Origin of the sequence: Faecalimonas umbilicata (assembly GCF_004346095.1) — a bacterium.
In the GTDB taxonomy this organism is placed as follows: domain Bacteria; phylum Bacillota; class Clostridia; order Lachnospirales; family Lachnospiraceae; genus Faecalimonas; species Faecalimonas umbilicata.
In genome coordinates this window covers 1-57,671 of sequence record NZ_SLZV01000011.1, presented here as the reverse complement: position 1 = coordinate 57,671, position 57,671 = coordinate 1, and the positions used below count along the sequence as shown (strand labels likewise).

Below are 57,671 nucleotides of genomic sequence, written 5' to 3'. Positions count from 1 at the left end.
GTGCAAAATCCATCGGAGAAGTTGTGATCAACACCCCATCTCCGGCAATTGCACAGGCAGTATACAATGCATCCGGGGTTCGTGTGAAGGAACTTCCAATCACTGCGGAGAAAGTATACTGGGGTATGAAAAAATAGTGAAGATTCATGTGATTTTATTGGCGGCTGGAAACAGCCGCCGCTTTGGAAGTAACAAGCTGTTAAGTCTGGTTGAAGGAAAGCCGATGTACAGCCATCTGACCGAGAAGATTGAAAAGATTGCAGAGAGTCTTCCAATCGGAGAAAAAGTGCTTGTGACGCAGTATGAGGAAATTTTTGAAAGCATGAAAAAGGCACGATGGACGGTTGTTAGAAATGATGCACCAGAGGAAGGCGTTTCCTGGTCAATCCGACTTGGAATCCAAAGCATTTTAGGCAAAATCAGAAAAGGCGATGCAGTCAGCTTTTTTGTCTGCGACCAGCCATTTCTGAAGATGGAGACGATCGTTTCTTTTTTGAGCGGATATGTAGCGAGCGGAAAAGGAATTGGATGTCTGACTTATAAAGAACAATGGGGCAATCCTGTTGTATTTTCAGAAGTTTACTTAAAGGAGTTGCTATCACTGTCTGGGGATGTTGGAGGGAAAAAGGTGATGAAGCAGCAGTTGCAGGATACCTTTTTCGGAGAAGCGGCATCCAGGCAGGAGTTGGAAGACATGGACTATGCACCGGGAAGCAAAATGTGTGAGCATACAGATGTGTGGAAAATCAAGCAGGGAGATCCTGTTTTTTTTGGCAGCCTTTGCGATGCAGTCGGGATTTTGCCGGGCAGAGATAAGATTATTTCTGTTGTCGGGGCGGGAGGAAAGACGACAACCTGTTACCGCCTGGCAAAGGAATTGGCGCTGCTTGGACAAAAGGTCATTGTCACAACGACAACACATATGTGGAAGTCTACAGAGGACTTTGTGGAGTGGAATGCAGAAAGCGAGTATGGCTCTTCCACTGATTTTTTTAGAGATTTTGCAGAGCGGCTGGAGCGGAAGCGGATCCTGACAGTAGGTGTTTCCTGCGAAAATGGAAAAATCTGTGGCATCCCTTCCGAAAGTTATGAAACGCTGTGCAGTCTGGCAGACGTACTGATCGTTGAGGCAGACGGGGCAAAAGGGAAGGATATTAAAATCCCTGCCGCACATGAGCCGGTGATCTTTCCGGGAACAGATATTGTGATAGGAGTGTTGGGATATCCGGCAGTTGGCCACTCCATCGAGGAGGCAGGTTTTCGTCCGGAGATGCTAGCAGCATTTCTCAGGAAAGGAACAGAAGAGAAAATAAAGTGGGAAGACCTTCTGTATATCGCGGGAAGTGATGAAGGTTTGAAAAAGAATGTGAAAGGAAGCTACAAAGTCCTGATCAACCGGGTTCCTGCCGGGAGATTTCCGGATGGAGGCCCGGAAGAGATTATATTTTGCGAACAGATCGGGACAGTATCAGAAAAAACGATAGAGCAGATTAGAAATTAGAGACTGGGCAGTCATTTTCCGTTTAAATTTGCAAAGGGGAGAAAGAGTATGATAGAAAAGGAGATATCTTCAGAAAGACTTCATTATCGAAAAATTACAGAGAGCGATGGGGCAGCGCTGCATGCCATTTTATCGGATCCATTGATCGCAGAGCCTGCCGGATATCAGGCGCTGGGATCAGAGGAGGAGTTTCATGAGTTTTTTCAAAATTTAGTGGAAGATGAGAATGGAATTGCAATCCTTCTGGACCAGAAGGTGATTGGCTATTTTCGTATTTTTCCTGAAAAGATGGAAGAAGAGCCTTATAAAGGAAAAAAGTGTGCAGGAGTCGGATTTGTTCTGGGAAAGGAATACCATATGCAGGGATACGGCACAGAACTGCTCCGGTTTTGGACAAAAAAGATTAAGCAGGAGTATGATTATTGCTTTGCGGATGCATTTACAGATAATCTGGCATCCAACGCATTGATCAGAAAATGTGGTTACACCTATTTTGAAGATTATACGATGTATTTTGAGAGACTGGGCAGAACGATGACCTGCCATAGTTATGTGATATAGATTGGGAGTTCTCGTGAACAAAGAGAGAATGGAAAAAGAACATAAAAGTATTTGAAAAATAGAAAAATCACGAAAGCAATCGTGATATTTATATAGATATAGAATCGATAGAAAAGTGAGGAGGAGTTCAGATGAAAATAAGAGTTGCTGTAATTACAGCCAGTACAACTGGATATGCAGGGAAGCGGGAAGACATCAGCGGAGCGAAAATCTGTGAGATTGTGGAAGAAGCCGGAATGGAGGTCACATTCAAAAAGATTCTGCCGGATGACAGAGAGACACTTGCAAAAGTGATGGCGGTGATCGCGGATAGCCAGATGGCAGATCTGATACTGACAACCGGTGGAACGGGATTTTCCAAGACAGACTGTACACCGGAGGCGACAACTGATATTTGTGAACGGCTTGTTCCGGGGATTCCGGAAGCAATGCGTGCGGCAAGTATGAAGTATACGAAACGTGCAATGCTTTCCCGCGCGGTGGCAGGGATCCGGAAGGAGACATTGATCATCAATCTGCCGGGAAGTCCCAAGGCGGTAGAGGAAAGCCTTGAGGAGATTTTGGAGGAAGTGATTCACGGCGTGGAGATTTTGACTGGACAGACTGCGGAGTGTGCGAGAAAATGAAAAAATTCATAGAAGGAGAGCGTCCGCTTCGTGTGTTGATCAAAGGGGCGGGAGATCTGGCAAGTGGGATCGCAGTTCGCTTATATCACAGTGGATTTCAGGTGATCATGACAGAGACCGGTGAGCCGACGACAATCCGCAGATACGTGGCGTTTTCCAGAGCCGTCTATGAGTCTGAAGCCGAGGTGGAAGGAATTATTGCAAAGTGCGTATCGACAAAAGAAGCGCTGGAAAGCTGTCTGGAGCAGCAGAAAGTCCCGGTCATCACAGATCCGACTTGTGTGCATATGGACTGGTATCAGCCAGATGTGGAGGTAGATGCGATCCTTGCAAAGAAAAATCTTGGAACGAAGCTGGAGGATGCTCCCATTGTTATCGGAGTCGGTCCTGGATTTACAGCCGGGATGGACTGTCATTTTGTCGTGGAAACAAAGCGGGGACATGATCTTGGAAGAGTGATCACAGAAGGAGCGGCAATTCCGAATACTGGAGTGCCGGGGATGATTGCAGGTTATGCAAAGGAGCGGTTGATCTGTGCTTCCGGGGAAGGAAGATTTGAACCGAAGGCAGAGATTGGTGATTGCGTAGAGAAAGGACAGCTTGTGGCAATGTGCGGAAAGAATCCGGTCTATGCACAGATGAGTGGAATGATCCGTGGGATGCTCCCGGAAGGAATTGTTGTATCAAAAGGAATGAAGTGCGGGGATATTGATGCGCGCAGGGAATACGCTTACTGCTTTACGATTTCTGATAAAGCAAGAGCGGTCGGAGGTGGTGTCCTTGAGGCAATCCTCCGTGGAAGAAAGCAGATTGCAGAAAATAGAAACAGGGCACTTGATGCATGACATCCAAAGGGAAATTGCGCGAAAAGGGAGAACAGGAGAAGCAAAATGAGTTATTTTCCAATGTTTATAGATATAGAAGGAAAGCATATCCTCGTAGTCGGGGCAGGGAAGATTGCACTCCGGAGGGTGCAGACATTGTTGCAGTTTCGTGCGCGCATCAAGGTGATTGCAAAAGAGATCCCGAAAGAACAAAAGGAGGCATTTCATCTGCTTGTATCTGAAGGGAAAATTGTATTAGAAGAAAAAGCATTTGAAGAGAGTGATCTGACAGAAGCATTTTTTCTGGTGCTGGCGGCGACAAATGTAAAAAAGCTAAATCATGAGATTTGTATGCTGTGCCGTAAGCGGAAGATTCTGGCGAATACTGCAACGGACAGAACCGATTGTGATTTCTATTTTCCGGCAGTGGCAGTCCAGGAGGAACTTGTGGTGGGAATTACGGGAGATGGAAGTGATCACAGGAAGGTTGCAGAGACGGCAGCAAGGATAAGAAAAGTTTTGGAGATGGAACATGAAGAGAAAAATCAGAGTAGGCAGTAGAGAGAGTAAGCTGGCAGTAGTACAGTCGGAGATGATCATACAGGAACTAAAAAAGTTACATCCGCAGTTAGAGATAGAATTGGTGACGATGAAAACGACCGGAGATAAGATTCTTGACAGAAGTCTGGATCAGATCGGAGGGAAAGGACTTTTTGTAAAAGAACTGGATCGCGCACTTTTAGATGGGGAAATTGATCTGGCGGTGCACTGTCTGAAAGATATGCCGATGGAGACACCAGAGGAACTTCCGATTCTTGCATATTCCAGGAGAGAGGATCCGCGGGATGTACTTGTGCCTGCAAAAGGAAAAGAAAACTGGAATGGTCAGGGTGTGATCGGGTGTTCAAGTTTCCGGAGAAGGATACAGCTACAGAAGTTATACCCGGATGCAGAAGTCAGAGGGATCCGAGGTAATATCCAGACACGACTTCAGAAACTGGACAGCGGACAATATGATGTCCTTGTGCTTGCGGCAGCAGGATTAAAGCGACTCGGACTCGAAGAGAGGATCGAGCGGTATTTTTCTCCGGAAGAGATTCTTCCGGCAGCAGGGCAGGGGATTCTTGTCGTGCAGGGAAGAGAAGAGATGCGGGAACTTGTGAAAGAACTTCAGCCTGAGGAAATGGAAGTGATCGCTGAAAATGAGCGGGCATTTGTGCGAAGGCTGGATGGCGGGTGCAGTTCTCCGGTGGCGGCATATGGAAGAATACAACAGGATGAATTGGTTCTGACTGGCTTATATTATGAAGAAGATACAGGAAACTATGTAATTGCGACGAAGCGGGCAGAGGTCCGGGCGTCAGCACATTTAGGATGGGAGCTTGCGGATGAATTACGAACAAAACACTAAGAAGCAGGGGAAAGTATGGCTTGTCGGAGCAGGACCGTCGGATCAAGAACTTCTGACTGTCAAAGGGAAACGTCTGCTTTCGGAAGCAGATGTCATTGTCTATGACAGACTTGCAGGACAGGGTGTGCTTACTTATGGGGCAGAACATGCAGAATATATTGATGTAGGAAAACATTCTGGGAATCACCGGGTGAGACAAAGTGAAATCAACCAGATTCTCGTAAGAGAAGCAATGGAAGGGAAAAAGGTTGTCCGTTTAAAAGGCGGCGATCCGTTTGTGTTCGGGCGCGGCGCGGAGGAGGCGGAAGAACTAAAGAAGGCGGGAATTCCGTTTGAAATTGTTCCGGGAGTGACATCGGCAGTATCGGTTCCTGCATATCAGGGAATTCCGGTCACACACCGGGATGCTGCTTCTTCGCTGCATATTATTACGGCACATAAAAAGGAAGGGCATGAGCCGGACGAGATTCCATTTCGGGAACTGGCAGGTGTGAAAGGAACGCTGGTGTTTCTGATGGGAGTCTCTACACTGCCGTTTTTATGCGCAAATCTAATCCGGGAGGGAATGGATCCGCAGACACCTGCGGCAATTTTGGAGCGGGGAACGACAGCAAGACAGCGGAAGATCACAGGCACCTTGGAAACTTTAGAAACACTTGCAAAAGAGGCAAAGATTCAGACTCCTGCGATTATTGTTGTGGGAGAGGTATGTGCCTGCAGATCATTGGAATGGTATGATAAACGACCATTGGCAGGAATGAAAATCATGGTGACAAGACCGAAGGAGCAGAGCAGCCGTCTGGCAGGAATGTTGCGGGAAGAAGGGGCGGAGGTGTTGGAAGCGCCTGCAATCCGCATTGTGCCGGAGGTGGAAAACGAAAGAGTTTCGCAGGTGCTTTTTCACATCCAGAAATACCAGTGGATCGTGTTTACCAGTCCGACCGGTGTAGAAGTGTTCTGGAACGCCTTGCGGCAGTATCGCGTGGATGTGCGAAGCCTTTCTCACCTCCGGATCGCGGTGATTGGAAGTGGAACTGCGCGCGCGTTGGAAGCACATGGAATGTATGCGGATCTGATGCCGGAGATTTATGATGGAGAGCACCTTGGAGCAGCACTTGGGGAGGTACTTTCTGATGAACATATTTTGATTCCGCGGGCAAAGATTGGAAATCCGGAGTTGATCCGTGAGATTCAAAAGAGAAGCGAGGCAGTCATAGAAGATCTTCCGATTTACGATACGCATTATGAGGCATATGGATTTATCAATTACCAGGAAGAATTTGAGCAGGGGAAGACCGATTATGTGATGTTTACAAGTGCATCAACAGTAAGAGGTTTTGCACAGGCGGCAAAAGGGCTTGATTTTTCCAAAGTACAGGCGCTTTGTATCGGGAAACAGACAAAGGCAGCAGCGGATCACTATGGCATACAGACATTTATGGCAGAGCAGCCGACACTGGAGGCAATGGTGGCGCTTGCAAAAGAAAGGAAGAAGACATGGTAAAGATTACTTATATTTCTCATAGCTGCTTTGCGGTGGAGCTGGAGCACAGCGTACTTGTATTTGATTATTATCAGGGGGAACTTCCACTTTGGGATCCGGAGAAAACAATCTATGTGTTTGCAAGCCACAGACATTATGATCATTTTTCCAAGGAAATCTTTCGGTGGACAGAGCAGTATCCAAAAATCCAATACATTTTATCCGATGATATTTCTGAAGCGTCATATGATGCAAGTGAGATTTGCAGATCCGATTTGACAAGAATCGCACCGAATCAGACAGAGACAATTGGAAATTGTGTAATAGAAACATTCCGTTCCACAGATGAAGGAGTCGCATTTCTTGTGTCGTGCGAAGGAAAACTTTTTTATCATGCAGGGGATCTGAACTGGTGGCACTGGGAAGAAGAATCTACATTGTACAACGAAACAATGAAGGAAAGATACCAGTCAGAGATCGGAAAATTGAAAGAAGCATTGTCAGGGAAGACGATCGATGCAGCATTTCTTGTACTGGATCCAAGGCAGGAAGATGCATATGCCCTTGGAATGGAGCATTTTCTATTGGAAATCCCAGTGCAGTTTGCGGTTCCGATGCATCTGTGGGAGGAGTATGCGCTGGCGAAACAGTATGTGGAAACTTATGGACAGACACATGAGAAAACAAGATTTTGGTGTGTCAGCGGCAAAGGGGAAGAAGTCATTTTGCCAGAAGAAGCGTAGGGAAAGTAAAAACTGTCTGAGAACAGCATAGAAAAAGCAGGATCTGTTTGTAGAGAGAAGGAAGGAGGGGTAGTATGGGACAGGATATTTTATTGCTTTTGATCATTTTTGTGCTGATCATAGTATTTTTGTATCAGATTGCGGCAAATGCCAAGAGAAGAGAGCGATATTTAAAGAACACATGGAAAGAAGCGTGGGGTACTGCTTCGGAGAAAGAATATGACCGTACAAAGTATGAGTCCATTTCTCATTATTTTCAGCAGCTGCTGCGAAAGGGAAAAATCACAGAGCCGTATGTAGATGATATTACATGGAACGATCTGGATTTGGATGAGGTCTATCAGGTGATGGATCATACAACTTCCTCGGTGGGAGCAGAGTATCTGTATTATCTTCTGCGGACTCCGGTGCTTTCGGAAGAGAAATTGAAGGAACGAGATCGCCTGATGGAGTTTTTCACCAAAAATGAGGAAGAGAGACTCCGCCTGCAATATCTGTTCTATGAGATCGGAGGAATGCCGAAATATTCTGTGAGCGATTATATTGACCGTCTGGAGGATGTCAGACGTGAAAAAAACAGCAGACATTATCTGGCAATTGCAGCGATTGCTGTCGGAGTCGGTGCGCTGCTGGCAGCTCCCGGGGTTGGGATGATCTTGCTTATAGCGGCGGCAGTTTGGAATATCAAAAGTTATTTTGTGAGAAAAAGTGAGATTGAACCATATATCGCCACCTTTTCTTATCTGATCCGGGTTCTTCGGGCAGCAGAGGCATTGGGGAAGGAAAAAATCCCGGAACTACAGTTTTATCTTGACAGGCTACATAAGATTCGGGAAGAAATGAATGTATTTCTAAAACATTCCCATGTGCTTGTGGCAGGGAGAGGTGCGACTGGATCGATGGTCGATGCAGTACTTGATTATATCCGGATGTTGTTTCATATTGATTTGATCAAATTCAATTCGATGCTGGAAATGGCAGAAAAACATAGAGGGAAAATTGAAGAAGTGATCCAAATTATCGGATATTTGGACAGTATGATCAGTGCGGCATCTTTCCGTACATTTCTTCCTTATTATGAGAAACCGAATTTTACAGAAGGAAAGAAGGCGGAAATCTGTCTGGAAAATGTATATCATCCACTGCTGGCAGATCCGGTGGCAAATTCTGTTATAGCGCACCGAGGGATTCTTCTGACTGGATCCAATGCATCTGGAAAATCTACTTTCTTAAAGACCGTGGCAATCAATACGGTGCTGGCGCAGACGATTTTTACCTGCCCGGCGGCAAAATATGAAGCGCCGTTTTTTCAGATCTATTCTTCGATGGCTCTGCGTGACAACTTGCAGGGGAATGAAAGCTACTACATTGTGGAAATCAAATCATTGAAAAGGATTTTAAATCATGTAAACGAGGATGTTCCGATGCTGTGTTTTGTGGATGAGGTACTGCGTGGAACGAACACTGTCGAGCGAATCGCGGCTTCCGCACAGATCTTGAAAAGTCTTGCAAAAGAAGGTGTGATTTGTTTTGCGGCAACACATGATATTGAATTGACACATCTGCTGGAGAACTGCTATGACAATTATCATTTTCAGGAGACGATCATGGATGAGGATATCCTGTTTGATTATTGTCTGCAAAAGGGGAGAGCGGTATCACGCAATGCGATCAAACTTCTTCGGTTGATCGGATATGAAGATCGGATTACAGATGAGGCAGAGAAAATGGCAGAAGAATTTTTAGCAACGGGGAACTGGACCAGACAGGAGGAAAGAATATGCATGTAAAGATTTATACAGATGGGGCAGCCAGAGGAAATCCGGACGGACCGGGAGGATACGGAACTGTGCTCGAGTATGTAGATAGAAAAGGAGAGTTACATACAAGAGAACTGTCCGGTGGTTACAGAAGGACAACGAACAACCGGATGGAGCTGATGGCGGTGATCAAAGGATTAGAAGCGCTGAACCGTCCGTGCAGTGTTGAGTTGTATTCGGATTCCAAATATGTGGTGGATGCGTTTAATCAACACTGGATCGATGGATGGATCAAGAAAGGCTGGAAGCGCGGGAAAAATGAGCCGGTCAAAAACGTGGATTTGTGGAAACGGCTTCTGACAGCCAAGGAACAACATCAAGTTACTTTTATCTGGGTGAAAGGACATGATGGACATCCGCAGAACGAGAGATGTGACACACTGGCGACGACTGCGGCAGATGGGACGGATCTTATGATAGATGAAGGGGTTTTGTAAAGAGTTAGAAAAAGAGGGATGGCGGACAATGCAGATGCAAAGTCGGACCATCCCTCCTTTTTCTATGGCGAGGTTTTGAAATCTGTTTCTGCCGGCATGAATCTGGATTCGAATTCGGAAATGGGCATCGGTGCTCCAAATAAGTATCCCTGTGCAGAAGGACATCCCATAGAGGTAAGGAGTGCTGCCTGTTCTTCATTTTCGATGCCCTCAGCGATGACTTCTACCGGAAGTTCTTTGCACATTTGAATTACATGCTTGATGATCGTCTGATTAGATGCTCTGAAACACAGTGTCTGAATTAGACTGCGGTCAAGTTTTAGAACGTCAAAATCCATGTAGGTGAGAATGGACAAGTTTGTATATTTTGTGCCGAAATCATCGAGGGCAATTGTGAATCCGGCCTGCCGCAGCTGGTAGCTGAGTGTCAGGAGAACATCGCGATCTTTCTCTTCGATCGTCTCGGTGATTTCAATTTGGATCAAAGAAGGTGAAATTTGGTAAGTGTGTACCAGTTCAAGCAGAGAAGGAAGGATTTCTTCTTCCATCAGTGTAATTCTAGAAAAATTGATGGAAATAGGAAATGTTTTACGTCCTTCCTGTTGCCAGCGTCTGAGAAGACGGCATGCTTGTTCTAAAACAAATAGATCGATATAGCGGATTAGGTGCTCTTTTTCTAGTGGTGGAATAAAAAAATCAGGTGCTATCAAGCCACGTTCCTCGTGGCGATACCGGATCAATGCTTCAGCTCCGATAAGTTTTCTTGAGGAGAGATCTACTTTGGGTTGAAGATAGATGAGGAATCGTTCTTCTTTTAAGTCGCGCAATGTTTGTTGCAGGATAGTAGGACGATGCCGTTTGGCAAAATAAGGTGTTTCCATGTAATATTTTTGCTTTTCTTCCATCATCGAATCTTCTGCAAGAGATTTGAGTATGGAAAAATCTACTTCTTTTTGCATCCAGTGGTAGCCAAAGGAAATTCCGTCATGTCTCAGAACGATGGGATCTGCCTGTAATAGTGAAATCTGTTGATAAAAATATTTGCCGGAAGCATTTTCGCAGATAATACAAAATTCATTTCCGCTGAGACGGAAGTGATAGGCATCTGGGAAATATTCTCGAAAAACACGAGCAGTGTCCAAAAGTACCTGATTGCCAAAGGAATATCCCATCGTATTATTAATCTGTTTGAAACCATTGATATCCGCAAGCACAAGCCCTACGGAGGAGAGTTCTTCAAAGTGCCGTTTTTTAGTATAAGAAGAAAAACTTGCAAGATTGTAAAGGCCGGTTAGTGCATCATGCCAGAAGTTATAGTCTAGTTTTTTCTCCGCATCGATACTATGCAGCCGATTTGTGAGAAGATGGCATACCAGACGAAGAAAATGTAACTCATTGCCACAGGTATGCGGGTTGGATAAAATCAGGCAGGCATTTTTAGGGTGTTCAGCGGAGAAAGAAAAACCAAGCATCTGCCGGATTTCGTAACGTTCCAGAAGCCGCATTTCCTCCGGATAGTTTGGGCGGAGCATTTCAATATCCGGGATGTGGATGATATCATTTGTGTAAAATAAGTCCTGAATAAATGCGTATTTTTCAATTTGAGTCAGCTGGACCAATGCACTTTGGGAAATAGAGTTTTCGTAATGCCAGAGGCATTTGAAATGATAAGAATTTCCCGTATGGGTAGGATGGATCAGACAGACATCATCCGCCTGATAAAATTTGCCAAGTGTTTGCGCGGTCCCTTGAAGGATTTCTTTTGTTCCGGACAGAGATTCCAGCAGAGAAGCATATTCTGTTAATGCGATAGAAAATCTTTGCTGGATTCCGTTCAATTTTAGATCGGTAATATCGATCGCAAGTTCCATTCGTACTTTACGGTGATTCCATGTGATAAATTTATCTTTGAGCAGGTAATCACGGTTCAGGAGTCGGTGATGGTGTTCCCAGATGACCGGCTTTTGATCCAGAAGGTGATTTGTGCAAAATGGGCATGGTTTATGTTCTCCTTGAAGTACTTCGTAACATTTTTTTCCGATGGGATCATTGCCGGATAATCCTAAAATGTCACGGACTTGCGGGGAAACATAGAGGAGCTCATAGGTGTATGGATCACTCAGATATGTAATATCCTCCAGATTTTCGATCAACGCATGGAAGATTTCCTCGGACCATGCAGAATCTTCCGGTTCCATAACAATTTCACTTCTGGTAATACCATTTTGTTCAGGTAGATGCATGACTGAAGTATAGAAGGTAAAACAGTTGCGCCCACGAGCTTTTGAGTGATAAAGAGCGATATCCGCTTTTTCATACAGTACTTCAAAGTCAAATCCATAGTTCGATGTGAGGCAGATTCCCATACTATATGTAAGAATACCGCGGAAAGGTACTACAGTATATCGAAGTTTTTCTAACTTTTGGATCAGAAAGTCTTTGGAAGGGATATTTTTGATGAAAGCAATGAATTCATCTCCGCCGATTCGCCCGATGATATCATCTGAACGGAAATGCTGCTGAATTCGTTTTGCCGTTTCTTTTAGCACCTTGTCTCCGCAAGCGTGTCCATGGAGATCATTGATCTTTTTAAAGTGATCAAGGTCAATGATGATAAATGCATGGCAGGCATCGGGAGAACTTGCTTCTAATTGGCTGCGGATCAATGTCTCAGCAGCTCCCTTGTTATATAGCTTGGTCAGAGGATCCAGCCGGGAGGCGTTTTCAAGAGTCAGCCGCTCTCTTTTTGCTGCATCAATGTCATGTAAGTAGAGAAGACAGCGGATATCTCCGGAAACAGGGTCTTTCATCATATGGGCAGTTGTTTCCACCCAGCAAGTCTTTCCGAAATTCGTCAAATGACGATATTCTAATTTGAGTTCCTGAATCCCGTTGGCATAATTTGCAAGAAGATTTTTACGCGAAAAAGTTTCCAGAAATTTGGGATAATCTTCCCGATGAATATTTTTGATTCCTTCGACTCTTAGATATTGGTCATAAGAGCGGCAGAGGTGTTCCATCAATTCTTGGGTATTCATCTCAGAGAGGGTGTCGATGATACCTTCGGTCAGGTTGATTTCTGCGTAAAACAGAGTATCTGCAAGCAGAGCACGTCGGTAAGTTTCTTCTTTGAGATAAGCATATTCCATTTCTTTATGCTGAGTAATATTTTCCACGACACCAATGGCACGGACCGGTTTGTGCTGACCATTGAAAACAGTTGTCATTGTGATCGTATTCCAGTAATATTTTCCGTCTGCTGCTAAGATTTCTACGGTGCAGCTGCTGTGAGGACTTCCTTGCTGGATTTCTCTGTACATGGAAAGAAAAGCGGCAGCATGTTTGCGAGGAATGATCTTAGAACGCACAAAACTTTCCGGAACATCATTCATGATTTCCGGCAGTCCATAGAGGTGCATTGTTTCTTTCGAATGGACCACTTGTTTTTTTTGAATATGATAGTCAAAGATCACACTTTGTGTCTGTGTGACAGCAATCCGAAAACGCTCCTCGTTGATAGCAAGTTCCTGTTCAGATAGTCGGCGCTTTGTGATATCGATGATGACGCAATTTAAAGTGGGAACTCCTTTCCGGGAATGGCTGAAGGCACCGTTTGTCAGAAGATAGCGTATGGAACCGTCCTTGTGAAAAATTCTTTGTTCAAATTCAAAATGAGATTCTTGACTTCGGTAAGTACGCTCGATGATTTCCATAATAGACGTTGCATCCTCAGGAAGGATCGTGGCAATTAGCTTGTTGCCCAGTTGTGTCTGCATTTCTGCAGAAGTGTATCCATATAGCTGATAGAAGCTATCGTTTCCATAAAGAAGTGTGAAATCCTGATCCATCAAAATTTTACAGACTCCACCGGGAATGTTTTGGGTAAGTTCACTCAGCTCTTGCTGCAGTTCAATGGTATCAGTGATATCCAGACAGATACTTGCTACAAATTCGGAATTTTTATGGAAAAACTTCTTTCCTTGACCGATGACCCAGATAAAAGAACCATCTTTTTTTAACATTCTATATTTAATTTCGTACGTCTGGTCTTCGTTTAGAGCAGACAAAACAGTGTCTGTTGTATACTCCCGATCATCTGGATGGATGCCGTTGATCAGTTTATTTTTAATAAACGTACAATATTCCTCGCGGCTCTCAAAGCCAAGAAGGTGCAGCAGTTGATCGCTGATGAAATGAAAAGGGAATCCTTCTCCGGTATAGCCGCAGAGGAGTCCACCGGAAATTGAGCCTTTGAGAAACTCAAAAAGATCCTGGTGGAGCAGGCTGGAGAGGGAAGAAATCTGATGATCTGTCATGGGTATTGCCCTGCCTTTATTTGTTATAATGATTGCCCGGAAAGAAGAGTTTAAAATCTTCCTTCCGGCTCTTGTTCTGTTGTTTGAAATGTCTCTGGATATCATACCATATTGCAGGCGTCGGGGCAATGACTAGAAAATGCAGAAGCAGGGGCTGGCAAAATAAATTATTTGCGGCAGGCAGTGATAAATGAAGCAAACAGATCACGCATGACAGGAGAAGTACGGTACATACATTCCGGGTGCCATTGGACTCCAAGGGCAAATGGATGAGCGGAAAGTTCGATTGCCTCGATGATGCCGTCAGAAGTCCGGGCAGTTGGGACGAGCCCTTTGCCGAGTGAGTCGACTGCCTGATGATGGAAACTGTTTGTATAGAGGGACGAACCTGTGATGGAGGAGAGAATACTTCCTTTTGCGACCAGTACTTTATGGCTGATTTCACTTCTGGAGGCGGAAAGCTGCATATGATTGATGGGCGCGTGGAGCGAGGTGTCGATATCTTGGAGAAGCGTTCCTCCACAGGCTACATTTAAAACCTGCATTCCACGGCAGATGGCGAGCAGGGGATTTTTTGTTTTTAGAATGGCGCGCAGAAGGCGGAGTTGAAAAATATCTAGTGTGATGTTGGTTGTTCCCAGGCCTTTTGCCGGTTCTTTTCCAAACAGAAGCGGGGTGATGTCGTTTCCGCCGCAGAAGAGGAACCCGTCGCAGAGAGAACAATAAGTTTGAAGTGCTTCGTCAGAGCGCACAAGTGGGAGGAGAAGCGGGACTCCTTTTGCATATTTTATGGATTGAATGTAAGCATTAGTTACAAATTGGCGGTCATCCATCAGACCGCAGACAATAATTCCGATTACTGGTTTCATAGTACACATCCTTATGCTTTTTATTATAGGATAGGTATGTTTCGTGCCGGATATTCAAAAGAACAGGAAAAAAATATATTTTCCACTTTTTTTCTTGCATTAATGCTTTAAAGTGTGATAGTATATGGAGAGAAATCGGAAAGCCTGTCTGAGTCGATCTGCTGGTCGGTGTTTTTTGTGGACGGGTTTGGAGAGAAAAGGAGTTGCTTATGGAAAAGAGAGAAAAATTTACGAGCAGAATGGGATTTGTTATGGCTTGCATCGGTTCGGCTATTGGACTTGGAAATATATGGATGTTTCCATACCGGCTTGGCGCTTACGGTGGGGCGGCATTTTTGATCCCATACTTTCTGTTTGTCTTGATTCTTGGGACGACAGGACTGATTACAGAATTTGCGTTCGGGCGTGCCTTTGGCGGTGGTTCGATGACTGGAATCTCAGAAGTGTTCCGTGAAAGAACATGGAAGGGTGGAAAGATTGTAGGAATGCTTCCGGCAATAGGGCTTCTTGGCATTTTTATGTTTTACAATGTGGTTGTCGGGTGGATTTTAAAATACCTTGTAATGAGTGGAACCGGAAAGCTGGCAAAGGTGGATAAGAACACCTATTTTACAGAGTTTGCAGGTTCAGCTGCTTCCATTCCATGGGATGCGGTTGCGATTTTTCTGACGGTACTGGTCATTTGTGCAGGTGTCGTAAAAGGGATTGAGCGAATCAGTAAGATCATTATGCCGGCATTGTTTCTGATCTTTATCGTACTGATTTTCCAGTCGCTGTCACTTCCGGGAGCGATGGAAGGTGTGAAGTTTCTACTTCAGCCAAAATGGGAGTACCTTTTGAAAGCAGATACATGGGTGATGGCGCTTGGACAGGCATTTTTCACGGTATCCATCAATGGATGCGGGATGGTAGTGTATGGGAGCTATTTGAAGAAAGAATATGATATTCCACATCTGGCGGTCAGCACGGCAGTTCTGGATACGCTGGCAGCAGTACTTGCATCTTTTGTGATCATGCCGGCGGTATTTGCATTCGGGTTGGATGCAAAATCAGGACCACCATTATTATTTATGACGATGCCGGTCATTTTTGAAAAAATGCCGGGTGGAACAATCCTTGCGGTTATCTTCTTTATCAGTTTGCTCTGTGCGGCGATCTCTTCTTCTATTAATATGCTGGAAGGGGTTGTGGAGGCAATCCTTTCGCACTCGAAGCTGACAAGGAAAAAGGCGGTGATTCTTGTGGGGGTTATCACATTTGTGCTCTCAGTTCCTTTGAATTTGAGCATGACAACCTTTGATCAGTTTACCAATCTGATCACAGTTGTAATTTCACCGCTGATGGCACTTCTTGTGCTGATTGTCTTTTACTATCTTCATGATGGAGAAAAGGCGCTTGCGGCGATCAATGAAGGAGCAGGGAAACCGCTTGGGAAAAGGTTCCTTGCGTTTGCAAAATATGTGTTTGTGATCGTGACCATTCTTGTAGTGATCCTCGGGATCGTGTATGGGGGAATTGGTTAAAGAAATACAGAATGTTACTCAAGAAGTTTTAGAAAACAAAAAGGGCAGCTGGAAAGATCAGCTGTCCTTTTTGTGTGTCTGTTTTTTACTTTTCTGTTTCTGCAAGTTTCATTGCGCGTACTTTTAATGGAAGACCGAATAAGTTGATAAATCCTTCTGCGTCATGGTGGTCATAAAGTTCTCCGGTAGTAAAACTTGCGAGAGATTCGCTGTACAGAGAATACGGAGAGGTTGTTCCGGCTTTGATGATATTTCCTTTATAAAGCTTCAATTTTACTTCTCCGGTCACATATTGCTGTGTGGATTCGATAAATGCCTGCACAGCCTCACGGAGCGGTGTGAACCATTTTCCTTCGTATACAATCTGAGAAAGTTTGTTTCCCATTTCTTTTTTTACCTCATAGGTTGCACGGTCAAGCACCAGTTCCTCTAACTGCTGGTGAGCTTCCATTAAGATGGTTCCTCCTGGAGTTTCATAGACACCGCGGGATTTCATTCCGACAACACGATTTTCTACAATGTCGATGATACCGATTCCATGCTTTCCGCCGAGGGCGTTTAACTCTGTGATAATCTCAGATACTTTCATCGTTTGTCCGTTTAAGCTGACTGGAACACCTTTTTCGAAAGTCATTGTGATATATTCGCCTTCATCCGGTGCCTGTTCCGGGGTAACGCCGAGTACAAGCAGATGTTCATAGTCTGGCTCTTGCGCAGGATCCTCGAGCTCTAATCCTTCATGGCTGATGTGCCATAAGTTTCGGTCACGGCTGTAACTTTGGCTGGCATCAAATGGAAGGTCGATCCCATGCTGATGGCAGTATGCAATCTCTTCTTCACGGGAATTTAATGTCCAAAGATCCGTCATTCTCCATGGAGCGATGATCTTCAGATCCGGTGCGAGTGCCTTGATCCCTAACTCAAAACGAATCTGATCATTTCCTTTTCCGGTTGCGCCGTGGCAGATAGCAGAAGCATGTTCTTTTCTTGCAATTTCTACTAGTTTTTTTGCGATTCCCGGACGTGCCATCGCAGTGCCGAGCAGATATTTGTTTTCGTAGATTGCATTCGCCTGTACACATGGCACGATATAGTCATCACAGAACTCATCAACGATGTTTTCAATATATAATTTGGAAGCGCCGGATAATTTTGCGCGTTCTTCTAAGCCGTCCAGTTCTTCTCCCTGTCCGCAGTCGATGCAGCAGCAGATGACTTCATAATCAAAATTTTCTTTGAGCCATGGGATGATGGCTGTTGTGTCCAATCCGCCGGAATATGCTAAAATTACTTTTTCTTTCATGTCAAAAGTCCTCCTTGTTCTGTTTGTCTTGAAATTTGATAGTATTAATATACAATAAAATGAATAAATATGCAACAAGAAAATTTGAAAAAGAGAAATGAGATTAAAAAAGCAAAGCAAACTGTTATAGGAAAACAAATGTGCACTAGGGGGAAACATACTAGTTTTTATAGAAAAAAGAGTAATGTAAAAATGAAAAAATTCGTAGAGAAAAACGAAAAAGCACTTGTATTTACTTATAAAATGCAAAATGTGAGAGGGAAAACAAGAAAATGAAAAACGGAGAAGGAAGTTATGGGGAAAGAGGAAAGCGATAAAAGCAGATTTGGCTGCAAAGTAAAATTGTACAAAATAAAATGCAAAAAAACTATTGCATAACATTTTAAATAGATGTATAATCATGCAAAATCAAAATTTATTCGATGGAAAAAGAGAGAAAGGGTGTTATAGATGATTCGTGCAGGAATAATTGGTGCAACGGGGTATGCCGGAGGAGAATTAGTCAGACTTTTGGCTGGTCATAAGGAAGTGGAAGTAGTATGGTTTGGCTCCAGAAGCTATCAGGAGATTCCTTATACTAATGTTTACCAGAATTTATTTCAGATTGTAGAAGGAACGTGCGGGGAAAAGGAAATGGAGGCACTTGCGGATGACGTGGATGTAATCTTTACTGCAACGCCGCAGGGATTTTGTGCCGGACAGATCAGTGAGACGGTGCTAGAGAAAGCAAAAGTCATTGATCTAAGTGCAGATTTTCGCTTAAAAGAGGCGGAAACGTATGAAAAATGGTATAAAATACAACAGAAAAGCCCGGAACTTTTGCAAGAAGCAGTCTACGGACTTTGCGAGTGGAATCGGGAGCATATTCGATCAGCAAGGCTGATCGCCAATCCCGGCTGTTATCCAACGTGTTCTCTGATGGCGATTCTTCCATTGGTAAAGAATGGACTGATAGTTCCGGAGACGTTGATCATCGATGGAAAGTCCGGGACATCGGGGGCAGGAAGAACGGAGAAAATAGATAACCTTTATTGTGAAGTCAATGAAAATATGAAAGCATATGGGGTGACCACACATCGGCATACACCGGAGATCGAAGAACAGCTGTCTCTTGTTGCAGGGGAGAAGGTATGTGTGAATTTTACCCCGCATCTTGTTCCGATGAATAGGGGGATTCTTGTGACCGCCTACGCATCACTAAAACAAGGTGTGACGGAAGAAATGGTAAGAGAGGCATATGACAGTTGTTATAACAGCGAGAAATTTGTTCGTGTACTGCGAACCGGGATATGTCCGCAGACGAAATGGGTGGAAGGAAGCAACTATGTGGATGTTGGATTTCAGATTGATCAGCGGACCAATCGGATTGTGATCCTGGGAGCGATGGATAACCTTGTGAAGGGCGCTGCGGGGCAGGCAATCCAAAATATGAATTTGATGTTCGGACTGGATGAGACGGAAGGACTGACTGCAATCCCGCTGTTTCCTTAGAAGCTACAGCAGGAAAAAAGAAGAAAAAGACGGAAAAAGGAGAGGCAGAACGATGATACGCGCAATGATGATAGAAGACTATGAGGGAGTTTATAAGCTTTGGAAACAGATCAAAGGATTTGGAATCCGTAGTATCGATGACTCGCGGGAAGGACTGGAACGTTTCCTTAGAAGAAATCCGACTACCAGTATTGTGGCGGAGGAAGAAGGAGAGATTGTCGGCAGTATTTTATGCGGGCATGACGGAAGACGAGGTTGCTTTTATCATGTATGCGTTGCTGAAGAACATCGGATGAAAGGAATCGGGACACAGATGGCAAAGATGGCGATGGATGCGCTGAGAGCAGAGAAGATCAATCAGGTCTGCCTGATTGCATTTACGGACAATCAGGTTGGGAATCAGTTCTGGGAACAAAGCGGATGGAAGCGGAGAGAAGACTTAAATTATTATGACCTCTCTTTAAACGAAGAGAATGAAACGACATTTAATCGATAGAAGGCAGAAATAACAGGCAGCAAAGAAAGGAAGGAAAACAGAGATGAAGCAGATCAAAGGTGGAATTACAGTGGTACCGGGATTTGAGGCGGCAGCGGCAGCAGCCCAGATCAAATACGAGGGGCGTACAGACATGGCATTGATTTACAGCAGTGTTCCGTGTGTGGCGGCGGGAACTTTTACGACAAATGTGGTGAAGGCAGCTCCGGTAAAGTGGGATCAGAAGATTGTCAAACAAGGCGGAGCGGTGCAGGCGATAATTGTCAATTCGGGAATTGCAAATGCGTGTACCGGAGAAGAAGGGATGCAATATTGTGAACAGACGGCACAGACAGCGGCAGAAGTATTCGGGATTCAGAAAGAACAAGTGCTGGTAAGCTCTACCGGAGTGATTGGAAAACAGCTTCCGATGGAGAAAATCCAGGCGGGAATCCATATGCTTGCCCAGGCAAAAGGCAATGACAAACTTTGTGGAGCAGAGGCCGCAGAGGCGATTCTGACAACAGATACGCATAAAAAAGAGGCTGCAGTACAGCTGGAGATTGGCGGGAAGACAGTGACGATCGGTGCGATGGCCAAAGGATCCGGAATGATCCACCCAAATATGTGTACGATGCTTTCGTTTCTTGTGACCGATGCTGTGATTGAAAAAGAAGTTTTACAGAAAGTATTAAGTGAAGATGTAGAGGAGACGTATAATATGATTTCCGTAGATGGAGATACTTCTACAAATGATACGGTCTTGTTTCTTGCGAACGGACTGGCACAAAATGCTCCGATCTGTCCGGGTACAGAAGAATATAAAGCATTTGCAGCAGCAGTACATACGGTCAATGAGCAGCTGGCAAAGGCAATCGCAGGAGATGGAGAGGGCGCTACGGCTCTTCTGGAAGTGGAGGTTGTCGGAGCGGCAGATAAAGAGCAGGCAAAGAAAATCAGCAAGTCAGTCGTTTGCTCGAATCTGACAAAAACAGCAGTGGCAGGTCATGATGCAAACTGGGGAAGGATCCTCTGTGCGATGGGATATGCAGGCGTTTCATTTGTACCGGAGCAGGTAGATCTCTTTTTGGAAAGTGCAGCAGGAACGATTCAGATTCTTTCCGATGGGGTGGCACTTCCGTATAGTGAGGAGAAGGCGACGGAGATTTTATCTGAGGAAAAAGTAAAAATCCTTGCAGATCTGAAACTTGGGGATGGGAAAGCGACTGCATGGGGCTGTGACTTGACACACGGATATATCGATATCAATGCAGATTACCGGAGCTAGCATACCAAACAGAAATGATGCAGAGACAAAAGGAAGGAAGAGACGAAAATGAGCCAGAAGATGCAGGAATATTTGAAAAAAGCGGAGGTACTGATCGAGGCGTTGCCGTACATTCAGCGATTTAACCGAAAGATCATCGTTGTAAAATATGGTGGAAGTGCGATGATCGATGAGACATTGAAAAAGAGGGTGATTGAGGATGTGACTCTTTTAAAATTGGTTGGCTTCAAACCAATCATTGTCCACGGAGGAGGGAAAGAGATCAGCCGGTGGATGGAGAAGACTGGAAAGCAGCCTACGTTTGTCAACGGACTTCGCGTGACGGATGAGGAGACGATGGAAGTTGCAGAAATGGTGCTTGGAAAGGTGAATAAGGGGTTAGTTCAGCTTGTGGAATCGTTGGGAGTGCGGGCCATCGGTCTGAGTGGAAAAGATGGTGGATTACTTCGGGCGCAGAAGAAATTTTCAGACGGAAAAGATATCGGATTTGTGGGGGAAGTGACATCGGTGGATGCAAATGTACTTTTGGATCTTCTGGAGAAAGATTTCCTTCCTATCATCTGTCCGATTGGGCTAGGAGAGGATTATCAGACTTATAATATCAATGCGGATGATGCGGCATGTGCGATCGCGCAGGCGGTACATGCGGAAAAATTAGCGTTTTTATCTGATGTAGAAGGAATTTGTACAGATCCGGCAGATGCCTCCACGTTGATTTCAGAATTGACAATTCAAGAAGGAAAACAGCTGATCGAGAAGGGAACGATCACCGGGGGAATGATTCCGAAACTTTATAGCTGTATAGAGGCAATCCAGGCAGGGGTATCGAGAGTCCATATTCTTGATGGAAGAATCCCGCATTGTCTGTTGCTTGAAATTTTTACAAACAGAGGAATTGGAACTGCCATTTTTGAGGGAGAAAGGAGCAGATTTTACTATGGACCAGACAATCAGTAAGGCGGAAAGCGCTATCTTACATACCTATAATCGATATGATCTTGTGTTGGAAAAAGGAGACGGCGCTTACCTGTATGATACAGATGGAAAAGCCTATTTGGATTTTGGCTCGGGGATTGGTGTCAGTTCTCTTGGATATGGAAACAAAACATTGCAGTCTGCATTGAAAAAACAGATTGATCAGTTGATCCATACATCCAATTTATATTATCACGAACCGCTTGCCCAAGCGGCAGAAAAACTGAAAACCATCTCGGGAATGGATCGTGTCTTCTTTGCAAACAGCGGGACAGAAGCAATTGAGGGCGCTTTGAAAACAGCAAGAAAATATGCGAAGCAAAAAGGAAACAGTGCCTGCGAGATTATTTCCATGGAACATTCCTTTCATGGCCGCAGTATGGGTGCGCTGTCGGTGACGGGAACGGAAAGCTATCGGGAACCGTTTGAACCACTTGTAGGCGGTGTGAAATTTGCCATATTTAATGATCTGGAAAGTGTAAAAGAACAGGTGACAGAGAAGACAGGTGCAATCCTTCTGGAACCGGTACAGGGAGAAGGTGGCGTCTTTGTGGCAGAACAGTCATTTCTGCAAGGACTTCGCACACTCTGCGAGGAAAAAGGGATTCTGTTGATCTTTGACGAGATTCAGTGCGGCATGGGGCGAACCGGATCAATGTTTGCGTGGCAAGGATATGGGGTACAGCCGGATATCCTTGTGATGGCAAAGGCAATCGGAAACGGAGTTCCGGTCGGGGCTTTTGCAATGAAAGAGGAGGTAGCGCAAAACTCCTTAAAACCGGGTGATCACGGGACGACTTATGGCGGCAATCCACTTGCATGTCAGGCAGTCAGTACGGTGATCGATCTTTTTACAGAGCAGAAGTTAGCAGAACATGTGCGCAGATTGACTCCGTACCTTGAAGAAAAATTAGATACTTTACTTGCAAAATACGATCTGTTCACAGGGAGAAGAGGAAAGGGATTTATGCAGGGGTTGATCACTTCTTGTCCGGCCGGAAAGATTGTGGAGGCGGCGAAACAGGAGGGACTTTTGCTTGTGACGGCAGGCGCGCAGGTTGTAAGATTCCTTCCGCCGCTGATCATTACTGAAAAAGAAATTGATGAAATGACAGAAAAGTTAGAGAGAGCACTTGTTCGTGTTTGTTAAAAGGAAGCAGATGATGCTCATTTTTATAAGTTACATGATATAGAAAAATGAATTTTTGATTGGGATCGGGGCATAAAAATCCGGTCATTGGATACACTGGAAAGAAATAGATGTTACAAAAAAGTGACGAATCATTCTGGGAGGGAGTCCGATGACTGGATTTTTTATTGCGTTGCTCTCTGGGGCGCTGATGAGTGTGCAGGGAGTTTTTAACACACAGGTAACAAAAACAACGGGGATGTGGGTGTCCAATGGCTGGGTACAATTTTCTGCTTTTGCGGTTTGTCTTGTGGCATGGCTGATCGCAGGCAGGGATAGTGTGATGGCACTCGGAAAAGTAGAGCCAAAATATATGCTGCTGGGAGGTGCGATTGGAGCTGGAATTACGTGGACCGTGATTAAAAGTATGGAACAGCTGGGACCTGCAAAAGCGGCGCTTCTGATTGTGATCGCACAGTTGATCGTGGCATATGTTATTGAAGTACTGGGATTGTTTGGTGTGGAGAAATCACCGCTGGAATGGCGAAAAATAGGAGGGATGGCTCTGGCTTTGATCGGTATTGCGATTTTTCAGTGGAAGTAAAGAAGAAATCTAAGAAATAAAAAAGCCGGGGAAGAATTGGTTGTAATTCTGAGGTAAATTCGATACAATATATGTGACTTTGCATATGAGGGGATTTATAGAGAATATCTATAAAGGAGAAAATATGTATAAGCAAAAGAAAAATGAAAAGAGCACTAAGAACAAGTGGAAGCGCAGCAGAAGTAGGATGTATGGAATCGGGATTCTGATAGTGACACTTTGTCTGACAGCCTGCGAAAAAGAGGAGCATCGGATGGAAGAGGTCCAATTGGAAGAGGTCGAAAAAAGTGAATCGGACTCAGAAGAGCGGCAGAACCAATCTGCGTCGGAAGTGTCGGACGGTGAACGGCAGCCAAAAACGATCTGGGTGTATGTATCGGGTGCAGTCTGTACACCAGGTGTATATGAGCTGCCGGAAGGATCCCGGCTTTTTGAGGCACTGGAGCGTGCCGGAGGAATGACGGAGGCGGCTGACCAAAGTTTTCTGAATCAGGCAGAACTTTTGACGGATGGGGTGCAGATTCAGGTTCCGACAAAGGAGGAGGTTGCTTCGGGAATTGCGGCAGAAGCAAATACTTCCGGTGCGCCCGGAGAAAGTGGAAAGACTTCTCAGGGAAAGGTGAATTTAAATACTGCGACAAAGGAAGAACTTATGACACTTCCCGGGATCGGTGAGGCAAAGGCAGATAGCATTCTTACCTATCGGGAATCTGCAGGCGGCTTTCAGTCCATTGAACAGATCAAAGAGATCGAGGGAATCAAGGACGGTGTGTTTGAAAAAATAAAAGAACGGATCACAGTCTGAATGCTCTGGTAAGGGAGAGTTTATGGGAAATAAGATATTGGTTGTCGATGATGAAAAATTAATTGTGAAGGGAATTCGGTTTAGTCTAGAGCAGGATGGGATGGAAGTCACTGCTGCATATGACGGGGAAGAGGCGTTGGCGCTTGCAAAAAGCGGTGAGTTTGACTTAATTCTTCTGGATGTCATGCTGCCGAAACTGACAGGATTTGAGGTCTGTCAGCAGGTCCGGGAATTTTCGGATGTGCCGATCATTATGCTGACGGCAAAAGGGGATGATATAGATAAGATCATGGGACTGGAGTATGGTGCGGATGATTATGTCACAAAGCCGTTTAATATTCTGGAGGTAAAAGCAAGGATCAAGGCAATCATCCGGCGTACGAAGAAGGACAGACCGGAAGAACAGAAGAATCTGATCGTAAAGGGAGAGATGAAGTTAGATTGCGAGAGCCGCCGTGTCTTTATCGGAGAACGGGAAGTCAATCTGACTGCAAAAGAATTTGATATGCTGGAACTGCTTGCGCTGAATCAGAATAAAGTGTACAGCAGAGAGAAACTTTTGAATCTTGTCTGGGGCTATGATTATCCGGGGGATGCAAGAACTGTCGATGTACATATCCGCCGCTTGCGGGAGAAAATTGAGAGCCATCCAAGTGATCCAAAGTATGTGCATACAAAGTGGGGAGTTGGTTATTATTTTAGGGGATAAGATATACTTCCGCGGTAAGTTCTTTAAAAGTCTCCGTTTTCGGATCATGTTGCTTTTGATCGTGATTGGAATTATCCCGTGTATCGTTGTCGGGCAGGGAATCATCAGCAATTATGAAAAGAGAGCGGTTTCCGTGCGGACGGCGGAAATTCAGAATCAGAGCACAATGCTAGGGAGTCGTCTTGGAAAAGCGGGCTATTTAAAAGGAGTACCGTCAGAAACATTGGATGCGGAGCTGGCACAGCTTGCTGATATTTACAGTGGCAGAATTCTTCTGATCGATGATGAGTTTCAGGTAGTCAAAGATACTTATGACATGGAGGAAGGGAAAACAATCATTTCAGAGGCGGTGATGGAGTGCTATGAGGGAAACAATACAAGTGAGTATGATTCGAAAAACCACTATATTGAGGTAACGCAGGCAATCCAGGATCCGAATAGCGGACAGACGGAAGGGATCATGCTTGTCAGTGTTTCCACCGATTCCGTTGTGGACAGTGTAGATGTTCTGCATTCCAAAGCGGTTGCTGTGGAGATTGCTGTCGGAGTTGTGATCATTACCATTTCCTTTTTTATTTCCGCGCTTCTTGTGCGGCCGTTTGGAAGAATTACACAGGCAATCGGAGCTGTGACGGAAGGGTATGATACGGACAATCTTCACGAGAATGCCTATACCGAGACAATGCTGATTTCTGATGCGTTTAATAAGATGCTTGGAAGACTTAAGATTCTTGATGATTCCAGGCAGGAATTTGTCTCAAATGTCTCCCATGAACTGAAGACACCATTGACTTCGATGAAAGTGTTGGCCGATTCCCTCCTGGCACAGGAAGGCGCTCCTGCGGAATTGTATCAGGAATTTATGGAGGATATCGCGGCAGAGATCGAGCGGGAGAATAAGATTATCAATGACCTGCTGTCACTTGTCAAGTTGGACAAGACGTCGGCGGATTTAAATATCAAGTCAGAAAATATCAATGATCTTCTGGAATTGATCTTAAAACGTCTGCGGCCGATTGCGGTACAACATAATATCGAAGTTGTATTTGAAAGTTTCCGTCCGGTGATTGCGGAGGTGGACGAAGTGAAGCTGACGCTTGCGATTTCTAATCTGGTGGAAAATGCAATCAAATATAATCATGAGGAGGGATGGGTGCATGTCTCTCTGAACGCAGATTATAAATATTTCTATATCAAAGTTGCAGACTCTGGTATCGGGATTCCGGAAGATGCCGTCGAGCATATTTTTGAGCGTTTCTATCGGGTAGATAAATCACATTCCCGAGAGATTGGAGGAACCGGACTTGGGCTTGCAATTGCGAAAAATGCAATTTTAATGCATAGAGGAATTGTGAAAGTACACAGTAAAGAAGGGGAAGGGACGACGTTTACTGTTCGTGTTCCTTTGACCTATATTGCGTAACATTCCGGTGAGCAGAAATGAAAGGGAAGACAAAAAGAGAGAAGATGACAGGAAAATTGAAAAAGAAAATCGGAATTGGTCTGCTTGTGGTACTGGGAATCATGTTGCTTGCTGCATGTGGGAAAGAAAAGAAGAGTGTTTCCGGTGATGGAATTTATTACATGAACAGTGAGGAGACAACTATTGAGAAAGAACCGTATCAGATCAAAGAGAAAGATGCAGAGAAAGCTGCACGGGCGATGTTAAAAGCACTTTCCAAAGCGCCGGAGGATGTGGAGATGAAACCGGTGATCTCAAAACGGGTAAAGGTACTTGGATTTGAGGTGCAAGAGGGAAAGATCACAGTTAATTTTGGCGGAGGATATTATGAGATGGGAGCGGTCCGGGAGGTACTTTGCCGGGCGGCGATCGTCCAATCGCTTGTGCAGATTGATGGCATCGAGTCGGTCGCATTTGAAGTAGAGGGCAATCCACTGACGGATAAGGAAGGACAGGTTGTTGGAAGCATGCGGGCAGAAGATTTTATTAAAAATACAGGTTCTGCGCTGCACTCTTATGAAAAAACGGACCTTACACTGTATTTTGGAAATGAAGAAGGTACTGCGCTTGTGCCGGAGGTGTTAGAGGAGGTACGCTACAATACGAATCTGTCAACGGAAAAACTTGCCATGGAGCGTTTGCTCAAAGGGCCGGCATCAGGGAAACTTCAGCCGGTACTGGATTCTAAAGTTCGTCTGATCGGAACTTCTGTCAAGGACGGAATCTGTTATGTCAACTTTGATGACACCTTTCTTCAGCAGGAATCGCGGATGGATCCGGCGCTGCAGATAGAGGCGCTTGTCCGTTCCTTGATGGAAAACGGAAAAGAAATCCGGGCAGTTCAGATCTTAGTCAACGGAAAAAGTGACCAAAGCTACAAAGGCATTTCTCTGGAACAACCGTTTGACGGCGAAGCTATTAGGAAGAAGGAGGAGCAGAAGTGAGAAAGAAACCACTCTGCCTCCTGTGCATCTTCTTTTTGCTGCTCAGGCTGGCAGCTACTTTGATAATGGGGAAAACGATGGACAATCCTGCTTTTCCCTCTTCTACAACAATTCAGATAGAAGGCACTGTCCTTCAGAAATCAATCACATCAAAACAACAAATCTTAACAATTGGAAATCTTGAAAAACAATCCAGACAGAAAAAGAAGCAATATATTGAGAAAGAAAAAATAGTGATTTATGACGATTCGTTCCGTAAAGTAAAAATCGGCGATCGCATTTGTGTAAAAGGAGATGGAGAGACTTTTGAAGAAGCACGTAATCCTGGGAATTTTGATCAGAGAGAGTATTATCGGAAGAAACATACAACAGGATTTTTGTGGGCGAAAGAGATCTTGGTCACGGAGCGGGCAAAAGTTTCTTTAGAGGAGATGCTGTTTCGGATGCGGCAGAGGAGCAGGGAAGTGTTTGAACACTGCCTGGGAAAGAAAAACGGAGGAATTCTTGCGGCAATGGTGTTGGGCGAGAAAGCGGGGATGGATCCGGAAGTGAAAGAACTGTATCAGAAAAGCGGAATCAGCCATTTGCTTGCCATTTCCGGTTTGCATATATCTTTGATCGGCAATGCCTTCTACCAATGGCTCCGGAAAGGAGGATGTTCTTTTTGTATAGCGGGGATTACAAGTGCGGTTGTGCTTGGGGGATATGCATGCATGACGGGGATGAGTGTATCTACACAACGAGCTTTTTTCATGTTCCTTCTTCGGATTGGTGCAGATGCAGCCGGAAGGGTCTATGACCTGCCAACGGCTCTGGCAGTGGCAGCAGCATGGATCGCAGCAGAAAATCCGGACGATTTGACAGACGCTGCATTCCTTTTGTCTTTTGGGGCGATTCTTGGAATTGTGCTTCTCTGCCCAATATTTCAGGAAATTTTTGCGGGGAAAAAGAAATGGTTACAGACATTATCCGGAAGTCTGGCAATTACTGTCATGCTCCATCCGATCCTAAGTTTTTTCTATTATGAAATATCGCTGTATGCGATCTTTCTCAATCTGCTTGTCATCCCTCTGATGAGCTGGATCCTTGGCACAGCAATCATTGGGCTTTTTCTAGCTGTTTTGTGGATGCCGGGTGGCAGTCTTGTTTTAAAAAGCAGTGGATTTCTTCTGGAAGGTTATGAGTTACTCTGTAGGATGTTTCTGAGGCTTCCTAATGCTGTTGTTGTGACTGGGAAACCGGAAATCTGGAAGATTGTGATATATTATTGTCTGCTTTTTGCATTTGTGATGTGGTGGAGAAGAAAGATAATAGAAAAGAAAATGGAAGAAAAGAAAGGGAAATGGAAAAAGGAAGTTCAGAACCGGGTATGGAACTGGAAACAAAAGGTAGGAAGTGTGTTGTGGATCACAGGGTTGGCATTGATTCTTATTATTGAAATTGGAAAAGAAGAACTGGAAGTGACATTTCTTGATGTAGGGCAGGGAGATGGGATTTTTCTTCAGACAGATACGGGATTGACTTGTATGATCGATGGAGGAAGTACCGATATCAAACAGGTGGGGAAATATCGGATTGAACCATTTCTGAAATCAAAAGGAGTCAGAAAGCTGGATTATGTTTTTGTTACACATGGAGATCAGGATCATTTGAATGGAATTGTAGAACTGATGGAACGGCAGGCATATGGAATCTCCATCGACACACTTGTGCTTCCGAGAAAGGACGTATGGGACGATACCCTTTGGCAGCTGGCATATCGGGCGGATATGCAAGGGGTGGCGGTTGTGGCGATGCATGAGGGAGAATCCGTGGAAGATGCTCGCATTTCCATCGAATGTATCCACCCGGCAGAAAATTCAGAAGCAGATCCGGGAAATGCCAGCTCCCTCGTGCTGAAAGTAACTTGTCAAAACGTAAAACTACTCTTAACAGGGGATGTGGAGGGAAAGGGAGAAGAAGAACTGGTTGACAGATTTTCTGAAGAAATCTTTCTTTTGAAAGTTGCACACCATGGATCGAAAAATTCAACGAGAGAGTTGTTTTTAGAACAGGTCAAACCAAAGTATGCGATTATCTCCGCAGGACGTAACAATTCCTACGGACATCCAAATCAGGAGACGATTCAACGTTTGAAACAATCTGGGGTAAAAATCTATAGTACACAGGACAATGGAGCGATTTGTTTTAGGATTGACGATGGAAAGGGGTATTTGTCAGGATGGAAATAGGAAGGTGGCGCAAAGAAAACTGGCATGCTATCCTCTTTACGTAGTGGGAACATCTGTGATATGATGAAAAAGGATTTTCAGGAAACGGAAAGGGCAGAAGTGATCGATGAAAAGTTTAAATGAAGATTTAAAGACAGGAGAATTTAAGCAGATCTATCTGCTGTATGGGGAAGAAGTATATCTAAAGAAACAATATAAAGACCGGTTGTCAAAAGCGATTGTCAATGAAGGAGATACGATGAATTACTCTTATTATGAAGGGAAAGGGATCCACCCGGGAGAGTTGATCGATCTGGCGGAGACGATGCCGTTTTTTAGTGAGCGTCGTCTGATCGTTGTGGAAAATTCGGGATTTTTCAAAAATGCCACCCCGGAGCTGGCAGATTATTTGAAAGAACTTCCGGAGACATCCTACTTTCTGTTTGTAGAAGAGGAAGTTGACAAGCGAGGAAAGCTTTATAAGGCAGTGAAAGCAAAAGGGCGTATCGTGGAACTGGGACGGCAGGACGAACATACACTGGTTCGATGGATCCTTGGGATGGTGAAACGGGAAGGAAAGCAGATTTCCGAGCGAACTGTACAGTTCCTTCTCGCAAAGACCGGGGATGATATGGAGAATCTCCAGAGAGAATTGGAAAAGCTGTTTTGTTATACACTGGAGAAAGATGCAATCACAGTGGAAGATGTGGAGGAAATCTGCACGACACATATTTCCAACCAGATTTTTGAAATGGTTGCAGCAGTTGCCGAGAAGAAACAAAAAAGAGCACTGGAACTTTATTACGATCTGCTTGCGCTGAAAGAACCGCCGATGCGGATTTTGTTTCTTCTTGTCCGTCAGTTCCGCCTGCTTTTGGAGGTGAAAGAACTAGATCAGAGCGGATATGGAAGAAAAGAAATCGGAGAAAAAACAGGACTGCACACGTTTGTTGTCGGAAAATATCAAGGGCAGGCGAAGCTTTTTAAGAAGAAGGAGCTGAGAGAGATTCTGGAGATGGCAGCAGACCTTGAGGAAAGTGTAAAGACGGGGCGGCTGACAGACGCACTTGCGACGGAACTTTTCATTGTAAAATACAGTATGGCATGATATAATAATGCGATGTTAAAAAGAAACAACGCCTCAGCTTTCGGGAAAGGAAGTGAAAACTTCTTTGTATAGATCATTTTGGCTGAGGGATAGAGATAGAGAGATGGAGGAATTTTAGTGGCAGGAATAGATCAGAGTAAGATACGAAATTTTTGTATTATTGCACATATCGATCACGGGAAGTCGACTTTGGCAGACCGGATCATAGAGAAGACAGGACTGTTGACAAGTCGTGAGATGCAGTCACAAGTGCTTGATAATATGGAGCTGGAGCGGGAACGTGGAATTACGATCAAGGCGCAGACAGTCCGCATTGTTTATCAGGCAAAAGATGGAGAAGAATATATTTTTAATTTGATTGACACTCCGGGACATGTTGACTTCAATTATGAAGTATCAAGGAGCCTTGCAGCATGTGATGGTGCGATTCTTGTTGTGGATGCAGCGCAGGGAGTTGAGGCGCAGACACTGGCCAACGTGTATCTGGCACTCGACCATGATCTGGACGTGATGCCAGTCATCAATAAAATAGATCTTCCAAGTGCAGAGCCGGAACGGGTGATCGAGGAAATCGAAGATGTCATTGGAATCGAGGCAGAAGATGCGCCGCGGATCTCTGCAAAGACAGGGCTAAATATTGATCAGGTATTAGAGCAGATCGTCGAGAAGATACCGGCGCCGGGCGGAGATCCGAAATCACCACTTCAGGCGTTGATCTTTGACTCGGTGTATGACCCATACAAAGGAGTGATCGTCTTTTGCCGAATCAAGGAAGGAACTGTCAGAAAAGGGACTCCGATCCTGATGATGGCGACCGGGGCGAAAGCAGAGGTTGTAGAAGTTGGATATTTTGGTGCAGGACAGTTTATCCCATGTGAAGAACTGAGTGCAGGAATGGTAGGATATATCACTGCCAGCTTGAAAAATGTCAAAGATACAAGAGTCGGAGATACTATCACAGATGCATCCAGACCATGTGCGGAGGCATTGCCGGGATATAAGAAAGTCCAGCCGATGGTGTACTGTGGACTTTATCCGGCTGATGGCGCAAAATATCAGGATTTAAGAGATGCGCTGGAAAAACTTCAATTAAATGATGCGGCGCTGCAGTTTGAGGCGGAGACATCCGTTGCGCTGGGATTTGGATTCCGGTGTGGATTTTTAGGTCTTCTCCATCTGGAGATCATTCAGGAACGTCTGGAGAGAGAGTACAACTTGGATCTCGTGACAACTGCACCGGGTGTTATTTATAAAGTACACAAATCAAATGGAGAAGTGATCGAGTTGACAAACCCATCCAATCTCCCGGATCCGGCAGAGATTGAATATATGGAAGAGCCAATGGTAAAGGCAGAGATTATGGTCACATCAGAATTTATCGGGGCAATTATGGATCTCTGTCAGGAACGACGCGGGGAATATCAGGGGATGGAATACATCGAGGAGACGAGAGCGGTGCTGCGGTATCATCTTCCGTTAAATGAAATTATTTATGACTTTTTTGATGCGCTGAAATCTCGTTCGAGAGGCTATGCTTCCTTTGATTATGAGATGCTTGGCTATCAGCAGTCAGAGCTTGTGAAATTGGATATTTTGATCAACAAAGAAGAAGTGGATGCTCTTTCCTTTATCGTACATAGCGGAACAGCCTATGAGCGTGGACGCAAGATGTGTGAGAAATTAAAAGAGGAGATTCCGAGACAGCTGTTTGAAATTCCGATCCAGGCAGCGATTGGAAGCAAGGTCATTGCCCGTGAGACTGTGAAGGCGATGAGAAAAGACGTTCTTGCAAAATGTTACGGTGGAGATATCTCTCGTAAGAGAAAGCTTCTGGAGAAACAGAAAGAAGGAAAGAAGAGAATGCGGCAGGTTGGAAATGTAGAGATTCCTCAGAAAGCATTCATGAGTGTGTTAAAACTGGACGACAAATAGAGGCAAGAGAGCTGTCGAAAACAAGAAAGTCGATAATAGTTTACATGGATTTTCCATTTTTTTGAAAAAAATAAAAAAATATGAAAAAACATATTGACATTTGAGAAAAAATAGTAGTATAATAGCAGAGCGGGTTAGCGGTGAGCGAAACCCGCAAGAATATGGGATCATAGCTCAGCTGGGAGAGCATCTGCCTTACAAGCAGAGGGTCATAGGTTCGAGCCCTATTGGTCCCATTTCTATGAAAAGCCTTCATAGAGAATTATATATGGCGGGATAGCTCAGTTGGCTAGAGCACACGGTTCATACCCGTGGTGTCGCAAGTTCAAATCTTGTTCCCGCTATTGAATGGGATCATAGCTCAGCTGGGAGAGCATCTGCCTTACAAGCAGAGGGTCATAGGTTCGAGCCCTATTGGTCCCATTTATATGAAAGCACTTCATAGGAGATTATATGTGGCGGGATAGCTCAGTTGGCTAGAGCACACGGTTCATACCCGTGGTGTCGCAGGTTCAAATCCTGTTCCCGCTATTTATAAAAAAATTATATAAATATATGGCGGGATAGCTCAGTTGGCTAGAGCACACGGTTCATACCCGTGGTGTCGCAGGTTCAAATCCTGTTCCCGCTACTATCAAAAGTATAGAGAAGTATCAAAGGAAACCGGGAGAATATTCTTCGGTTTTTTTTATTTTTCTTGATGTTTTTTTTGTTTTCAAGTACAATAAAAGAAATAAATACAAAAAGGCTGTTACAAAAGGAAACATTCCGGTTTGCAACAGCCTTTTCGACAGAGGAGTAAGAAAGATGAACGACAAAAGCAGAATGATTTTAAAAATGCTGGCAGGCGGATATATTCTTTATATCGGAATTTCCCTTCTGATCGGTGTTCTTCAGACAGAACCTAATGAAAAAGTACTGATGATCATCGTCAGCATTTTCTTTATGGCAGTAGGTGGAACCGTACTCTATCTTTCTGTGGGAGCATTGCTGAAAGAATATGGAGTGGATATTGAGTTCTGGAAACAGAAAAACAAAAAATCCGAGGAGACTGAGGAGGTCGAACAGACGGCCGGAAGAATGTCGGAGGGAAATTCAAATATCAATTTCCAGGATCCCTCAGAAAACGCCAAAGAGGAGCAGGATCAACAGGAAAACTTGGAATCACAGGAGAAATCTGATCAAGAAGAGGAGGCTGTGCAGGAAGCGGAATCTGAAGAAACATCACAGGAGGAGATCGAGGAAGACGATTTAAGCGAAGAGCCGCTTGATCCGGAAGAAGATTTCCCGGAGGAAACAGAAGAAGACGGCTCTGAAGAACAAGAAGAGACGGATGAGGAGCAGGAAAAAGACGAGGATATCGTACAGATAGATGAAAAGGAAGAAGAAAAAGAGGAAGTGACAGAAGAAGTGACAGAGGAGAAGGTGCAGGAACATCAAGAAGAGTCAGAAACTTCCAAAGAAATGTTCCCGAGAAGACAGGCCTCTATCAGCCCAATGCCACAGAGAAAATAATAAGAATAACAGAGAAAGAGGTGCCATTATGCGTGTAGGACTTGGTTACGATGTTCACAAATTGACAGAAGGAAGAGATTTGATTCTTGGCGGAGTGAAAATTCCGTATGAAAAGGGGCTCCTTGGTCATTCGGATGCGGACGTGCTGCTCCATGCGATCATGGACGCGCTTTTGGGAGCGGCAGCACTTGGAGATATCGGGAAGCATTTTCCGGATACAGATGAGAGATACAGAGGGATTTCCAGTGTGGAATTGTTAAAACATGTCGGAAAACTTCTGGAGGGAAAATTGTATTTGATAGAGAATATTGACGCGACGATTATTGCACAGCGTCCGAAAATGCTTCCGTATATTGAACAGATGCGGGCAAATATCGCGGAGGTACTTGGACTTGAGAAAGAGCAGATCAATATCAAGGCAACGACAGAGGAGGGGCTCGGATTTACCGGAAGCGGAGAAGGGATCTCCGCTCAGGCAATCTGTGCAATCGAGAGTATGCGTACTATGAGCTATCAGGTATTTGCGGAAGAAAGTGCAGGCGGCTGCCAGGGGTGTGGAGGATGCCGGAAGACATCTGAAGGAACGGAGCGATAAGATGGAAGTGAGAATGCTTCAAAGAGAAGAACACGGACGGACAAGAGAATTGTGGGAACGTGTATTTGCAGAGGATACAAAAGAATTTCTTGATTATTATTATACGGTGAAGACGTTGGACAATGAGATGTATGTGATTGAGCAGGAGCATCAGATCTGTTCGATGATCCAGCTGAATCCATATGAAATGCGGATCAATGATTCTGAATTTCTGACACACTATATTATCGCAGTGGCAACAGAGGAGCGATTCCGAAAGCGTGGGTTTATGGGCGCACTTTTGCAGGTATCTCTAAAAAAGATGTATGCCAGAAAAGAACCGTTTACTTTTTTAATGCCCGCAGCGGAGAGTATATATCACCCTTACGATTTTCGATATATTTACCGACAGAGAGGCGGAAAAGTTTGTGGAAGCAAGGAGAGGTCGGTATCTCACGAACTTCAGGGAAATATCTATGAGATGCGGGAGGCATCTGAAAAAGACTGCAGAAAGCTTGCAGAGTTTGCAGAAGAGATTCTGCGGCAATCATATCAGGTTGTGGCTGTCCGTACGGAGCAGTATTATCGAAGGATGCTTGCGGAACAGAAGAGTGAGCATGGTGGGATTGGTATGATCGAAAAAAATGGAAAGCTTGTCGGAAGTTTCTTTTTTGCAAAAGAGGAGACCTATGAAATCCGGGAACCGCTTCTGAAGAAAGGAGAGGAAGAGGCACTTCCCCAGGCAGTATTTTGGCTGACAAAAGGGAACGAGGCGATTTTTTGTGACGGTTGGAATCTGGATGTACACAATATTAAAAAAAGTGTGACCAAAGAGAGAGACAGACCGCTTATTATGGCAAGACTTCTTTACCTTCCGGGATTTTTTGAGAGTCTTCGTCCAAGGACAACATTTTCCTTTACAGTAGAAGTGACAGATCCGCTTCTGGAAGAAAATAACAGGAGATTTTTGCTAGAAAGCGATGGGACAAAGATTGCAGTCAGCACAGCGGCAAAAGAAAATGATACAGATCGGCAGATTTCGATTGCAGCTCTGACACAGGTCCTTTTTGGATGGGAACCCTATACGGAAGAAAAGCTGTCGGAAGCACTGCAGAAAGATTTGAATAAAATCGAACCTGCAGATGGTGTCTTTCTAAATGAAATTGTATGAAGCTGCTGCTTGTGAAGAAAACGGTTGACAAAAATGATTTTATTGCATACACTGATGTATAGATATTATGAAAAAGGCTGAGAACGAAAAGAGTAATAGATTTGGAACTGACAGAGAGAGTGTGTCACCGGCTGAAAGCACACTTCAGGAAAGCGTCTGTGAAGTGCATTCGGGAGCTGATCCGGCGAAAGAAAGTAGCTGGATACGTTGGCATACGTTACATGCATGAAAGTGAAAGTCTGAACAACGGGCAGATTTTCAGAAGAGTGGAACCGCGGATAAACTTCGTCTCTTTAGGGAGATGAAGTTTTTGTTTTATATGGGAAATCAGAAGGAGGCAGCAGGATGGGAATGGTTTCTTACATCAGGGAGGAGATTGCGGTGATCCGAGAAAGGGATCCTGCGATCAAGACAACTGCAGAAGTGTTTTTATACCCGAGTTTTAAAGCAATCCTTCACTACCGGGTAGCGCATAAGCTGTACCAGAACAGGCATTATTTTCTGGCCAGGTGGATTTCTCAGAGGGCAGTAAGAAAGACCGGAATAGAGATTCATCCGGGTGCAGTGATCGGGAAGGGACTTTTTATCGATCATGGAAGTGGAGTGATCATTGGTGAGACAGCGGTGCTTGGCGATAATGTCACCCTTTATCAGGGAGTGACACTTGGAGGGACTGGAAAGGAAAAAGGGAAAAGGCATCCGACTTTGGAGGATAATGTGATGGTCAGTGCCGGAGCAAAGATTCTTGGTTCTTTTACGATCGGAGAAAATGCAAAGATCGGCGCCGGGTCTGTTGTGTTAAAAGAAGTGCCGCCGAATTGTACGGTTGTCGGAGTGCCGGGCAGAATTGTCCGAATGGGCAGCGGAAAGATACCGCGGACAGACTTGGATCAGATCCATTTGCCGGATCCGGTTCTCAATGATATTCACGCATTGCAAGAAGAAAATCTTCGTCTGAAAAATCAAGTGATGGAGTTAAAGCAAAGTCTGCAGCAATGCCGCTTGGAAAAAGAAGAAAAAAAGGGGCAGAAAAAAGACGGAAAAAAGCCAAAAGCAAAAAAGAAAAACAGCAGGAGGAAGAAAGATGAAACTGTATAACACATTGACAAAGAAAAAAGAAGAATTTGTACCGTTAGAAGAGAAGAAAGTTCGCATGTATGTTTGCGGACCGACGGTATACAATTTTATCCATATTGGAAATGCAAGACCGATGATCGTATTTGACACAGTGAGAAGATATTTTGAATACAAAGGATATGAGGTAAACTTCGTATCAAACTTTACGGATGTTGATGACAAGATCATTAAGAAGGCGATCGAGGAACATGTATCTGCGGAAGAAATCTCCCAGAGATATATCGCAGAGTGCAAAAAGGACATGGAAGGCATGAATGTCAAGCCGGCGACGACTCATCCATTGGCAACACAGGAAATTGATGGGATGATCGAGATGATCGGACAGCTGATCGAAAAAGGATATGCCTACGAGAAAAACGGAACGGTATATTTCCGCACAAGAAAATTTGGGCCTTACGGAAAGCTGTCTCATAAAAATCTGGATGATTTACGATCCGGCGGAAGATCTCTTCTTGTAACAGGAGAAGATGAGAAGGAAGATCCACTTGATTTCGTACTTTGGAAACCGAAGAAAGAGGGAGAACCTTTCTGGAAATCACCGTGGAGTGACGGTCGTCCGGGATGGCATATCGAGTGCTCAGTGATGTCCAAAAAGTATTTGGGCGATCAGATTGATATCCATGCGGGAGGAGAGGATCTTGTATTTCCTCATCATGAAAATGAGATCGCACAGAGCGAGGCGGCCAATGGGAAAGAGTTTGCAAAATACTGGATGCACAATGCATTTTTAAATATCGATAATCGAAAAATGTCAAAATCTCTCGGGAATTTCCGTACGGTGCGTGAGATTGCAGAACAGTATGATCTGCAGGTGCTCCGTTTCTTTATGCTGAGTGCACATTACAGAAGTCCGCTAAACTTTAGCGCGGAACTGATGGCGGCTTCTAAAAACGGACTGGAGCGTATCATTACGGCGGCAGAGAATCTGAAATATCTTGCGGCAAACGCAAAGAATGGGGAGATGACCGATGCCGAGAAAGCACAAATCCAGGAAACGGAGAAGTTTGTCACTGCGTTTGAGGAGGCAATGGAGGATGACTTTAATACGGCAGATGCCATTGCGGCAATTTTTGAGCTTGTAAAATTTGCAAATACAACAGCAGATGAAACTTCTTCTCAGGCATATGACAGCGCGCTTCTGGAACGCATTGTACATTTGTCCGATGTTCTCGGAATCATTGTAGTGAAGGAAGAAGAACTTCTTGCAGAAGATATCGAAGCATTAATAGAAGAACGTCAGGCGGCGAGAAAAGCAAAGAATTTCCAGCGGGCAGATGAGATTCGTAACGAGTTGTTAGAAAAAGGAATTATTTTGGAAGATACAAGAGAAGGAGTAAAATGGAAAAGAGTATAGAACAAGATCTGTTTTCCTGTATGCAGGAGACATTTTCCTTAAAAGAAGTAGATATCCGGGAATACTCTCCACTGACACTGGCATATATCGGGGACAGTATTTATGATCTGATCATCAAAACGATCGTGATCAATGAAGGAAATAAACAAGTACAGAAACTGCACAAAGAGACGAGTGCTCTTGTGCAGGCATCTGCGCAGTCAAAGATGATGAGGACACTTCAGGGAGTGTTGACTCAGGAAGAGCTGGCTGTTTATAAGAGAGGAAGAAATTCCAAGTCAGTTTCCCCGGCAAAAAACCAATCTGTGACAGATTACCGGAGAGCTACCGGGTTTGAGGCACTTATGGGGTATCTGTATCTGGAGAAGAACTGGACGCGGATGGTTGAGTTGATTCGATTGGGATTAGAAAGTTTGAATACAGAGGAGAACAAAGATGAGTAAGGAAACAAAGATAGAAATCAAGTCACTGACGATCGAGGGAAGAAATGCGGTGCTGGAGGCATTCCGTTCGGGAAAACCGGTAGATAAGTTATTTGTCCTTGATGGATGTCAGGACGGACCGGTCCGCACGATTGTTCGTGAGGCAAAAAAACACGATACAATCTTAAATTTCGTTTCGAAGGAAAGACTGGATCAGCTGTCAGAAACCGGGAAGCATCAGGGAGTCATTGCGCATGCAGCGGCTTATGAATATTCTGAGATTGAAGATATGTTTGCACTTGCAGAAAAGAGAGGGGAAGATCCGTTTTTCATTCTGCTTGATAATATCGAGGATCCGCACAATCTTGGAGCAATCATCCGTACAGCCAATCTTGCCGGTGCACATGGGGTGATCATTCCGAAGCGGAGAGCAGTAGGACTTACAGCGACGGTAGCGAAAACTTCGGCAGGGGCATTGAATTATACTCCTGTGGCCAAGGTTACAAATCTTGCAAAGACGATGGAAGAGTTAAAAGCGCGTGGACTCTGGTTTGTCTGTGCAGATATGGGCGGAGAGTCCATGTACCGGATGAATCTGACTGGTCCGATCGGTCTTGTGATTGGAAATGAGGGAGAGGGAGTCAGCCGTCTTGTGAAGGAGAAGTGCGATTTTGTTGCTTCCATTCCAATGAAAGGGGATATTGATTCCTTAAATGCATCGGTGGCAGCAGGAGTGCTGGCGTATGAGATCGTAAGGCAGCGTGGATAGATGGAAACGTATGAGAAAATGACAGATGAGCAGCTGATCGCGGCTCTCCGGAAAGGAGAGTCTGAGATTATGGATTTCATTATGGAAAAATATAAATATCTCGTGCGAAAAAAGGCAAAGGCGATGTTTCTTCTCGGAGGAGAAAATGATGACCTGATCCAGGAGGGGATGATCGGACTTTTTAAAGCGGTCCGGGATTATGATCTTGCGCTGGAAACTTCGTTTGCAAGCTTTGCAGAACTATGCATCTCGAGACAGATGTACAGTGCGATTGAGGCATCAAAGAGAAAAAAACATATTCCTCTGAATTCTTATGTTTCTCTTTACGAGGAGGGGGATGCGTCTGAGGAAAACAAGCGTCCGCCGTTGATTGATACGATCCAGCCGGATAGGGAGAACAACCCGGAAGAATTGTTCCTGAATAAGGAATATTTCCGGCAGGCAGAAAGTATGCTCAAAGAACAGCTCAGTGATCTGGAAAACCGTGTCTTATATTTACATCTGCTCGGTACAGAGTACCAGACGATCGCAAAATTGATCGGGAAAAGTCCCAAAGCAGTAGATAATGCATTGCAGAGGATTAAAAACAAGGCACAGGGAATTTTAAATCATAAGAAGGAATGAAGCATGGTGCATGTGCCAGGAAACATACAAAAATAATTGAAAATCAAACACTCTCCTCTTGACAAGGAGAGTGTTTTTCGGTATAGTATCCATGTTGACAGTAAAATATGCTGCCTTGGCGCAGTCGGTAGCGCGTCGCCTTGGTAAGGCGGAGGTCGGGGGTTCAAGTCCCCTAGGCAGCTTCAGGAGAGAGTAAGAATTTTTAATTTAAAAGTTCTTATTCTTTTTTTATTACATAGACTTCATACTTGATTGATGGTAAACTGTGTATAGAGTACGTGGAGCAGGCACAATCAGAGAGGTCGGATAAAAAACGAAATGGAGGGAAATAGGATGGCATCGTTTTTGGAAAATATTGAGCCATTTAGAGGAACCGGCGAGCGGAACAAGGATGGACAGACACTGGAAGAATTTCTGGCGGGGTATCAGCCGTATAGATATGAGACACCATCGTGTACGACGGATGCGGTAGTATTTTCATACAGAGGAATGGAAGAGCAGATTAGAGATGTCAATGCGCTTGAGGTACTTCTTGTAAAGAGAAGTAACCATCCAAGCATCGGATTCTGGGCGCTTCCGGGAGGATTTATCAATCTCCGAGAAGATTTGGAAGAGACTGCAAGGAGAGAACTTCAAGAAGAGACAGGTGTCAGCGGACTCTGCATGGAGCAGATTGCAGTTTATGGTGCGATGGACCGGGATCCGCGCACGAGAGTGATCACAACTGCGTACATGGCGCTTGTAAACAGAGAAGAGATCTCCGTCGAGGCCGGGGACGATGCGGCTGATGCTGCGTGGTGTAAGATCCGATTGTCTTGCGTGGAGGAACAGAGGAATGGAGACACAAGTCTGCAAGTCTATCGGCTTCAGTTGTTTAATGAAGAGAAGCAGATTGACACGACTGCAGTTGTAGAGAAAAATTGCAGGGGAGAGTTGGTCCGGGAAGTCTCCTATCGGGTGCGGGAGCCGGGGAAGATTGCGGTGGATCACAGTGCGATCCTTGTGCAGGCACTTTTAAAACTGCAGGGCAGAATGGAAGGAAGAATTTCAGCGGGCAGGTAAAATCTACCTTGTTATCAATTTTATTTTATGGTAAGATATTGAACATGAATGAAAACGAGGAGGATGACAATGGAGAACGAAGTAGTTTCTAAAAATTTTATAGAACAGGAAATAGACAAAGATTTAAAAGAAGGAGTGTATGATACCGTCTGCACAAGATTCCCTCCGGAACCGAACGGATATTTACATATCGGACATGCAAAGTCCATTCTGTTAAATTATGGTCTTGCACAGAAATACAATGGAACATTCCATATGCGTTTTGATGATACAAACCCGACAAAGGAAAAAGTAGAATTCGTCGATTCTATCAAAGAAGACATTAAGTGGCTTGGCGCAGATTGGAAAGATAATCTGTTCTTTGCCTCTGATTATTTTGAAGCGATGTATGAATGTGCAGTCAAGCTGATCAAAAAAGGCAAGGCATATGTCTGTGATCTGACAGCAGAAGAGATCAAAGAATACCGTGGGACATTAAAAGAACCGGGAAAAAACAGTCCATACAGAGATCGCTCTGTGGAAGAAAATTTAGAATTGTTCGAGGCAATGCGTGACGGAAAATTTGAAGATGGGGAGCGGGTGCTCCGTGCCAAAATTGATATGGCATCACCGAATATCAACATGCGTGATCCGATTCTTTACCGTGTAGCACACATGACGCACCACAATACCGGAGATCAATGGTGTATCTATCCGATGTATGATTTCGCACATCCGATCGAGGATGCTATTGAGAAGATTACCCACTCCATCTGTACATTGGAATTTGAAGATCACAGACCGCTTTATGACTGGGTAGTCAGAGAATGTGAGTTTGATCATCCGCCGAGACAGATTGAGTTTGCAAAACTGTATCTGACGAATGTTGTGACAGGAAAGCGTTATATCAAGAAGCTGGTCGAAGATGGAATTGTGGACGGATGGGATGATCCAAGACTAGTTTCTATCGCAGCGCTCAGAAGAAGAGGATTCACACCGGAATCGATTAAAATGTTCGTGGAGCTCTGCGGGGTATCAAAGAGCAACAGTTCTGTGGACTATGCGATGTTAGAGTACTGTATCCGCGAAGATCTGAAAATGAAGAAGCCTCGTATGATGGCAGTGATGGATCCGATCAAGCTGATCATCGACAACTATCCAGAAGGAGAAGTAGAATATTTGGATGTTGCCAACAATCTGGAAAATGAAGCGCTTGGATTCCGCAAGGTTCCGTTCTGCCGAGAACTTTACATTGAACGGGAAGATTTTATGGAAGAGCCTCCGAAGAAATATTTCCGTCTGTTCCCGGGCAATGAAGTACGCCTCATGCATGCATATTTTGTAAAATGTGAAAGCTTTGTAAAGGATGAAAATGGAAACGTGATCGAAGTACATTGTACTTATGATCCAGAGACAAAATGTGGAAGCGGATTTACCGGAAGAAAAGTAAAAGGAACGATCCACTGGGTACCGGCACCGTATGCGACAAAGGCAGAACTTCGTCTGTACGAAAATATTGTAGATGAAGAAAAGGGAGTATATAACAAAGAGGATGGCTCTTTGAACTTAAATCCAAATTCACTTACGATTTTAAAAGATTGCTATCTGGAACCAAGTTTCGATGGTGTACAGGCTTATGACAGCTTCCAGTTTGTGAGAAATGGTTATTTCTGCGTAGATGCAAAAGATTCCAGACCAGATGCGCTTGTATTTAATCGTATCGTATCGCTGAAGAGCTCTTTCAGACTGCCGAAATAGGAGATATAAATGAAGGAATTGACGATCAGTCTTGATCCACAGTCGATTACTCCGCTGTATGAGCAGATTTATCAGTATGTCAAAGAAGATATTCAGAGTGGCCGGCTTGCATGTGGAGTAAAGCTGCCATCTTCACGGTCACTTGCGAGATATCTGGAGATTAGCAGAAGTACTGTAGAACTTGCATATGAGCAGTTACTCTCTGAGGGATATATTGAGACAAAGCCTCGAAAAGGCGTATTTGTCGCACAGATTGATGGAGTATATCAGTTCCGAAGGGAAGAGCAACCGGGGACAGAGCGCCAGGAAGAGCAGAAAGAAAAGTATCGCTATGATTTTTCGCCGAGCGGAATCGATCTGAAAAGCTTTCCTTATGCGGTGTGGAGAAAACTTTCCCGCGAAGTTCTTCTGGATGATCGCGCAGAGACCTTTCGCCTTGGAGATTCGCAGGGTGAGTATGGGCTGCGCAGTGCGATCAGCAGTTATCTGCATCAGGCGCGAGGAGTCAGGTGCCGTCCGGAACAGATCATTGTCGGGGCGGGGAATGATTACCTTTTGATGCTTTTGATCAATATTCTTGGAAAAGACAAGAAGGTCGCCTTTGAGACACCGACATATAAACAGGCTTACCGTCTGTTTGCAAACTTGTCTCAGGAAGTGTGCACAGTGCCGATGGATCACAGTGGCATGCGGACAGATCTTCTGGAAAAGAGCGGCGCGCAGGTTGCATATGTAATGCCGTCACATCAGTTCCCTTTGGGGGTTGTGATGCCAATCCGGCGAAGATTGGAGCTGCTTAAGTGGGCAGACAGAGGCGAGCGGTATATTATCGAAGATGATTATGACAGTGAATTTCGCTATAAAGGGAAACCGATTCCGGCGCTGCAAGGGTACGACATTCATGAGCGGGTTATTTATCTTGGCACATTCTCAAGGTCGATTGCACCGGCACTCCGTATGAGCTATATGGTTCTTCCAGAGAGTTTGCTTTGCGTTTATGAGAGGGAATATCGGTTTATCAATTCGACGGTGTCGAAGATTGATCAAAAAATTGTAGAGCGATTTCTGGCAGAAGGGTACTACGAAAGGCACTTGAATCGAATGCGTGCACTCTATAAAAGTCGTCACGATACGCTTTTAAATGCACTGAAACCACTTCTTTCCATTGGCTCTGTCAGCGGAGAATATGCGGGAGTTCACTTGCTTTTCACGTTTCATGATGGGAGAAGCGAAGAGGATGCCGTCAAAAAAGCGAAGCAGGGTGGAATACGGATTTATGGATTGTCAACATTTGAGACGCAGGAGATGCAGAGAAGTTGTACGATCCTCCTTGGATTCGCAAACTTACCGGAAGAAGAGATCCGGGCAGGGGCAGCGCTTCTGACAGAAAAATTATTGGAATGACAAAAAGGGGGAGGCTTACTGTGGCAGCCTCCTTTTGTCAATTGGAAAAGGCAAATGATAAAAGAGAAGGGAAAAGAGGAAATCGGATGGAAGTAAAGAAGAAAACGAAGAAAGGGATTTTTCATATCGTATTTAGCAGGACTGCACTTGTATTTCTGCTTCTTATTTTTCAGGTGGTACTGCTGTTTGAGATGTTTACAAGTCTCGTAAAATATGCGCCGGTAATGTATCTTTTACTGCTGATACTCGGCAGTGCTGTCGTGATCTATATTATCAATCGAAAGGAAAATCCGGCATTTAAAATGTCCTGGATTTTGTTTGTAATGGCGATTCCGATTGTAGGAATGTTATTTTATCTGTTTACCCGTGTGCAGATTGGAACACGGTTTATCGGGAAAAGGCTCCAGGATCTCTCGCTTGAGACAAAGCCATATATGGAGCAGGATGAGGAGATCATAGAAGATCTTAGAGTATCCAAACCAGCCAACGCAAATTTGGCACATTATATGTCGCGGCAGGCAGGATATCCGATTAAGCGGAACACAAGTGTCAAATATTTTCCGCTGGGGGAAGATAAGTTTGAGCAGTTGAAAACGGAACTTCGACAGGCAAAGAAATTCATTTTCATGGAATACTTTATCGTAGAACAGGGAATTATGTGGGATAGCATCCTGGAAATCCTGGAAGAAAAGGTGAAAGAAGGGGTGGAAGTCCGCTTTATGTATGATGGGATGTGCTGTATCGCGCTTCTGCCGTATCATTATCCGGAGACACTTCAGGAAAAAGGAATCAAATGCAAGATGTTTAGTCCGATCAAGCCAATTCTTTCCACGCACCAGAATAACAGAGATCATCGCAAAATCTGCGTGATCGATGGACATACGGCATTTACAGGCGGAATCAATCTGGCAGATGAATATATTAATCAGAAAGAACGGTTTGGACATTGGAAAGATACAGCGGTCATGATCAAGGGAGATGCGGTACAGAATTTTACGATCATGTTTTTGCAGATGTGGAATGTCACAGAACATCAGAAAGAAGATTATGAAAAATATCTGACGCCGGTTCAGGAGGAACTGCACAGAGAACTGGGGTATGTACTGCCTTATGGAGATAGTCCGTTTGACAATGAAAACATTGGAGAGCAAGTTTACCTTCACATTTTAAATCATGCAAAGAAATATGTGCACATTATGACACCGTATCTGATCCTGGATAATGAGATGGTGACGAATCTGACGTATGCCGCAAAAAGTGGAATTGAAGTTATCATCATTATGCCGCACATTCCGGACAAGTGGTATGCATTTGCAGTAGCAAAGACATACTATGAAGAGCTGATCGAGGCGGGAGTACAGATTTATGAGTACACACCGGGATTTGTCCATGCCAAAGTTTTTGTTTCTGATGATGACACGGCGACGGTCGGCACCATCAATCTGGACTATCGGAGTCTGTATCTTCATTTTGAGTGTGGAACCTTTATTTACAACAATCCGGTTGTCTGGAATATTGAAAAAGATTTTCAGGAGACATTGAAAAAATGTCAGAAAGTAAGTGTGATGGATCTTCGGACAAGAGGAACAGTGATGACGGTAGCAGGAAGAGTGCTGCGTCTGATTGCTCCATTGATGTAGGAGATTGTGAACAGATTTTGTATGAAACTTTGTATAAAGGTTTTTTAAAAAGTTTTCAAAAAAATATTTTACATCAAGAAAAAAGTATAGTATAATCGTTGGCGTAGTAAATAAGCAGAGCTTGTAAATGTTTATAAGAAGATAAAATAAGACATTTATCGATTAGGAGGATAAGACATGGTAAAAGCAGTAGTAGGAGCAAACTGGGGCGATGAAGGAAAAGGAAAGATCACAGATATGCTTGGAGAGAAAGCGGATATTATCGTTCGTTTTCAGGGCGGAGCAAACGCGGGACATACGATCATCAATGACTATGGAAAGTTTGCACTTCACACATTGCCGTCAGGAGTTTTTTATGATCACACGACAAGTATTATCGGAAATGGGGTTGCACTTAATATTCCTGTGCTCTTTGGGGAGATTCAGTCCATCATTGACAGAGGAGTTCCGGCGCCGAAGATCTTAGTATCTGACAGAGCACAGATTGTCATGTCTTATCACATCCTGTTTGACCAGTATGAGGAGGAACGACTGGGTGGAAAATCCTTTGGTTCTACAAAATCAGGAATTGCTCCGTTTTACTCAGACAAGTATGCAAAGATCGGATTTCAGGTTAGTGAGTTATTTGACGATGAATTGTTAAAAGAAAAAGTTGTTCGTGTCTGTGAACAGAAGAATGTTATTTTAGAGCATTTATATAAGAAACCGGCACTTCGCCCAGAAGATCTTTACGAAGAATTGCAGAGCTATAAAAAGATGGTTGCTCCATATGTATGTGATGTGTCCCTGTATCTGCACAATGCGATCAAGGAAGGAAAAGAAATTCTTCTGGAAGGACAGTTAGGTTCTCTGAAAGATCCAGATCATGGAATTTATCCAATGGTTACCTCTTCCTCAACACTTGCGGCATATGGTGCGATCGGAGCAGGAATCCCACCGTATGAGATCAAGCAGATCATCACTGTCTGCAAGGCATATTCAAGTGCTGTTGGAGCAGGAGCGTTTGTCAGTGAGATTTTTGGCGAAGAGGCAGATGAGCTTCGAAGAAGAGGCGGAGATGGAGGAGAATTTGGTGCAACGACCGGACGTCCAAGACGTATGGGATGGTTTGACGTGGTTGCCTCCAAGTATGGATGCAGACTTCAGGGAACAACAGATGTTGCATTTACTGTCTTAGATGTACTTGGATATCTCGATGAGATTCCAGTATGTGTTGCCTACGACATTGACGGGGAGATTACAACGGACTTCCCGCCGACTTATTTGCTGGAGCGTGCAAAACCGGTTCTAGAGACACTTCCAGGATGGAAATGCGATATCCGGGGAATTAAACGCTATGAAGATCTTCCAGAAAACTGTCGTAGATATATCGAATTTATTGAGGAGAAGATCGGTTATCCGATTACGATGGTTTCTAACGGACCGGGAAGAGATGAGATCATCTACCGCTAAGAAGTTTGGCGTGGATGTTTACCGGAAAACAATGATACAAACTTAGAATAGAATCTTAGAAAAAACATGCCGGAAAAAATTGATTTCCAACAGGAAACAGTAAAAATATTCCGGCATGTTTTGTTGTTTTACAGGGAAGTTATTTTAGAGAAGTTGAATCTGGTGTTCGTCTGCCAAACGAAGGGTATCTTCGGTCCAAATGGAAGACTGCACCTCACCGATGTGGGCTTTTCGGAGGTAGAACATGCAGATCCGAGACTGACCGATTCCTCCACCGACTGTGTAGGGAAGCTCCCCGTTGAGAAGAGATTTTTGAAAATCCAGTTCGGCACGGTCTTCGCAGCCGGCGATTTTCAGCTGCCGCTTTAAAGCGGCTTCGTCAACACGGATCCCCATGGAGGAAAGTTCCAGCGCTACGTCAAGCACCGGGTAATACACGAGAATATCACCATTCAATTCCCAGTCATCATAATCAGGAGCACGTCCATCGTGCGGCTTCCCGGAGACAAGAGTCTTACCAATCTGCGAAAGGAAGACCGCTTTTTTCTCTCTTGCAATTTTGTATTCTCGTTCTTTTGGAGAAAGCTTGGGATATAGGTCTTCTAGTTCCTGAGCAGTGATAAAAGTAATGTCTTCCGGGAGGAGCGGTTCGATGTAATTGTATCTGCGGGAAATAAATTCCTCAGTTTCTTTTAAGGCAGCATAGACTTTCCGGACTGTGTAGCGAAGTGTTTCTGTGTTCCGTTCTTCTTTGGAGATGATCTTCTCCCAGTCCCATTGGTCTACATACAGAGAATGCAGGTTGTCGGTGTCTTCGTCGCGGCGGATTGCACTCATATCAGTATAGAGTCCCTCACCGGAGTGGAAATCATAGCGCTTCAAAGCATATCGTTTCCACTTGGCGAGAGAGTGTACGATCTCCACAGGAGCATCGTTCTGTTCCCGGATTCCAAAAGAAACCGGACGTTCGGTTCCGTTGAGATTATCATTCATACCACTTTCTGGTTTTACAAAAAGAGGAGCAGAAACACGGGTGAGATGTAAGGATTTGGCAAGCGCGCGTTCAAAATGATCTTTGACTTCCTTGATCGCAACTTCCGTTTCCCGGATTGTGAGTGGAGAGTGATAGCCTTCAGGCAAAATAAATTGTTCCATGATACCATAACCTTTCTGTCAAAATTTTATGTTTGCTTTGTTGATGAGATTTAGTGTAGGGATACTCAGGAAAAATGTCAAGGAAAATGCAGAAAAACTTAGAAAATACATTAGAAAATCTTAATAATTAGATTAGAAAGGGTTTAGAGATCTGTCATAGGGATGTCACAATTTCGATTTATAATAAAGTTATCAAGTGAAAACTTGAGAAAAACAATAAAAAAAGACATATTTTCCGGGAGCGTGGAATAGAATAATAAAGTTGACAGAAAGAATAAGAGAGAAGTAGTCAGAAACGAAAAAGAAGCAAAAAGGAGGTATGTAAAATGTTGACAAAGCGAAGACAGAATCCACAGGAAGTCATTTCAATCGAAGAATATTTGAGCAAACGTCAGCAGATCAGGGAACAGGAAGAAAGAGGAAAGCACAATCCGCAAAGCGTGATAGAAAAAGGCTCTGCACTGATGCTGGCAGAGCTTTATATATAAGATAGTAGGTTTTTATTTTTCTTCTTGATCGTGATCATCATCTTTTTTGGAAAGACGATGAAAGAGCATTGCGGCATATAAAAATACAGGGAGTATGATTGTAGCTGCAATGGATGCCTTTAAGAGATCAAGAGACTGAGAACGATCAATGAAAGCGAAGAGCAGTGTGCTCGCATAGAGCGCACAGAGCAAGATCACACCTGCCAATGCAAAGATCCGTTTGAATTTTTTCATAGTAGGACACTCCGTTTCTAAACAAGATATTTGCTCTATTATATAGGAAAACACACGAAAAAGCAAATGAAGAAAAGAAATAAGCATAAGAAAGTATTTTCTGTGAATTTGACAAGTAAGAGGAAAAGCAGGCAAATATCGAAAAATGTTTGAAAAGAGAAAAGAAATAGTATATAATAGGACGTACGAAATCACATACAAAGGAGTATTGGTAGAAATGAGTTTATTAGAACAATGGAGAGCTACTGCGTATTCGCAGGAGATGGATAAGACACAGTTACAGAAGTTTTGGACGACATATTTTCAGATTGAGAGAGGAATCTATGAGCAGCTTCTCTCTAATCCAGATGAGGAAGTCAGAGGAACTGTAAAGGAACTTGCAGAGAAATATCAGGTAGAAGTATTTACTATGGTAGGATTCTTAGATGGAATCAATGAAAGTCTGAAAGTAGAAAACCCGATCGAGACAATGGAAGAAGATACGATCGTGAACTTAAACTTTGATAAAGAAAAATTATATAAGAACATGGTCGATGCAAAAGCAGACTGGTTATATGAACTTCCACAGTGGGACGAGATCTTCACAAAAGAGAAACAAAAGGAGCTTTACAGAGAACAAAAAGCATCCGGTACTATTCGCAGAGAGAAGAAGATCGGAAGAAATGATCCATGTCCATGCGGAAGTGGTAAGAAGTATAAAAAGTGCTGTGGAAAATAACAGCTTGGGTAAAGAGGTGAGAAGATGCATACAGGATTTATCGTCATAGGAATTTTAGCGATTGTCTATTATCTTTTTATCTGCTATTATACAAGAAAATGGAATTCTACATTTGCTGCATTCTGGATAGTGTTTGCGGTGTTCAATTTCCTATTGGCAGCAATTGTACATTTTAGCCCGAGATGGCTTCAGTACATATTGCTTACATTGAATTTTATCGCCTATTTTGTATTCTTTGCAGTACAGGTAATCATCTGCTCTGCAATGCTTACACTGCCGCCTAAGAAGCTGGATGTGATCATTGTGCTGGGCGCACAGGTGAGAGGAAAGAAGATGACCAATTCTTTGAAGAGACGACTGGATAGAGGAATAGAATATTTGAAAGAGAATCCGGAGACACGAGTGGTCGTATCTGGTGGTCAGGGGAAGGGAGAAGATGTGACAGAAGCGTTTGCGATGGCACAGTATCTTGTTTCACACGGTATTGCTGAGGAACAGATCTCTCTGGAGGAAAAGTCGAGAAATACTTATGAAAACTTGAAATACAGTGCGCTGCTTGTAGACAGTATGGACGACCGGATCGGAATTGTATCCAACAATTTTCATATTTATCGGTCGCTGTTGCTTGGAAGACAGATTGGCTATACAAGATTGTATGGAATTGCAGCAGGATGTAATCCAATTTTATTTTTAAACTATATGGTGAGAGAGTTTTTCGCAGTGATGCGAATGTATCTTACAAAAGAATAGAGAGAATACGTAGATGAGACGAGTAGGATGTGGAAGATTACAGAGAGAGAAGTCTTGTGCTGGAAACTTCTTATTACAGAAGCATCTGAAAACTACCTCGGAGTGGCTGAAAACAGCCCGGTGATTCCGTTATCATCAAGAAAGTGGTTCTGGCAAAAGCCAGTTCAATCAGGGTGGAACCGCGAGTAAATACTCGTCCCTTGCAGTATCAAGATCTGTGCTGCAAGGGATTTTTCTGTTTGGCAGAAGAAGGGAAAACACGATCAATAGGAGAAACAAAAACAATAAAAATAGAAAAGGAGAAGAAACAATGAAAATTACATTAAAAGATGGTTCTGTCAAAGAATACAGTGAAGCAAAGTCTGTATATGAGATTGCAGCAGATATCAGTGAAGGGCTTGCAAGAATGGCGACAGCAGGAGAAGTGGACGGAGAAGTGATCGATCTTCGCACAAAGATCGACCAGGATTGTGAACTGACAATTCATACATTCCAGAGTCCGGAGGGAGCACATGCGTTCCGCCACACAACATCTCATATTCTTGCACAGGCAGTAAAAAGACTGTTCCCGGATACAAAACTTGCAATCGGACCGGCAATTGATGACGGTTTCTACTATGATTTTGACAGAGAAGTTCCGTTTACAACAGAAGATCTGGAAACAATCGAAAAAGAGATGAAGAAAATTGTCAAAGAAGATCTGAAAATTGAGCAGTTTACACTTCCGAGGGAAGAGGCGATTGCATTAATGAAAGAAAAAGAAGAGCCGTATAAAGTGGAGCTGATTGAAGATCTGCCGGAAGATGCAGTGATTTCTTTCTACAAGCAGGGAGAATTTACAGATCTCTGTGCAGGACCACACTTACTCGGCACAAAATCTGTCAAGGCATTTAAGCTGACAAGTCTTGCTGGTGCTTACTGGAGAGGAAGCGAGAAAAATAAGATGCTCACAAGAATTTACGGAACATCTTTTACAAAAAAAGCAGATCTTGATGAGTATCTTGCAAAAATTGAGGAAGCAAAGAAGCGCGACCACAGAAAATTAGGAAAAGAACTGGGACTGTTTACAATCTTAGAGGAAGGACCGGGATTCCCTATTTTCCTTCCGAAGGGAATGATCTTAAAAAATACACTGATTGATTACTGGAGAGAAGTGCATACACGTGCAGGTTATGTAGAGATTTCTACACCGATCATGTTAAATAGACAACTTTGGGAGACATCTGGACATTGGGCACATTACAAAGAAAATATGTATACAACAGTGATCGATGAGGAAGATTTTGCAATCAAACCAATGAACTGTCCAGGAGGAATCCTTGTTTATAAGACAGAACCACACTCTTACAGAGATCTTCCACTCCGTATGGGAGAACTTGGAACAGTACACCGCCATGAAAAATCAGGTGCACTCCACGGTCTGATGAGAGTTAGAAGCTTCACACAGGATGATGCACATATTTTCATGACAAGAGAGCAGATCAAAGATGAGATCAAAGGGGTTGCAAGACTGATTGATGAAGTATATAGTCTGTTCGGATTTAAATACCATGTAGAATTATCTACAAAACCAGAAGACAGCATGGGAAGCCAGGAAGACTGGGATATCGCAACAGATGCGCTCCGCTCTGCACTGGATGAGCTGCAGCTTCCATATGTGATCAATGAAGGAGATGGGGCATTCTACGGACCGAAGATTGATTTCCATCTGGAAGATACACTTGGAAGAACATGGCAGTGTGGAACAATCCAGTTAGACTTCCAGCTTCCGCTTCGTTTTGAGATGGAATATATTGCGGCAGATGGCGAGAAACACAGACCGATCATGGTACACCGTGTGGTATTTGGATCTATCGAACGTTTCATTGGTATTCTGATCGAGCATTTTGCTGGAGCATTCCCGACATGGCTTGCACCGGAACAGGTAAAAGTACTTCCGATCTCCGAAAAATATCATGAGTATGCAAATGAGGTTGCGGCAAAACTCAAAGAAGCAAAGATCCGTTGCTCTGTAGATGAACGTTCAGAAAAAATCGGATATAAGATCCGTGATGCGCGTCTGAATAAGATTCCGTACATGCTCGTTGTCGGAGCGAAAGAGCAAGAAGAAGGAGTGGTATCTGTCAGAAGCCGTTTCCTTGGAGATGAAGGACAGAGAAGCCTGGATACATTTATTGCGGAGATCACAGAGGAGATTAAGAACAGAACAATTCGGAAAGTAGAATTGGAAGAAGGAAAATAAATCTGCGAGAGCACACAAAGTCTGTAAAAAAATCAGAAAAGAAGTATAGGAATGTTTTTGGCGGAAACACTATGTTTGTGAACAGTAATCAAACAAGGAGGTAGCAACATGCCAGAATTAAAATGTACCGTACAGACTTGTGTACACAATCAGCAATTTTTATGTAATCTGGATAAGATTGAAGTAGGCGGAAACAAAGCAAAGCGCTCAGAGGAGACTTGCTGCGACAGCTTTCAGGAAAGAAAAGGAGACAGTTATTCCAATGTGACGGGGACCGCTTCTCCGACAAGCATGATCGACTGTAAGGCGACAGACTGTCAGTATAATGAATCCTGCAAATGTCATGCCGGAAAGATCAGTGTGGAAGGAAGCAATGCATGCCACTGTCAGGAGACAGAATGTGCTACGTTCTGTGCTGTCTGCGAATAGAGTAAAAAATCAGGGAAAAAGGCATCGTCAGATACAAGAGATCTGGCGGTGCCTTTTCGTAGTGTGAGCGTATTGACGCGTGGTATGGCAGAGGGTATAATGATTTCATATGAAAAAAGGAAAGGAGCGGGAAAATGGAAGAACAGGAAAAAAAGCAGGATTCCCGGGAAGAGAGAACAGATAACAGTCCTTATCATAAGCAACCACGGCTGACAAAGAGAACTACTTCTAAATTGCAGCAACATTTAAACAGGGGGATGACAGCATTCCTCGTCGTTGCAGCCAGCATTGTGTTTTATTTTGCATTTTTAAGATTTGGTCATATTTCCGGCGTTCTTGGAAAAATCTTTCAGATTTTGAAACCAATCATCTATGGGTTTGTTTTGGCATATTTGTTGAATCCACTTATGAAGATGGTAGAAAATTTTATTGTGAAGCTGTTAAAGGGAAAGATAAAAAAAGAGGAGAGATTGAAAAAGTTTGCGAGAGGTGTGGGGATTTTTACCGCACTGCTTTTTGCAGGGGCATTGATTGTTGCGTTATGCAATATGATTTTGCCGGAGTTATATCGAAGCATTCGAAATATGGTTTACACTGTGCCGGAACAGCTCAATGAATGGATGGAACGGTTAAGTGAGATGGAATTTGACGATTCTACCCTTGCGCTGATCACAAAAAATGTGCTCACAGAAACAACCGCGTTTTTTGAAAACTGGATTCGAAGTGATCTCCTAAGACAGATCAATATATGGATTTCCGGTCTGACTGAAGGAGTCATCAGCGTTGTCAATGAACTGATGAATATCGTGATCGGAATCATTGTTTCTGTGTATGTATTGTTTAGCAAAGAAACATTTGCAGGACAGTCACGGAAAGTAGTATATGCAGTGCTCAAACCAGAAAAGGCAAATCTGGTATTACATATTACGAGAAAATCAAATGAGATCTTCGGTGGATTTATCATTGGAAAGATCATTGATTCTGCAATTATCGGGGTGCTGTGTTTCATAGGATTAAGCATTCTTGATATGCCGTATACTCTTTTGGTCAGTGTGATCGTCGGTGTGACAAATGTGATTCCGTTTTTTGGACCGTACATCGGTGCGATTCCAAGTGCGATACTGCTTTTGTTGACAGATCCGATCAAAGGACTTTACTTTTTAGTGTTCATTATCTTCTTGCAGCAGTTGGATGGAAATATCATCGGGCCGAAGATTCTTGGAGATTCTACCGGACTGTCTGCGTTCTGGGTAGTCTTTTCGATTTTACTTGGAGGAGGACTGTTCGGATTTGCCGGTATGATTATGGGAGTGCCAACATTTGCAGTGATCTATTATCTGTTCCAAATGTTTATCAACCAGAATCTGGAGAAAAAGCATTTGCCGACAGACTCTGCTGTCTACGATGATACCAGCTATGTAGATGCAGAATCCGGAGAGTTTATCCATGGAAACAACGATGAGCAGAATATCGGAGAAGCACAGGTGCGAGGAAAAGAAGATTGTGAAAAAGAGGAGGAAAAGTAAAGATGCCGATTCGGGTACAAAATGAACTTCCTGCCAAGGAAATATTGGAGCGGGAAAATATATTTGTTATGGATGAATATCGGGCGGTACATCAGGACATCCGTCCGATCCAAATTGGACTTTTGAATCTGATGCCGCTGAAGCAAGACACAGAACTTCAGATCCTTCGCTCTATGTCCAATACACCGCTTCAGGTTGATGTGACATTTGTCAACGTTTCTAGCCATGAATCAAAAAATACCGCCACCAGTCATCTAAATCAGTTCTACGTTCCGTTTGAAGAAATCAAGGAGAAAAAATTTGACGGCTTTATCATTACGGGAGCGCCGGTAGAACAGATTGAATTTGAGGAAGTGGATTACTGGGATGAACTAAAAGAGATTATGAAGTGGACGAAAACACATGTGACATCCACGTTTCATATTTGCTGGGGAGCGCAGGCGGGACTTTATTATCATTATGGATTGGAGAAGGTGCAGCTGGAGCAAAAACTATTCGGGATTTTTGAACATCGCGTGAAAAATCGAAAAATTCCGCTTGTGAGAGGGTTCGATGATTATTTTATGGCTCCGCATTCCCGACATACGACTATCCCAAAAGATCAAATCGAATCGGATGAGCGCCTTACGATTTTGGCAGAGTCTGAGGAGGCGGGAGTTTTCCTTGTGATGGCAGAGGATGGCCGACAGATTTTTGTGATGGGACATCCCGAATATGATCGGATGACGCTCCACACAGAGTATATGAGAGATAAAGAAAAGGGTCTTCCGATAGCGCTTCCTAAAAATTATTATCCGGAAGATGACTGTGAGAGAAGACCGGTGTTATCCTGGCGGTCACATGCCAATGATCTGTATACAAACTGGCTGAATTATTATGTGTACCAGATTACACCGTATGATCTGATGGGGACACCATTTTAATGCGGAATTTTAAAGGGTTTGTTGAAAAGTCAAAGTATCGTAAAATGATGTCAAATATCGGGCTGTATCGCAAAATTGGGAGTACAAAGGGAATACAGAAAATCCTTATGGGAGTACAAAAAGTATGATATAAATTGTCTTGTAGAGCAGTATTATGAGGGTGTATTGTGTAAGTGCAATATGCCCTCTGATTTTTTGAGAATTTTTATTTACGGATGGTTTGAAGGAAGTAGAGTTATGCAATATATCAAAAGTGAAAAAATGATGTGATAAATGAGAATAAGTAGAAAAAATATTTATGAATGGTATTATGTCTATATATTATGGGAAATTAAAGAATATATTTTAGAGGTAATTCTTATATATAAAGACGAAAAATAGAATATGGATTTATGTTTAGAAAAATATATGAAAATAAAAAAAGAAGTTGAAAAATACTTATAATGTGATATTGTAAAGTTATAGAAAAGTACGAGAAAAAGTAAAGACTGGAGTAATGCCAATGGTTGAATAATTTATTGCAAAAGTTAATTCTGTATTATGAAAACTAAAAGGGGGAAAAGCATGAATAATAAAATTTCAAAAGGTGACATTTTGATTTCGTTATCAATTATTTTAGGTAGTGTTATAGTTTCAGCCACAATATATCTAGCTATGTCTAAACTGATAGAGGTATTGACATTGTTATTATATTGAAAAGTAGGAAGAAGTTATGATGAAAAAACAGAACTTTAAGAAAATGTTTGGTATGCTGTTATGTATGTGTATGTTGTTTTCTAGTTTTACTGAACGATAATATAGATACTCCATTAGTAATTAAATTTGAAACAAAGGCTTATAATCCTGAGAATGTTATTGTGGAATATAGCAAAACAGATAGAAAAAAATTGGCAGTTGTTAAAGATAAAGTCACAGAAGAAGTCTTAGATGAATTTGTTGTAGAAAGAAAAGCACAGACTGAAGGGGCAAGTGAGACATATCCATATATTCTCACTAGAACAACATCTTATGGGAAAACAAAAGTAAAGTTAAGTGTAAACAAGAGAACTCTTGACAGCGGATAATCCAAATGGGAAATAGATGTATAGTTTCCGTTAAGGTCCTCTTGGGAGATAAAGCAAAAAACGTTAGAGAAGGAGAACTATTATGTTAGAAACAGGTATTCAGGCACCAGAATTTACACTTCCAGATCAAAATGGAGAGATGCATAGTTTAAAAGAGTATAGAGGGAAAAAGGTTATTTTGTATTTTTACCCAAGAGATAATACACCTGGCTGCACAAAACAGGCATGTGGCTATAGTGAACGATATCCGCAGTTTGAAGAAAAAGGCGCAGTTGTGCTTGGAATCAGCAAGGACAGCATTGCATCTCATAAGCGATTTGAAGAAAAACAAGGGTTAACATTTACGATTTTGTCAGATACCGAATTAGAAGCTATAAAAGCTTATGATGTGTGGAAAGAAAAAAAGAATTATGGAAAAGTTTCCATGGGAGTGGTCAGAACAACGTATCTTATTGATGAAGAAGGCGTGATCATTCGGGCAAATGATAAGGTGAAAGCAGCAGAAGATCCGGAGAAAATGCTGGAAATCTTGTAAGAGTAGTTGCATAAAGAGTCTACGCAATGCATATCAAATAATGTTATGAAAAAAGAGAACTGGAAGGGAGAGTCTGAGGGGACTCCTTCTAAGTTCTCTTTTTGTGTGCGCCTTGCGGCGCACGTCGCTAATGGATGAAAGTTCCTAATCCGCCCTAGTAGTGGGAAGGATACAGCCAAGACCAAGGGTGTCCTATT

General features: G+C 43.6%; 52 protein-coding genes, 6 tRNA genes and 2 other annotated features (1 of these 60 running past the window's edge). Of the genes, 53 read left to right on the top strand and 5 right to left on the bottom strand.

Annotated features, from left to right (window positions below):
- The 11 genes from EDD74_RS06620 to rnhA form a co-directional block, all read left to right on the top strand.
- Positions 1-137: the final stretch of a xanthine dehydrogenase family protein molybdopterin-binding subunit gene (locus EDD74_RS06620; protein ID WP_116441893.1), read on the top strand. 2,137 nt of this gene lie to the left of the window's left edge; the window shows 137 of its 2,274 coding nt (coding positions 2,138-2,274); the start codon falls outside the window, past its left edge; it ends in the stop codon at positions 135-137.
- Entirely contained in the window at positions 137-1,501 is a 1,365-nt protein-coding gene (gene yqeC, locus EDD74_RS06615; protein WP_116441894.1) for a selenium cofactor biosynthesis protein YqeC, read from the top strand. Before EDD74_RS06620 ends, yqeC begins: the two co-directional genes overlap by 1 nt.
- Before the next feature lie 48 nt (positions 1,502-1,549).
- Complete coding sequence (locus EDD74_RS06610; RefSeq protein WP_009262658.1) at positions 1,550-2,062, top strand: GNAT family N-acetyltransferase; 513 nt, start codon at positions 1,550-1,552, stop codon at positions 2,060-2,062.
- 131 nt (positions 2,063-2,193) lie between these two features.
- Positions 2,194-2,688 carry a MogA/MoaB family molybdenum cofactor biosynthesis protein gene (locus tag EDD74_RS06605; RefSeq protein WP_116441895.1) on the top strand — a complete coding sequence of 165 codons (495 nt, stop codon included), beginning with the start codon at positions 2,194-2,196 and terminating at the stop codon, positions 2,686-2,688.
- On the top strand, positions 2,685-3,533 hold the full coding sequence (gene yqeB / locus EDD74_RS06600; RefSeq protein WP_116441896.1) for a selenium-dependent molybdenum cofactor biosynthesis protein YqeB: 849 nt from the start codon (positions 2,685-2,687) through the stop codon (positions 3,531-3,533). The genes EDD74_RS06605 and yqeB overlap by 4 nt, the downstream gene beginning before the upstream one ends.
- Before the next feature lie 45 nt (positions 3,534-3,578).
- Positions 3,579-4,073, top strand: a complete 495-nt coding sequence (locus EDD74_RS06595; RefSeq protein WP_116441897.1) for a precorrin-2 dehydrogenase/sirohydrochlorin ferrochelatase family protein — start codon at positions 3,579-3,581, stop codon at positions 4,071-4,073.
- Entirely contained in the window at positions 4,045-4,923 is an 879-nt protein-coding gene (hemC, locus tag EDD74_RS06590) for a hydroxymethylbilane synthase (RefSeq protein WP_008976057.1), read from the top strand. The genes EDD74_RS06595 and hemC overlap by 29 nt, the downstream gene beginning before the upstream one ends.
- Entirely contained in the window at positions 4,901-6,427 is a 1,527-nt protein-coding gene (cobA, locus tag EDD74_RS06585; protein WP_116441898.1) for a uroporphyrinogen-III C-methyltransferase, read from the top strand. The genes hemC and cobA overlap by 23 nt, the downstream gene beginning before the upstream one ends.
- A complete protein-coding gene (locus EDD74_RS06580; RefSeq protein WP_116441899.1) occupies positions 6,421-7,149 on the top strand; it encodes an MBL fold metallo-hydrolase in 729 nt (242 codons plus the stop codon). Before cobA ends, EDD74_RS06580 begins: the two co-directional genes overlap by 7 nt.
- Before the next feature lie 74 nt (positions 7,150-7,223).
- Positions 7,224-8,939 carry a MutS-related protein gene (locus tag EDD74_RS06575; protein WP_116441900.1) on the top strand — a complete coding sequence of 572 codons (1,716 nt, stop codon included), beginning with the start codon at positions 7,224-7,226 and terminating at the stop codon, positions 8,937-8,939.
- Positions 8,930-9,406 (top strand): ribonuclease HI, encoded by a 477-nt coding sequence (gene rnhA, locus EDD74_RS06570; protein WP_008976053.1) that lies wholly within the window; start codon positions 8,930-8,932, stop codon positions 9,404-9,406. The genes EDD74_RS06575 and rnhA overlap by 10 nt, the downstream gene beginning before the upstream one ends.
- A 62-nt stretch (positions 9,407-9,468) precedes the next feature.
- Here rnhA and EDD74_RS06565 read toward each other — a convergent pair whose 3' ends face one another.
- Both EDD74_RS06565 and EDD74_RS06560 read right to left on the bottom strand, forming a co-directional pair.
- The gene (locus EDD74_RS06565) at positions 9,469-13,722 is read right to left on the bottom strand and encodes an EAL domain-containing protein (RefSeq protein WP_116441901.1); all 4,254 of its coding nucleotides are present in this window, start codon (positions 13,720-13,722) and stop codon (positions 9,469-9,471) included.
- Positions 13,723-13,889: 167 nt separating this feature from the next.
- Positions 13,890-14,591, bottom strand: coding sequence for a gamma-glutamyl-gamma-aminobutyrate hydrolase family protein (locus EDD74_RS06560; RefSeq protein ID WP_116441902.1), 702 nt, complete (start codon positions 14,589-14,591; stop codon positions 13,890-13,892).
- Between the two features lie 209 nt (positions 14,592-14,800).
- On the opposite strand from EDD74_RS06560, the gene EDD74_RS06555 reads away from it, so the two are divergent.
- Positions 14,801-16,114 (top strand): sodium-dependent transporter, encoded by a 1,314-nt coding sequence (locus EDD74_RS06555; RefSeq protein WP_116441903.1) that lies wholly within the window; start codon positions 14,801-14,803, stop codon positions 16,112-16,114.
- Positions 16,115-16,199: 85 nt separating this feature from the next.
- Here the strand turns inward: EDD74_RS06555 and EDD74_RS06550 are convergent, their stop codons facing one another.
- On the bottom strand, positions 16,200-17,417 hold the full coding sequence (locus EDD74_RS06550) for an argininosuccinate synthase (RefSeq protein ID WP_008976048.1): 1,218 nt from the start codon (positions 17,415-17,417) through the stop codon (positions 16,200-16,202).
- A 450-nt stretch (positions 17,418-17,867) separates the two neighbouring features.
- Here EDD74_RS06550 and argC point away from each other — a divergent pair, with 450 nt between their 5' ends.
- The 32 genes from argC (at position 17,868) to EDD74_RS06385 (ending at position 47,410) form a co-directional block, all read left to right on the top strand.
- Positions 17,868-18,908 (top strand): N-acetyl-gamma-glutamyl-phosphate reductase, encoded by a 1,041-nt coding sequence (gene argC / locus EDD74_RS06540; RefSeq protein WP_116441905.1) that lies wholly within the window; start codon positions 17,868-17,870, stop codon positions 18,906-18,908.
- 52 nt (positions 18,909-18,960) lie between these two features.
- Complete coding sequence (locus EDD74_RS06535; RefSeq protein WP_016440337.1) at positions 18,961-19,404, top strand: GNAT family N-acetyltransferase; 444 nt, start codon at positions 18,961-18,963, stop codon at positions 19,402-19,404.
- Between the two features lie 43 nt (positions 19,405-19,447).
- Complete coding sequence (gene argJ, locus EDD74_RS06530) at positions 19,448-20,671, top strand: bifunctional glutamate N-acetyltransferase/amino-acid acetyltransferase ArgJ (RefSeq protein ID WP_116441906.1); 1,224 nt, start codon at positions 19,448-19,450, stop codon at positions 20,669-20,671.
- Positions 20,672-20,719: 48 nt separating this feature from the next.
- Entirely contained in the window at positions 20,720-21,628 is a 909-nt protein-coding gene (gene argB, locus EDD74_RS06525) for an acetylglutamate kinase (protein ID WP_008976044.1), read from the top strand.
- The gene (locus tag EDD74_RS06520) at positions 21,609-22,796 is read left to right on the top strand and encodes an aspartate aminotransferase family protein (RefSeq protein ID WP_008976043.1); all 1,188 of its coding nucleotides are present in this window, start codon (positions 21,609-21,611) and stop codon (positions 22,794-22,796) included. Before argB ends, EDD74_RS06520 begins: the two co-directional genes overlap by 20 nt.
- A gap of 151 nt (positions 22,797-22,947) precedes the next feature.
- The gene (locus tag EDD74_RS06515) at positions 22,948-23,379 is read left to right on the top strand and encodes a DMT family transporter (RefSeq protein ID WP_008976042.1); all 432 of its coding nucleotides are present in this window, start codon (positions 22,948-22,950) and stop codon (positions 23,377-23,379) included.
- Positions 23,380-23,503: 124 nt separating this feature from the next.
- Positions 23,504-24,184: a ComEA family DNA-binding protein gene (locus EDD74_RS06510; RefSeq protein WP_039861356.1), complete on the top strand. Its 681-nt coding sequence runs from the start codon at positions 23,504-23,506 to the stop codon at positions 24,182-24,184.
- A gap of 22 nt (positions 24,185-24,206) precedes the next feature.
- The gene (locus tag EDD74_RS06505) at positions 24,207-24,893 is read left to right on the top strand and encodes a response regulator transcription factor (RefSeq protein WP_008976040.1); all 687 of its coding nucleotides are present in this window, start codon (positions 24,207-24,209) and stop codon (positions 24,891-24,893) included.
- Complete coding sequence (locus EDD74_RS06500) at positions 24,850-26,316, top strand: sensor histidine kinase (RefSeq protein WP_039861355.1); 1,467 nt, start codon at positions 24,850-24,852, stop codon at positions 26,314-26,316. The genes EDD74_RS06505 and EDD74_RS06500 overlap by 44 nt, the downstream gene beginning before the upstream one ends.
- Positions 26,317-26,333: 17 nt before the next feature.
- Entirely contained in the window at positions 26,334-27,299 is a 966-nt protein-coding gene (locus tag EDD74_RS06495; protein WP_116441907.1) for a GerMN domain-containing protein, read from the top strand.
- Positions 27,296-29,530, top strand: coding sequence for a DNA internalization-related competence protein ComEC/Rec2 (locus tag EDD74_RS06490; protein ID WP_116441908.1), 2,235 nt, complete (start codon positions 27,296-27,298; stop codon positions 29,528-29,530). The genes EDD74_RS06495 and EDD74_RS06490 overlap by 4 nt, the downstream gene beginning before the upstream one ends.
- Before the next feature lie 106 nt (positions 29,531-29,636).
- Positions 29,637-30,617, top strand: a complete 981-nt coding sequence (gene holA, locus EDD74_RS06485) for a DNA polymerase III subunit delta (RefSeq protein WP_008976036.1) — start codon at positions 29,637-29,639, stop codon at positions 30,615-30,617.
- Between the two features lie 117 nt (positions 30,618-30,734).
- Entirely contained in the window at positions 30,735-32,549 is a 1,815-nt protein-coding gene (gene lepA, locus EDD74_RS06480) for a translation elongation factor 4 (protein ID WP_008976035.1), read from the top strand.
- Positions 32,550-32,712: 163 nt separating this feature from the next.
- Positions 32,713-32,785: transfer RNA gene (locus tag EDD74_RS06475), tRNA-Val, on the top strand.
- A gap of 34 nt (positions 32,786-32,819) precedes the next feature.
- Positions 32,820-32,893, top strand: a tRNA-Met gene (locus tag EDD74_RS06470).
- 6 nt (positions 32,894-32,899) lie between these two features.
- Positions 32,900-32,972: transfer RNA gene (locus EDD74_RS06465), tRNA-Val, on the top strand.
- Between the two features lie 34 nt (positions 32,973-33,006).
- Positions 33,007-33,080, top strand: a tRNA-Met gene (locus EDD74_RS06460).
- Between the two features lie 26 nt (positions 33,081-33,106).
- Positions 33,107-33,180: transfer RNA gene (locus EDD74_RS06455), tRNA-Met, on the top strand.
- A 176-nt stretch (positions 33,181-33,356) separates the two neighbouring features.
- Positions 33,357-34,064: a hypothetical protein gene (locus tag EDD74_RS06450; protein WP_116441909.1), complete on the top strand. Its 708-nt coding sequence runs from the start codon at positions 33,357-33,359 to the stop codon at positions 34,062-34,064.
- A 28-nt stretch (positions 34,065-34,092) separates the two neighbouring features.
- Positions 34,093-34,659 carry a 2-C-methyl-D-erythritol 2,4-cyclodiphosphate synthase gene (gene ispF / locus EDD74_RS06445; RefSeq protein ID WP_116441910.1) on the top strand — a complete coding sequence of 189 codons (567 nt, stop codon included), beginning with the start codon at positions 34,093-34,095 and terminating at the stop codon, positions 34,657-34,659.
- Complete coding sequence (locus EDD74_RS06440) at positions 34,586-35,809, top strand: GNAT family N-acetyltransferase (RefSeq protein WP_242990160.1); 1,224 nt, start codon at positions 34,586-34,588, stop codon at positions 35,807-35,809. The genes ispF and EDD74_RS06440 overlap by 74 nt, the downstream gene beginning before the upstream one ends.
- Positions 35,810-35,879: 70 nt before the next feature.
- Positions 35,880-36,105: a binding site (T-box leader), on the top strand.
- Positions 36,106-36,154: 49 nt separating this feature from the next.
- Positions 36,155-36,907 carry a serine O-acetyltransferase EpsC gene (gene epsC / locus EDD74_RS06435; RefSeq protein ID WP_116441913.1) on the top strand — a complete coding sequence of 251 codons (753 nt, stop codon included), beginning with the start codon at positions 36,155-36,157 and terminating at the stop codon, positions 36,905-36,907.
- Positions 36,894-38,300 (top strand): cysteine--tRNA ligase, encoded by a 1,407-nt coding sequence (gene cysS / locus EDD74_RS06430; RefSeq protein WP_008976029.1) that lies wholly within the window; start codon positions 36,894-36,896, stop codon positions 38,298-38,300. Before epsC ends, cysS begins: the two co-directional genes overlap by 14 nt.
- Entirely contained in the window at positions 38,285-38,743 is a 459-nt protein-coding gene (locus tag EDD74_RS06425) for a Mini-ribonuclease 3 (RefSeq protein WP_008976028.1), read from the top strand. Before cysS ends, EDD74_RS06425 begins: the two co-directional genes overlap by 16 nt.
- Positions 38,736-39,491, top strand: a complete 756-nt coding sequence (rlmB, locus tag EDD74_RS06420; RefSeq protein WP_008976027.1) for a 23S rRNA (guanosine(2251)-2'-O)-methyltransferase RlmB — start codon at positions 38,736-38,738, stop codon at positions 39,489-39,491. Before EDD74_RS06425 ends, rlmB begins: the two co-directional genes overlap by 8 nt.
- Positions 39,492-40,115 (top strand): RNA polymerase sporulation sigma factor SigH, encoded by a 624-nt coding sequence (gene sigH / locus EDD74_RS06415; RefSeq protein ID WP_116441914.1) that lies wholly within the window; start codon positions 39,492-39,494, stop codon positions 40,113-40,115.
- Positions 40,116-40,224: 109 nt separating this feature from the next.
- Positions 40,225-40,297, top strand: a tRNA-Thr gene (locus tag EDD74_RS06410).
- A 151-nt stretch (positions 40,298-40,448) separates the two neighbouring features.
- The gene (locus EDD74_RS06405) at positions 40,449-41,177 is read left to right on the top strand and encodes an NUDIX domain-containing protein (RefSeq protein ID WP_116441915.1); all 729 of its coding nucleotides are present in this window, start codon (positions 40,449-40,451) and stop codon (positions 41,175-41,177) included.
- Positions 41,178-41,246: 69 nt separating this feature from the next.
- The gene (locus tag EDD74_RS06400; RefSeq protein WP_009262556.1) at positions 41,247-42,914 is read left to right on the top strand and encodes a glutamine--tRNA ligase/YqeY domain fusion protein; all 1,668 of its coding nucleotides are present in this window, start codon (positions 41,247-41,249) and stop codon (positions 42,912-42,914) included.
- Positions 42,915-42,923: 9 nt separating this feature from the next.
- The gene (gene pdxR / locus EDD74_RS06395) at positions 42,924-44,318 is read left to right on the top strand and encodes a MocR-like pyridoxine biosynthesis transcription factor PdxR (RefSeq protein ID WP_116441916.1); all 1,395 of its coding nucleotides are present in this window, start codon (positions 42,924-42,926) and stop codon (positions 44,316-44,318) included.
- Positions 44,319-44,338: 20 nt separating this feature from the next.
- Positions 44,339-45,958, top strand: a complete 1,620-nt coding sequence (cls, locus tag EDD74_RS06390; protein ID WP_016440355.1) for a cardiolipin synthase — start codon at positions 44,339-44,341, stop codon at positions 45,956-45,958.
- A 177-nt stretch (positions 45,959-46,135) separates the two neighbouring features.
- Entirely contained in the window at positions 46,136-47,410 is a 1,275-nt protein-coding gene (locus tag EDD74_RS06385) for an adenylosuccinate synthase (RefSeq protein ID WP_009262553.1), read from the top strand.
- 144 nt (positions 47,411-47,554) lie between these two features.
- Here EDD74_RS06385 and asnA read toward each other — a convergent pair whose 3' ends face one another.
- Complete coding sequence (gene asnA, locus EDD74_RS06380) at positions 47,555-48,565, bottom strand: aspartate--ammonia ligase (RefSeq protein ID WP_116441917.1); 1,011 nt, start codon at positions 48,563-48,565, stop codon at positions 47,555-47,557.
- A 326-nt stretch (positions 48,566-48,891) separates the two neighbouring features.
- On the opposite strand from asnA, the gene EDD74_RS15045 reads away from it, so the two are divergent.
- The gene (locus EDD74_RS15045; protein ID WP_008976018.1) at positions 48,892-49,053 is read left to right on the top strand and encodes a hypothetical protein; all 162 of its coding nucleotides are present in this window, start codon (positions 48,892-48,894) and stop codon (positions 49,051-49,053) included.
- Between the two features lie 12 nt (positions 49,054-49,065).
- Here the strand turns inward: EDD74_RS15045 and EDD74_RS06375 are convergent, their stop codons facing one another.
- Positions 49,066-49,287: a hypothetical protein gene (locus EDD74_RS06375; RefSeq protein ID WP_008976017.1), complete on the bottom strand. Its 222-nt coding sequence runs from the start codon at positions 49,285-49,287 to the stop codon at positions 49,066-49,068.
- Between the two features lie 217 nt (positions 49,288-49,504).
- On the opposite strand from EDD74_RS06375, the gene EDD74_RS06370 reads away from it, so the two are divergent.
- The 8 genes from EDD74_RS06370 (at position 49,505) to bcp (ending at position 57,474) form a co-directional block, all read left to right on the top strand.
- A complete protein-coding gene (locus EDD74_RS06370) occupies positions 49,505-50,005 on the top strand; it encodes an SEC-C metal-binding domain-containing protein (RefSeq protein WP_008976016.1) in 501 nt (166 codons plus the stop codon).
- 24 nt (positions 50,006-50,029) lie between these two features.
- Positions 50,030-50,755 carry a YdcF family protein gene (locus EDD74_RS06365; protein WP_116441918.1) on the top strand — a complete coding sequence of 242 codons (726 nt, stop codon included), beginning with the start codon at positions 50,030-50,032 and terminating at the stop codon, positions 50,753-50,755.
- Between the two features lies 1 nt (position 50,756).
- Positions 50,757-50,959, top strand: a binding site (T-box leader).
- A gap of 106 nt (positions 50,960-51,065) precedes the next feature.
- Positions 51,066-52,997 carry a threonine--tRNA ligase gene (thrS, locus tag EDD74_RS06360; RefSeq protein ID WP_116441919.1) on the top strand — a complete coding sequence of 644 codons (1,932 nt, stop codon included), beginning with the start codon at positions 51,066-51,068 and terminating at the stop codon, positions 52,995-52,997.
- 108 nt (positions 52,998-53,105) lie between these two features.
- The gene (locus EDD74_RS06355) at positions 53,106-53,426 is read left to right on the top strand and encodes a DUF1540 domain-containing protein (RefSeq protein WP_116441920.1); all 321 of its coding nucleotides are present in this window, start codon (positions 53,106-53,108) and stop codon (positions 53,424-53,426) included.
- Positions 53,427-53,560: 134 nt separating this feature from the next.
- Positions 53,561-54,952 carry an AI-2E family transporter gene (locus tag EDD74_RS06350; protein WP_016440358.1) on the top strand — a complete coding sequence of 464 codons (1,392 nt, stop codon included), beginning with the start codon at positions 53,561-53,563 and terminating at the stop codon, positions 54,950-54,952.
- A gap of 2 nt (positions 54,953-54,954) precedes the next feature.
- The gene (gene metA / locus EDD74_RS06345; protein WP_116441921.1) at positions 54,955-55,875 is read left to right on the top strand and encodes a homoserine O-acetyltransferase MetA; all 921 of its coding nucleotides are present in this window, start codon (positions 54,955-54,957) and stop codon (positions 55,873-55,875) included.
- Between the two features lie 857 nt (positions 55,876-56,732).
- The gene (locus tag EDD74_RS06340) at positions 56,733-56,939 is read left to right on the top strand and encodes a hypothetical protein (RefSeq protein ID WP_008976009.1); all 207 of its coding nucleotides are present in this window, start codon (positions 56,733-56,735) and stop codon (positions 56,937-56,939) included.
- A gap of 82 nt (positions 56,940-57,021) precedes the next feature.
- Positions 57,022-57,474 (top strand): thioredoxin-dependent thiol peroxidase, encoded by a 453-nt coding sequence (gene bcp, locus EDD74_RS06335; RefSeq protein WP_008976008.1) that lies wholly within the window; start codon positions 57,022-57,024, stop codon positions 57,472-57,474.
- The last annotated feature ends 197 nt before the right edge of the window (positions 57,475-57,671 follow it).

Coding starts and splice junctions, on each gene's coding strand:
- thrS (WP_116441919.1), top strand. CDS start 51,066: ATGAAAATTACATTAAAAGATGGTTCTGTCAAAGAATACAGTGAAGCA.
- epsC (WP_116441913.1), top strand. CDS start 36,155: ATGGGAATGGTTTCTTACATCAGGGAGGAGATTGCGGTGATCCGAGAA.
- holA (WP_008976036.1), top strand. CDS start 29,637: ATGAAAAGTTTAAATGAAGATTTAAAGACAGGAGAATTTAAGCAGATC.
- EDD74_RS06580 (WP_116441899.1), top strand. CDS start 6,421: ATGGTAAAGATTACTTATATTTCTCATAGCTGCTTTGCGGTGGAGCTG.
- EDD74_RS06555 (WP_116441903.1), top strand. CDS start 14,801: ATGGAAAAGAGAGAAAAATTTACGAGCAGAATGGGATTTGTTATGGCT.
- argC (WP_116441905.1), top strand. CDS start 17,868: ATGATTCGTGCAGGAATAATTGGTGCAACGGGGTATGCCGGAGGAGAA.
- argB (WP_008976044.1), top strand. CDS start 20,720: ATGAGCCAGAAGATGCAGGAATATTTGAAAAAAGCGGAGGTACTGATC.
- EDD74_RS06370 (WP_008976016.1), top strand. CDS start 49,505: ATGAGTTTATTAGAACAATGGAGAGCTACTGCGTATTCGCAGGAGATG.
- EDD74_RS06505 (WP_008976040.1), top strand. CDS start 24,207: ATGGGAAATAAGATATTGGTTGTCGATGATGAAAAATTAATTGTGAAG.
- hemC (WP_008976057.1), top strand. CDS start 4,045: ATGAAGAGAAAAATCAGAGTAGGCAGTAGAGAGAGTAAGCTGGCAGTA.
- EDD74_RS06610 (WP_009262658.1), top strand. CDS start 1,550: ATGATAGAAAAGGAGATATCTTCAGAAAGACTTCATTATCGAAAAATT.
- EDD74_RS06520 (WP_008976043.1), top strand. CDS start 21,609: ATGGACCAGACAATCAGTAAGGCGGAAAGCGCTATCTTACATACCTAT.
- EDD74_RS15045 (WP_008976018.1), top strand. CDS start 48,892: ATGTTGACAAAGCGAAGACAGAATCCACAGGAAGTCATTTCAATCGAA.
- EDD74_RS06605 (WP_116441895.1), top strand. CDS start 2,194: ATGAAAATAAGAGTTGCTGTAATTACAGCCAGTACAACTGGATATGCA.
- EDD74_RS06565 (WP_116441901.1), bottom strand. CDS start 13,722: ATGACAGATCATCAGATTTCTTCCCTCTCCAGCCTGCTCCACCAGGAT.
- EDD74_RS06595 (WP_116441897.1), top strand. CDS start 3,579: ATGAGTTATTTTCCAATGTTTATAGATATAGAAGGAAAGCATATCCTC.
- EDD74_RS06535 (WP_016440337.1), top strand. CDS start 18,961: ATGATACGCGCAATGATGATAGAAGACTATGAGGGAGTTTATAAGCTT.
- EDD74_RS06450 (WP_116441909.1), top strand. CDS start 33,357: ATGAACGACAAAAGCAGAATGATTTTAAAAATGCTGGCAGGCGGATAT.
- bcp (WP_008976008.1), top strand. CDS start 57,022: ATGTTAGAAACAGGTATTCAGGCACCAGAATTTACACTTCCAGATCAA.
- EDD74_RS06515 (WP_008976042.1), top strand. CDS start 22,948: ATGACTGGATTTTTTATTGCGTTGCTCTCTGGGGCGCTGATGAGTGTG.
- cobA (WP_116441898.1), top strand. CDS start 4,901: ATGAATTACGAACAAAACACTAAGAAGCAGGGGAAAGTATGGCTTGTC.
- EDD74_RS06560 (WP_116441902.1), bottom strand. CDS start 14,591: ATGAAACCAGTAATCGGAATTATTGTCTGCGGTCTGATGGATGACCGC.
- yqeB (WP_116441896.1), top strand. CDS start 2,685: ATGAAAAAATTCATAGAAGGAGAGCGTCCGCTTCGTGTGTTGATCAAA.
- EDD74_RS06425 (WP_008976028.1), top strand. CDS start 38,285: ATGGAAAAGAGTATAGAACAAGATCTGTTTTCCTGTATGCAGGAGACA.
- rlmB (WP_008976027.1), top strand. CDS start 38,736: ATGAGTAAGGAAACAAAGATAGAAATCAAGTCACTGACGATCGAGGGA.
- EDD74_RS06375 (WP_008976017.1), bottom strand. CDS start 49,287: ATGAAAAAATTCAAACGGATCTTTGCATTGGCAGGTGTGATCTTGCTC.
- EDD74_RS06405 (WP_116441915.1), top strand. CDS start 40,449: ATGGCATCGTTTTTGGAAAATATTGAGCCATTTAGAGGAACCGGCGAG.
- EDD74_RS06495 (WP_116441907.1), top strand. CDS start 26,334: ATGAAAGGGAAGACAAAAAGAGAGAAGATGACAGGAAAATTGAAAAAG.
- asnA (WP_116441917.1), bottom strand. CDS start 48,565: ATGGAACAATTTATTTTGCCTGAAGGCTATCACTCTCCACTCACAATC.
- EDD74_RS06355 (WP_116441920.1), top strand. CDS start 53,106: ATGCCAGAATTAAAATGTACCGTACAGACTTGTGTACACAATCAGCAA.
- ispF (WP_116441910.1), top strand. CDS start 34,093: ATGCGTGTAGGACTTGGTTACGATGTTCACAAATTGACAGAAGGAAGA.
- EDD74_RS06350 (WP_016440358.1), top strand. CDS start 53,561: ATGGAAGAACAGGAAAAAAAGCAGGATTCCCGGGAAGAGAGAACAGAT.
- argJ (WP_116441906.1), top strand. CDS start 19,448: ATGAAGCAGATCAAAGGTGGAATTACAGTGGTACCGGGATTTGAGGCG.
- pdxR (WP_116441916.1), top strand. CDS start 42,924: ATGAAGGAATTGACGATCAGTCTTGATCCACAGTCGATTACTCCGCTG.
- rnhA (WP_008976053.1), top strand. CDS start 8,930: ATGCATGTAAAGATTTATACAGATGGGGCAGCCAGAGGAAATCCGGAC.
- cysS (WP_008976029.1), top strand. CDS start 36,894: ATGAAACTGTATAACACATTGACAAAGAAAAAAGAAGAATTTGTACCG.
- sigH (WP_116441914.1), top strand. CDS start 39,492: ATGGAAACGTATGAGAAAATGACAGATGAGCAGCTGATCGCGGCTCTC.
- EDD74_RS06550 (WP_008976048.1), bottom strand. CDS start 17,417: ATGAAAGAAAAAGTAATTTTAGCATATTCCGGCGGATTGGACACAACA.
- EDD74_RS06400 (WP_009262556.1), top strand. CDS start 41,247: ATGGAGAACGAAGTAGTTTCTAAAAATTTTATAGAACAGGAAATAGAC.
- EDD74_RS06510 (WP_039861356.1), top strand. CDS start 23,504: ATGTATAAGCAAAAGAAAAATGAAAAGAGCACTAAGAACAAGTGGAAG.
- metA (WP_116441921.1), top strand. CDS start 54,955: ATGCCGATTCGGGTACAAAATGAACTTCCTGCCAAGGAAATATTGGAG.
- EDD74_RS06575 (WP_116441900.1), top strand. CDS start 7,224: ATGGGACAGGATATTTTATTGCTTTTGATCATTTTTGTGCTGATCATA.
- EDD74_RS06500 (WP_039861355.1), top strand. CDS start 24,850: ATGTGCATACAAAGTGGGGAGTTGGTTATTATTTTAGGGGATAAGATA.
- EDD74_RS06365 (WP_116441918.1), top strand. CDS start 50,030: ATGCATACAGGATTTATCGTCATAGGAATTTTAGCGATTGTCTATTAT.
- EDD74_RS06385 (WP_009262553.1), top strand. CDS start 46,136: ATGGTAAAAGCAGTAGTAGGAGCAAACTGGGGCGATGAAGGAAAAGGA.